The following is a 56,218-nucleotide window of genomic DNA, read 5'->3' as shown; positions in this document are numbered from 1 at the left end:
TCCCAGCCGGAGAAGGTGCCGTACTGCGCCTGGTGGCCGCGGGTCACCCGGTGCACCTTGTCGTCGCTGCCGCGGTATCTGCGGTCGGCGTCGCTGATGATGTTCGGGTGGAACATGGCGTGGTAGAGCGCGGTGTAGAAGGTGGTGCGCTCGGCGTCGGTGCCGCCGCCGACCCGGATGCCGTCCAGCCGGTCGCGCCAGGCGTCGTGGGCGGCCTTGGCCACGGAGTCGAAGGAGCGGTGCGCGGAGTTCTCGGCGCGGAGGTTGGCCTCGGCGCCCTTCTGGCTGACGTAGGAGATGCCGACCTTGACGTTCACCGGCTTGTCGCCCGCCGCGAACTGGACGTAGCCGCCGGCGCCCTTGCCGGCGACGGGGCGTCCGCCGCTCTCCTTGAAGTCGCCGGTGCCGCCGCTCGCGGTCGTCGAGCCGGGCTTGAGCTCGGCGTCCTGCCAGGTGCCGGTGGCGGAGAAGTCACGGTCGAAGTGGGCGGTGAAGTACAGGGTGTAGTAGGCGCGTTGGCCCTCGGGGTCGAGGTAGCCGCAGAAGTTGCCGGAGGTGACCGAACCGGAGACCGTACGGGTCTGCGGGTCGATCCGCACCGTGGAATCGGTGGAGCCCACCTCGGAGTTGGCGCTGCGGATCAGCAGCGAGGCCGGCTTGTCGGCCGGGTAGGTGAAGCGGGCCGAGCCGGTGCGCGCGGTGGCGGTCAGGTCGGCGGTGACGCCGGACTTGAGGCCGACCTTGTAGTGGCCGGGCTCGGCCGTCTCGTCGCCGTGGCTGAAGTCCGAGGCGTAGACCGCGTCCTTGGTGTCGCTCGCCGGGGAGGAGGTCACCTCGCCCGCGTACGGGAAGAACGGGATGTCCCCGCTGCCGCCGGCGCAGCCGGTGCCGGACATGTGCGTCAGGCTGAAGCCGCGGATGCGGGTGGCGTCGTACTGGTAGCCGCCGGGGGCTGTGGTGGCGGTGGCGTTTCCGCGGGTGGTCTCGGGGCTGAAGGAGAACATGCCGAAGGGCGTGACGGCACCGGGGTAGGTGTCGCCGCCGTTCTTGCTGCCGATCAGCGGGTCGACGTACGTGGTCGGGTCCCGGACCAGGTCCGGTGTCGGTGGTGCGGTGGCGCTCGCGGCGAGCGCCGGGGTGGCGCCGCCGGTCGCCAGGACGGCGGCCAGCAGCAGGGATGCCGGGCGGAAACGCATGACGCGGCCCCTCCTTCGTCGGACGGGTCGCGCACCACAGGTCGCACAAGCCGGGGGGACAGTAACCCGGTTGGGCGGGGGTGCGGAAGGGTGCGTGCGGGAGGTGGGGGCCTGGGCGGGGTCGGTGGAGTTGCTGTGGGCCGGCCGTGGCTCGATTCCGGGGGTGCAACTGGGTTGACATCGTTGTCTGTTCGGAGGGTAGAGTCGGTGGTGAAGTGTTAGACAACGTTGTCGCGTTGCCAGCGGTTCGTACCAAGCCACAGTTGTAGCCGTCGGGCGGCCCCCTCCCCCTTTGGGGCCGGCCGACGGACGGGTCCGGTGGGGTTTCCTCCCCACCGGACCCTGTTTGCGCCCTACGGGCGGGGCCCGACGAGCCGGGCCCATGAAAAGGGCTCGATGAGCCGGGGGCCTGTCGCGTCGGCGGGTGCGGGTCCGTTCCGGGTTGCTCGCGCCGTTCCCCGCGTCCCTTCGTGGCGCACGCCCTCCGTCAGCCGACCTGGCAGGGCAAGGCGGCTGTGCCGTCCCCGTCGGCGCCCGTGACGACGTAGCCGAACGTGGCGCTCTCGCCCGGATCCAGCGCGCCGTTCCAGTCCGCGTTGTGGACCATGACGTCCTGACCCGAGTACGTGGCGTTGCCGCTCCAGAGACTGTCGACCTTCTGCCCGTCCGGCAGGGTCCAGTCGACCATCCAGCCCAGCATCGGCACGTCACCGGAGTTGGTGACCGTCACCTGGGACTGGTAACCGCCGCTCCAACTGCCCGTGGTTTCGCGGGTGGCGGTGCAGGTGCCCGGCACCGGGTCGGTCGGGGTGTTCCCCGGGTCGTGGATGCCCGTCACCTCGCCGTTGCCGCCGTCGAAGACCACGTCGGAGCAGGAGTAGAAGGTCTCCGCACTGTCCGAGCGCTGCCAGACCATGTAGATGACGTGGCGCCCGGACTTGTTCTCGGGGAGCTTGCCGGTCCAGGAGTAGTTGGCCTCCACCGTGCCGGGGGTGCCGTGCAGCGGCGGGTGGTCGACCGAGAGGAACGGCTCGTCCTCCATGTCGTCCCAGGTGAGCGGCTGCGTCGGGTCGTAGCCGTCCTTGGTGACGTAGACGTAGAACCAACCCGGGTGCGCGGCCCAGGCGTTGTACGAGAAGTCGACGGTCGCACCGGAGGTGAGGTGGGTGACCGGCCAGTCGTCGCGGGCGGCATTGAAGCCGGTGAAGTTGGGGTTGCCGCCGCTGCACAGTTCGCCGTCGGGGACGAATCCTCGGGTGCGGCCGGCGCCGTCCGAGCGGAGCACGGAGAACCAGTTGTAGAACGGCGTGGTACCGCTGACCTGCTGGGCCGCCTTGCAGGCCGGGTTGACGGGCTTGATCTCACCGGTGTCGGTCAGCGCGTCCTGCCAGCACAGGAAGGTGCGGCTCGCGGGCTTCATGGGGGTGCCGTGCGCCTCGGCGGGACCGCCGGCCGTGACGACCAGGGCGAGCGCCGGGACGGTGACGAGGAGTGCGGCAAGGACGAGGAAGAGGGCGCGGGTGCGGGCGGAGAGGGGCGGGCGGCGCGGGGGGCGTAAGGGCGCTGCGGCTCCCGCTTCCGCTCTCGCCTTTGCTTCTCCTGCCGCTTTCAGCTTTGCCATGATCATGACAGTCAGGTCCATTCCTTCCGCTGCGTCGTACGGGGCGTACGACTGGGGGTGGCAAGGGCGGACGTGCACCTGGGGTGGGCGAGGCGGGAGCGGCCGGCGGTCGCGCGGGTTCCGGTCCGACGATCACATGGGAGCGCTCCCACCTCGCCTGTCGGGGACCGTAGCGCCGGATGTGGGCACTTGTAAAGGTGCCGCTTGCGCACAACTGCGTCCAGGAGCCCCGGACGGCCGAGAGGGCCGCGATCCCGTCGCCGGGGTCGCGGCCCTCTCGGCCGTGGTGTGAGCCCTTGCTCGCGCCTTACTTGCGGATCAGGCTGCGCAGCACGTACTGCAGGATGCCGCCGTTGCGGTAGTAGTCGGCCTCACCGGGGGTGTCGATGCGGACGACCGCGTCGAACTCGACACCGGTGTCGGTGGTGACCTTCACCGTGCGCGGGGTGGTGCCCTCGTTGAGCTCGGTGACGCCGGTGACGGAGAAGGTCTCCTCGCCGGTCAGGCCGAGGGAGAGCGCGGTCTGGCCCTCCGGGAACTGCAGCGGCAGCACGCCCATGCCGATGAGGTTCGAGCGGTGGATGCGCTCGTACGACTCGGCGACGACGGCCTTGACGCCGAGGAGCGCGGTGCCCTTGGCCGCCCAGTCGCGGGACGAACCGGAGCCGTACTCCTTGCCGGCCAGGACGACCAGCGGCACGCCCTGCTCGATGTAGTTGCGCGAGGCGTCGTAGATGAACGACACCGGACCGCCGTCCTGCGTGAAGTCGCGGGTGTAGCCGCCCTCGGTGCCCGGCGCGATCTGGTTGCGCAGGCGAATGTTGGCGAACGTGCCGCGGATCATGACCTCGTGGTTGCCGCGGCGCGAGCCGTAGCTGTTGAAGTCGCGGCGCTCGATGCCGTGCTCCGTGAGGTACTTGCCGGCCGGGGTGTCGGCCTTGATGGCACCGGCCGGGGAGATGTGGTCGGTGGTGACCGAGTCGCCCAGCTTGGCCAGCACGCGGGCGCCGGAGATGTCCTCGACCGGGGCGGGCTCCATGCCCATGCCCTCGAAGTACGGGGGCTTGCGGACGTAGGTGGACTCGGCGTCCCACTCGAAGGTGTCGCCGGTGGGGATCGGCAGCGCCTGCCACTGGGCGTCGCCGGCGAAGACGTCGGCGTAGGACTTGTTGAACATGTCCTCGCCGATGGCGTTCGCCACGACGTCGTTGACCTCGGCCTCGGAGGGCCAGATGTCCTTCAGGTAGACGGGGTTGCCGTCCTGGTCGGCGCCGAGGGCGTCCTTGGTGATGTCCACCTTCATCGAGCCGGCGATCGCGTAGGCGACGACCAGCGGCGGCGAGGCGAGGTAGTTCATCTTGACGTCGGGGTTGATGCGGCCCTCGAAGTTCCGGTTGCCGGAGAGGACCGAGGTCACCGCGAGGTCGTGGTCGTTGACCGCCTTGGAGACCTCCTCCGGCAGCGGGCCGGAGTTGCCGATGCAGGTGGTGCAGCCGTAACCGACCAGGTTGAAGCCGACCTTGTCGAGGTACGGGGTCAGGCCCGCCTTGTCGAAGTAGTCGGTGACGACCTTGGAGCCCGGGGCGAGCGTGGTCTTGACCCACGGCTTGCGGGTCAGGCCCTTCTCCACCGCCTTCTTGGCCACCAGCGCGGCGGCGACCATGACGTAGGGGTTGGAGGTGTTGGTGCAGGAGGTGATGGCCGCGACCGTCACCGCGCCGTGGTCCAGCTCGTAGACGGTGCCGTCGGGGGCGGTGACGGGGCACGGGTTGCTCGGCACGCCGTCGGTGGCGGCGGGGGCGTCGGAGGCCGGGAAGGACTCCTTGCCCGCCTCGTCCACGCTGTCCACGTAGTTGCGCACGTCCTGCTTGAACTGCTCGGCGGCGTTCGCCAGGACGATGCGGTCCTGCGGGCGCTTCGGGCCGGCGATGGACGGCACAACGGTGGACAGGTCCAGCTCGAGCTTCTCGGAGTAGTCCGGCTCGGCCTTCGGGTCCAGCCAGAGGCCCTGCTGCTTGGCGTAGGCCTCGACGAGCGCGAGCTGCTGCTCGCTGCGGCCGGTCAGCTTCAGGTACTTGAGGGTCTCGTCGTCGATCGGGAAGATCGCGGCGGTGGAGCCGAACTCCGGCGACATGTTGCCGATGGTGGCGCGGTTGGCCAGGGAGGTGGCGCCGACGCCCTCGCCGTAGAACTCGACGAACTTGCCGACCACGCCGTGCTTGCGGAGCATCTCGGTGATGGTCAGCACCAGGTCGGTGGCGGTGGTGCCGGTGGGCAGCTCGCCGGTCAGCTTGAAGCCGACGACGCGCGGGATCAGCATGGAGACCGGCTGGCCGAGCATCGCGGCCTCGGCCTCGATGCCGCCGACGCCCCAGCCGAGGACGCCGAGGCCGTTGACCATGGTGGTGTGCGAGTCGGTGCCGACCAGGGTGTCGGGGTAGGCCTGGCCGTTGCGGACCATGACGGTGCGGGCCAGGTGCTCGATGTTCACCTGGTGGACGATGCCGGTGCCCGGCGGGACGACCTTGAACTCGTCGAACGCGGTCTGGCCCCAGCGCAGGAACTGGTAGCGCTCGCGGTTGCGGCCGTACTCCAGCTCGACGTTCTGGGCGAAGGCGTCGTTGGTGCCGAACTTGTCGGCGATGACGGAGTGGTCGATGACCAGCTCGGCCGGGGCCAGCGGGTTGATCTTCGCCGCGTCGCCGCCGAGCTCCTTGACGGCCTCGCGCATGGTGGCGAGGTCGACGACGCAGGGCACGCCGGTGAAGTCCTGCATGATCACGCGGGCCGGCGTGAACTGGATCTCCTGCGAGGGCTGTGCCTGCGAGTCCCAGCCGCCGAGGGCACGGATGTGGTCGGCGGTGATGTTCGCGCCGTCCTCGGTGCGAAGCAGGTTCTCCAGCAGGACCTTGAGGCTGTAGGGGAGTCGGGCCGAGCCCTCCACCTTGTCCAGGCGGAAGATCTCGTACGACTCGTCGCCCACCTGCAGCGTGCTGCGGGCGTCGAAGCTGTTCGCCGACACGACGGTCTCCTTCATTTCTGTGCGCGTTCCACCGCATCCTGCCGCCACGCGTCTCCAACGATCCGCTAAGGTAAGGCTTAGTTAGGTAACCCTTACCGTCAGACCGGCGGCGGTGTGCGGCCGCGGTGCGCCTCGGCAGATATCTCGATGTCGAGATAACTCTAGTACATGAGGCCCGCCGGGTCATGTGCGGGCGGCCCTGACCGATCTCATCCAATCGAGTCGTCCACTCAGCGAACCCAGTCGTTTCGCGTTCCGTCTCAGCGAACCCAGTCGTTCGGGTGATCACATTGGGGGTACTGGGTGGCTGTACCGGTTGGGGTGAATCTTGCGGAGACGTACGTTGAGCTGTCGTACGTGGACGCTGTGCGCAAACGGCTGCGGCGCCCGCTGCTGGACTGTGTGACGGCCCGGTTCGAGGAGGCGGCTCCGGTGCGGCCGTTTCGCTGGTCGCGGGGTGAGCGTCCCTTCTCGGGTTGGTACTGGGCGGCGACGACCAGGCAGCACATCGGTTTCGAGTCCTGGCTGGAGCGGGACAGGCTTGTGCTCATGGATGCAGATCCCGGGGTGGTGGGGATCGCCTCGCAGCCGTTCCGGCTGCACTGGCACGACGGCAAAAGGGAGCGTCGGCACTCCCAGGACTACTTCGTACGCCGCTCGGACGGCTCGGCGGTGGTCATCGAAGTCCGCCCGGACGACCGGATCGAGCCGAAGGACGCTGAGACGTTCGAGGTGACGCGGATCGAGAACACACCGGGTTCGGTGGCCACCCTCTTCGCGCAGTTCGTCGCGGGTTACACCCGGCTCGCCCCCGGACCGTCGGGGACGGAGCCTGGAGGACGGTCCGTTGTGGTCGCTGCCCGAGGTGGTCGCTGCCCGAGCTCCGGAACCTTCTCGACGAATGGGTCATCGCTGTCTGGCAGACCAGACCGCATGACGGGTTGCGCGACCCGGATGCTCCCAAGCGGTCGTTCGCGCCGAACGAAAAGTACGCGATGTTGCTGCAGTCTTGCGGTTACGTCCCCGTCCCCGCTGAATGGCGATGACTACATCGAGCTGTTGCCCGAGCGCCGGCAGGCGATCGACAGCTACGGCATCCGGATCAAGTACCGCACCTATGACGACGGTGAGTCGGGTCCTTTGCGCCGCCGGCACTCGGGGGTGGTGGAGAAGAAGGGGCTGTGGGAGATCCACCACGATCCCTACGACGTGTCCCGGATCCGGGTACGCGATCGCCGAGCCGAAACAGACCGGTGGATCACCGTGACCATCGCGACCGGCGGAGAAACACGGCGCTGGTGGTCAGCGAGCTGCCGGCAGAAGGCCTTCCGTCAACGTCAGCGCGAGGAAGCCGCGGCTCCCGCGGCTCCCGCGGCTCCCGCGGCTCCCGCGGCTCCCGCGGCTCCCGCGGCTCCCGACCCGAGCGCACGCTCCACCCACCGAGAAATGAAGAGGAACCCGAATCGGCAAACAGCGACAATGGCACCGTGCTGATCATGGATGCCATCGTCGAAACCTACGATGCCGCGGACTTCACTCTGTGGCCTGTCGCTGCCCCGAACTCCGACCGGCATCTGGCCCTCTCCGACCAGATGTCACAGCCGGAGGTCGGAACAGCGATGGCGGTCCTGACCTGCTACAACCACGACGACTCCGACGGGCACTCCCCGGACACCGATGCGGGCATCCGGCGCATCCAGAACCTGCTGAACGTCGATCTCGTCATCGCTCCGGGCGGCATCCTCCTGCAAGACACCGCGACCGGAGTCATGATCGCTCCGGGGTGCTGCTTCGGCCTGGAAAGCTGGCGCGACTGGCTCGGCCTCATGCACGGCGAAGAGGTCTGGCTCGGTCACGGCACCACCGCGCACGTCGAACGCCACCGAATACTCGTCAAGGCGTGGCCTGATACGGACCCACCAGCAAGAACCCCCATCGAGCTTCCCTTGGCCGAACTGCCGGACCTTCTGCAAACCGTGCACGACAAGCTCAACGGTTTCCTCGCCCTCGCCGAACAATGGGCTTCCCGCTACGCGCCGGCGCTGGCCCCCGCTCTGATCGCCAAGCTCAACGAAGACCTGAACATCGAAACCCCGCTGGGGAACTCCCAGATCAGAAACCCTGCGTAAGCAGCGGGCCCGTCGCGTGGCGACTGCTGACCAGAGACCGGTGGATCCTGAGCACAGACATAGAGTGAGTTGCTCGACGAGTCGGCGGGGGCAGGTCATGGAGATCACCGTCCAGTGGATACGGACGTCCTGGACAAAGCAATGACAAAGCAATCTCGGGGAGGGCAGGCTGCCTCGCGCAGGAACGCGGCCCCGATCGGCTTCGCGTTTCCGGATGCCACGGCCGCTTACGCACACGTCATTCGCATGCACGAGCGAGATGACTTCGAGCCCTACGACACCCAGGAAGATCCCGGAAAAGTCGACGTCCAGCTCCGTGAAGCCGACGGACGGCTGCGTGTCTTCCCCCGAGTGGATCCCTTGTTCGGCCTGCCGCCCCGGCCGCGACGGCCTCCGGCAGTGCGACTCGCCCCCGGCCAGTGGGTGCGCTGGCAGCTCAACTACCGCTTCAGCAGTGCGGCAGGGATACGGGACTGGTCGTACTGGCTGGACACGTTCAACATCGCCTACGGCCCGAGGAACGCCGATGTCTTCCTCTCCACACCCACCGTGTTCGTCGACGAGCAAGGGCCACTGCGATAGCCCATCTCGAAGGTCAATCGCACTCCCATGTGTCCCGCTGGTTCCGCGCCGCCGATTCAGGTGGTGGTCGGCGGCCGCAACAGGCCTACTGCCCTCAGCCGGTATGGCAAGCACTCCCCCCGCGTCGAAGTCGCGCTTTCTCGTCCTGCACGACTACGGCATGGGCGGTGCGTGGTGGTGGGTCCACGCGCGATCGCCCCGAGAGATCCTTGAGACCTTCGCGGAAGTCGAGGTGGTCGACAGTACAGAGGCCGTCGAGCGAGCCGACCGGGACCTGGACGAAGTCGACATCGACATCGACGAGCCGACCATGCCTCCAGGCCTGGACGGGCTGAGGGCCAAGCGCGACGCCCAGCGCGGCCGCCCCGGTTCTGGCACGCTCGCGGACCGGAGCATCGTGCACCTCCGGCGCCGATGCGGCGGGTGACCGGCTTGAGACGCTCCCCGCGTTGTTCCCTCTCCTCCGGCTCCAGGAGATGGCCGTCGACGGACTGGCGATCGAGTTGAGGGGGCCGTCCACCCTCGTGCGCCTGGCAGACGGAGATAGCCGGTGACAGGGGTGGGGAAAGGCCGGCGGGTGCCTGCGACGGCCAGGCTCTCGGAGTTCCCGAAGACCGCTGCCGATCAGGCCCGCTGGTGGGAGAAGCACATTCTGGAGGTTCCGGACGGCCTGCCGCCGGATGCTCCCGCGGGGACGGTGCCACGGCCGGAGTTCGCCCCGGAACGGAACTCGCCGGCTCAGCGGGAGCGGGCCAAGGCTGCCGAGCCGACGGCGACCGGGCATGCGATGACGGCCGGCGGGATCAAGCAGCGGCGCCGGCGCTACCAGCGGACAGTCCGTCTCGCGCTGGACACCTCACGCCCAGCCAAGAGGGATGTCACCCGGGGAAAGGACCCGCTCAGAAGCAGACTCATCGGTCTGATCGACAGCATGAGTACCGACAACCTCAACGTCAGGGGCATCTGGACCAAGCTCCTGGACGATCACGACCACTCGGTCTCCTACGCATCCGTCCGCTACCACCTCAAGCACCGACAGGACCGGGAAGCCCGCCCTGAAGACGAAGCCGCCCAGCCCGACCTCAGCCGGACACCATGACCGGGGACCATACGCCGAACCACTGCTCGGCGCCCCACTCCTCGAACCGTTCCACCTCGGTGAACCCCAGCTTCGCCGCGAGGCGCATCGAGCGGTCGTTGGCGGTCTGGGTGCAGAGCACCACCGGCTCGCCGGGAAGCGCGTCAGCGAACCAACCGAGCGCCGCCGCGCACGCCTCGACGGCATACCCACATCCCCACGCCTCCGGCAGGAACATATAGCCGAGCTCGGCCTCCCCGGCATCCGGGCGGACATGCCCCGGACGCTCCGCGTCGCGCCGATCGAGCGTGATCGTCCCGATCATCGCCCCGTCGAGATCGATCACGAAAAGACCAGGGCGCCGCCCGGGCAGTGCAGGCACCTCGCGTTCGAGCTCGTCGCGCGGGCGAGGGCCACCGAGGTAGGTGCGCACCTCCGGCGAGGCGAACAACTCGATGAACGCCGCACGGTCCCGGGACTCGGACTCTCGGAGCACGAGCCGCTCGGTCCTTATCGGGGCAGGCGGCCAGGCAACGGGTCCTAACTCAGTCATGGCGGGCAACCTATCGCACGCCCATGAGCGTGATCCGAAACAGAAGGCTCAGGCCCGAGGTCTGCCCCAGGCCCTGTCATTCAACATAGTCGCCGCAGATCAGCACTCACCCACCGACCAACTGCATTGTCCAAGGACAGGCCCGTCCGCCCACGCGTTCGTCCGCGCGGCCCGTCCGCCCGCACGGCCTGCCCGTCCACCGTCCGCGAGGCGACGGCCTGCCCGTCCACCCGGGCCGCTCACCCACACGACCCGTATGCCCGCACAGCTCGTCCGTCCGAGCGGCAGACTGGTCCCGACCGCCCGCGACGGGGCGTGCGCACCAGTCCGGGCCGGAGGAGAGCAGCTCATGAGGATCCGCCTGACCAGCGTCTACGTGGACGACCAGGCCGTTGCCGAGCGCTTCTACACGGAGCTCCTCGGCTTCGTGAAGAAGCACGACGTCCCCGTGGGGGAGACGGACCGGTGGCTGACCGTCGTCTCCCCCGACGACCCCGACGGCACCGAACTTCTCCTGGAGCCCGCCCGCCACCCGGCCGCCCTGGCCTACCGCGAGGCGCTCGTGCGGGACGGGATCCCGCTCGCCCAGTTCGCCGTCGCCGACGTGCGGGCGGAGTACACGCGCCTGAGCGGCCTCGGCGTCCGCTTCACCCAGGAGCCCGTGGACGCGGGCCCTGTGACCGTGGCGGTCCTCGACGACACGTGCGGCAACCTGATCCAGCTCGCGACGGAGCCGGGGTAGCCCGGCGGGCCGGTCGGCCCATCTCTCGCGCGCGCCAAGCACGTTGGGCGCGGTACCGGCGTGCGCGGCCGGATGAGGGGCACCCGAAGAGGACCGGAAGGGGCGACGCCGACCCGAGGAGGCCTCCTATGCCACTCACGTTCCGCAAGAGTTTCCGGATCCTGCCGGGGGTCCGTCTCAACATCAACAAGCGGTCCTGGTCGATCACGACCGGTGGCAGGAACGGGCCGCGCCACACACACAGCAGCACCGGCCGTCGTACGACGTCCATGGATCTGCCGGGCCCGTTCGGCTGGCGGCGCACGCACACCGCGCGCGGCCGGCGCGACTGAGGGGCGCGAGAGGGAGCAGGCGCCGTTCGGGCGGGAAGGCGCCGTTCGGGCGAGGCGCCGGGCACACCGTTAGGCGGGGTGGGCCGGGTGGCATCGATGCCCTGGTACGCCGTCCGCGGAGGGCGTACCGGGGGCGTCGGGCGCACGTCACCCGTTCCGCCCACCCCCGCGCGCCTCGCATCTCATATCTGAGATAGTCTCACCTCATGTCAGACGACTACCTCGTACGCATCGGCAAGCTCATCCGTGACGCACGACAGCACCGTGGCTGGACGCAGTCACAGCTGGCCGAGGCGCTCGGTACCAGTCAGAGTGCCGTGAACCGCATCGAACGCGGCAACCAGAACATCAGCCTTGAGATGATCGCGCGCATCGGCGAGGCCCTGGACAGCGAGATCGTGTCCCTGGGCTACGCGGGTCCGATGCATCTGCGGGTGGTCGGCGGACGCCGGCTGTCCGGCTCCATCGACGTCAAGACGAGCAAGAACGCGTGTGTCGCGCTGCTGTGCGCCTCCCTGCTCAACAAGGGGCGCACGGTGCTGCGTCGGGTCGCCCGCATCGAGGAGGTCTACCGCCTCCTGGAGGTGCTGAACTCCATCGGCGTCCGCACCCGCTGGATCAACGACGGCGTGGACCTGGAGATCGTGCCCCCGGCCGTGCTGGAGATGGCCGCCATCGACGCGGACGCGGCCCGCCGGACCCGGTCCATCATCATGTTCCTGGGCCCGCTGCTGCACCGTATGGACCATTTCAAGCTCCCGTACGCCGGCGGCTGCGACCTCGGCACCCGCACCGTCGAACCGCACATGATCGCGCTGCGCCGGTTCGGCCTGGACATCACCGCGACCGAGGGGCTCTACCACGCCCAGGTGGACCGCTCGGTGACGCCCGGCCGGCCGATCGTGCTGACCGAGCGCGGCGACACCGTCACCGAGAACGCGCTGCTGGCGGCCGCCCGCCACGAGGGCGTCACTGTCATCCGCAACGCCTCCTCCAACTACATGGTCCAGGACCTGTGCTTCTTCCTGGAGGCGCTGGGCGTGCAGGTGGAAGGCATCGGCACGACCACGCTCACCGTGCACGGCGTGCCGACCATCGACGTCGACGTCGACTACTCCCCCTCCGAGGACCCGGTGGAGGCGATGAGCCTGCTCGCCGCGGCCGTGGTGACGGAGTCGGAGCTGACGGTGCGGCGGGTGCCGATCGAGTTCCTGGAGATCGAGCTCGCGGTCCTCGAGGAGATGGGCCTGGACCACGACCGCTCGGCGGAGTACGTCGCCGACAACGGCCGTACGCGGCTGGTCGACCTGACCGTGCGCCCCTCCAAGCTGGAGGCGCCGATCGACAAGATCCACCCGATGCCGTTCCCCGGCCTGAACATCGACAACGTGCCGTTCTTCGCGGCCATCGCGGCCACCGCGCAGGGCAAGACCCTGATCCACGACTGGGTCTACGACAACCGCGCCATCTACCTGGCCGACCTCAACCGCCTCGGCGGGCGCCTCCAACTCCTCGACCCGCACCGGGTCCTGGTGGAGGGCCCCACCCGCTGGCGCGCCGCCGAGATGATGTGCCCGCCGGCCCTGCGCCCGGCGGTCGTCGTCCTGCTGGCGATGATGGCGGCCGAGGGCACGTCGGTCCTGCGCAACGTGTACGTCATCAACCGCGGTTACGAGGAACTGGCCGAGCGCCTCAACTCGGTGGGCGCGCAGATCGAGACGTTCCGGGACATCTGAGACGACGATGCCGCCGCACCCCGCCCGACCCGCTGTTCAGTCGACCTGGAGGGGGGCGGCGGCTTCTCTGGGACGTCTCTGGGGCTTTGGGCCGTCGGCTTCTCTGGGACGTCTCTGGGGCTTTGGGCCGTCGGCGGGCTACGGCCCACGCTCCACGGGCCCGAATTCGTGCGTTGAGACCTCGGACGTGATGCGGACGTGATGCGGGCGTGATGCGGGCGTGCGCGCCAGGCGTCGCGGGCCCGCGAAGGTCCGCCGGACAGGCCCCAGGTGCTTCCCGCAGTCGTGACACGTGGGGTTCACAGCAGGCCCGCCCGCAGCCGGGACAGCGGCAGGTCCACGGTGGTGGCTCCGTAAGGATCTTGACGCTGTCGGGCCGGAACGGGGCGGAGACGCCGTCCGGGCCACTGCAGGCCTCGTCCTCCTCGTCGGAGGGGAGCTCCAGCGCGACGCCGTTCGGCCGACCGTCCGACCCGATCTCCAGGGGCGGCCTCAGCGGTGGAAAGAGCGCGCTCGACCCGCCGTCGACGTCCTCCGGCACGGCGTCCCCCCGGGTCTCGCCGCCCGGCCTCGTCCGGTCCCCGGACCGCCGACGCTGCCCTCCGCCGCCCTTTCCTACGCCCGCTGCCGTGTCAGGGCCGGCTCATGGACGGCATGATGGCCTGTCAGCGCGCCCGCCCGAATCGTCGGCGCGGCGGCGTGCCGTCAGCGCCGCAGGTTCAGTTCGGCGACGACCGTCTTGCCGACGGGGACGCGGTCGAGGACCTCCCACCGGTCGGCGAGAGTCTCCACCAGGAGCAACCCCCGGCCGGTCTCCGCGAGCGGCCCGAGCGCGGGTCGGGGCGCTCCGGGGGCCGGGGGCCGCAGCTCGCCCCGGGTGTCGGAGACCTCGATGCGCAGGGTCCGGCCGAGCAGCCTGGCGGTGACCTCGAAGTCCCGGCCGGGGACGCGGCCGTGCGTGACGGCGTTGGCGGCAAGCTCGGCGACGAGCAGGGCGGCGGTGTCGGACGTCTCGCTGCCGTACGGCACGCCCCAGGTGTCGAGTAGGTGCAGTGCGAGCCGGCGGGCGAGGCGGGCACCGCGCGGGGTGGAGCTGAACCGCTGAGTGAACACACGTACGGTGACGAGGTTCTGGCGGCTCGTAGAGATGGACGGTGGTGTCATATGCCCACTCTGGTGCCAGAACGGACGGGTTGACCAGCGTGGGCATGCGTACGCTGCGTCAGCGTACGCGCACTTTCAGTGGACAGTACATATCACCGTGCGTGACGATGTTCGCCGTCGGAAGCGGTACGGCGGCGGGTGGCACGGGAGGTGGCCGGTGGCCTACGAGAACACGGACAACGGGACGGGGGCCGGGGGCGCGGAACCCGGGGTGTCGGACAGTCTGCGGACCTTCGGCGCGGTCGTCCAGGCCCTGCGGGAGCACGCGGGCCTGAGCCGTGAGGAGTTCGCGGACCTGGTCGGCTTCTCCAAGCACACGGTCGCCTCGGTCGAACAGGGCCGCCGGATGCCGGACCGCGACTTCGTGGAGCGCGGGGAGACGGCACTGGGCGAGACGGGGGCGCTGCGGAGGGCCGCTCCGCACCTGTCGCGGCAGGCGGGGTTGGCCAGTTGGTTCCGGCAGTGGGCACGGCTGGAGGCGCAGGCGGTGACCCTGTGGACCTACGAGTGCCGGGTGGTTCCCGGCCTGCTCCAGACCGAACGATACGCGCGAGCCGTCACCGAGAGCGTGCCGCCCGTGAAGGACGAGGAGCAGGTCGCCAAGCAGGTCGCGGCTCGGCTGGAGCGCCAGCAACTGTTCGCGCGCAGGCCCCCCATCGCGTTCAGCTTCATCGTCGAGCAGGCCCTTGTCGAACGCGGTACGGGCGGCCCCGACGTGATGCGGGAGTTGCTCGACCATCTGCTGGGGCTGTCGTTGCAGTTCAACGTCGAGCTGCAGATCATGCCGCGATACCAACCGGATCACGCGGGTTTCGACGGGCCGTTGATGCTCCTGGAGTCTCCGGACAACAAGTGGTTCAGCTACGCGGAGGGACAGCGTGGCGGCATGCTGATCACGGATCCGAAGGAGGTCAGCATCATGCTCCAGCGGTATGCGAGACTGCGTTCACAGGCTCTCACCTCCGAAGACTCCAGGAGCCTGTTGAAGCAACTTCGAGGAGCGCTATGAGCAGCATCGACGAACGGGCCTGGTTCAAGAGCAGCTACAGCGGTTCCGACGGTGACGCCTGCGTCGAGGTGGCGAAGGGCACGCAGGCGATCCACGTCCGGGACTCCAAGGACCGGCGGAGCCCGGAGCTCGCCCTCTCCCCCACCGCCTGGAGCGACTTCATCACCTACGCCGCGCACGGCTGACCCTCACGGCCGACGCCCCGCGCCGGGACTCCGGTGCGGGGCGTTCGCCGTTCGGCGAGATGCTCGGACCGGCCGCGGGCGGATGACTTCGGTGCCGAGGAGCGTCCGAAGTGGGCCGCCGGGAGCTACGCACAGGACGGCCCCGCGGGTCCGCTCCAACGAAGTGAATCGGTGGGGTGGTGCGGAAGCATCTGCCACGATCATCGGATGGGTGCATCGGATGCAGTGGCAGGCAGGGTTGCTGGCGGGGCCACCGTGACGTTCCGGCCCAGCGGCTCCTCGATGGTCCCGCTGATACGCAGTCGGCAGCAGGTGGTCGTTGCTCCGGTCGACCCGTCGAAGTTGGAGGTCGGGGACTTTGTCCTCGCCCGTGTCGCCGGGACGGTCTACTTGCACCTGGTGTCGTCTGTGGACCCTGCCAGGAAGCGGGTGCAGATCAGCGACAACCGTGGCCGCGTCAACGGATGGACCAGCCACGATCGTGTTTTCGGTATCTGTGTGGCAGTCGACGGTGCCACCCGGTCAGGAGCTGTGGACAAGACGCTCACGGCCGCCTCCGAGGACTCCTCCTGAAGCTGTGACGCTCCAGCGGCATCGGGCCGCCAGGCTATGCGGGTGGCAGAACGAGTGCGCGTCCGCGAGATCAATGACGACGAGGGCCGGCGGCCTTCTGCTCCGCGAGGAGGGCGTCTCCTTTCAACGCCTGAAGACCTGGAAGACCTCCCGCGATCCGGACTACGGAACGTGGAGATCGCCTGCACACCGACCAACTCCTCCTGGCTGAACCGGATCGAGGCCCGGTTCGCGGCCCTGCGCTACTTCACCCTCGACGGCACCGACCACGCCGCCCACAAAGGACAGGGCAGCATGATCCGCCGCTACGTCGTCTGGCGAAACCGCCATGCCGACGACCGGCGACTGCGAGCATGGGCGAGGGTGCCTCTCACCCCGCGTGTCTCCCCGCTCTACCCGCCGTGGCCCGTCGCCTTGCCCGCCACGGCGGCGGCCGCGCGGACGAAGGCGGCCAGGGCCGGGGAGGTGGCGTGCTCGGGCCAGGCGAGGACGAGCGTGGTGGGCTCGGCATCATCGACTGGGACAGCGACCAGGTCGTCGCGGAGCTGGCCGCGGATGGAGGAGGGGAGGACGGCGACCATGCGGCCCAAGGCGATGAGGTGGAGAAGCTGCGCAAGGTCGTGGACCTCGGGCCCGTGTGAGCCGCCCTCGGATGCCCCGGGCCAGCGCGGCAGGGGCTCCCCGGCGAGGTCGTTCAGGCAGACCCGGGTACGGCCCGCGAGGCGATGCGAACTCGGCACCACGAGAAGTTGAGTCTCGGTCAGGAGGTCCTGGGTGTCCAGGCCGGTGAGGTCGGGGTGGGGGCGGTGAAGCAGGGCGGCGTCGGCACGGCCCTCCCGCAGGAGGATCTCACGCTCGCCGAAGCTGCACACCAGCTCGACCGGCAGCGCACCCGGCTCAGCCTGGTAGGCGTCGAGGATCGCGGGCAGCAGGCCACCGTCGCCGCCCGGCTTGATGACCAGGACCAGACGCGGGTCGGCGCGGCCGGCCCGCACGGTGCGGCGCGCCGCGGCCGACGCGGCGTCGAGCACCGTACGGCTCTCGCGGAGCAGGACGGCCCCCGCCTCGGTCAGTGCGATCCGGCGACCGCCACGTTCCAACAGGGCTACGCCCAGCCGTCGTTCGAGCTGCTGAATGGCGCGGGAGAGCGGCGGTTGGGCCATCCCCAGCCGGGCGGCCGCCCGACCGAAGTGCAGTTCCTCGGCGACAGCGGTGAAGTAGACGAGCTCGCGGACCTCCAGTCTTTCCATACCCGCACGGTATCGCCGCGTACCTGATCGGTGTTGGAACTCCCGGCCGCCCCCGTGGTGGGCTGAACGCATGACAGAATCCACGATCGCCCTGGTCACCGGTGCCAACAAGGGCATCGGGCGCGAGGTCGCAGCCCGGCTCGCCTCGCTCGGCACGCACGTCCTGCTGGCCTCGCGCGACCCGCACCGCGGTGCGGCAGCCGCAGCCGACCTGGGCCCGCGGGTGTATCCGGTCACCCTGGACGTCACCGACCACGCCGGCGTCCTGTCCGCCGCCCGCTGGATCGAGGAACGCTTCGGCCGGCTGGACATCCTGGTCAACAACGCCGGCATCTCCGGCGACCTCGCCGCCCAGAGCCCTGGCAGTGTCGAACTGCCCGCGGTACGCGAGGTGTTCGAGACCAACGTGTTCGGCGTGATCAGCGTGACCACCACGATGCTGCCGCTGCTCGCCCGCTCCTCCGCAGCCCGGATCGTCAATGTCAGCAGTGGACTGGGCTCCATCGCCCGGATGACCGATCCCGAGGACTACTTCACGACCCGGCCCCCGATGGCCGCGTACGTCCCGTCCAAGACCGCACTCAACTCGCTGACCGTGCAGTACGCCAAGGAACTGCGCAGCCGCGACATCCTGGTCAACGCCGCCGACCCGGGGCCGTGTGTGACCGACTTCACCACCGCGTTCCCCGGCCTCACCCGCACCGCGGCCGACGGCGCGGCCGTGGTCGTCCGGCTCGCCACGCTGCCCGATGACGGACCGACCGGCGGCTTCTTCGACGAGCACGGCCCGGTTCCCTGGTGAGCAGCCTGTCAGGGAACCGGGGGACGGGGTGGTGGGGGTCAGCCCGGACGGGATGGGCGAGCCGGAGACCGCGCCGGCGCTCGACGGGCCGCAGCGCCCGGGTTACCCGCCGGACCGCCCCGGCAACAGCCGACGGAAGGGTGGCGGACCGCCAGGCAGCCTTGGCCGGGTACTCGGCTGGCAGCCTGCCGCGCAACGAACGGAAGATCGATCGCCCGACCAAGGATCCGAGCCGAGCCAGTGGAAGTTGCCGGTGGAGATGATGCTCGCCTGAGCGTACGGCCGGGGGCGGGGCGCACGGTCCGTCCTTCCCCCGGCCGCCGGTCCGTCACTCCCCCACGTCGACCAGGACCTTGCCCACCGCGCCGTCCGCCACCGCGCGGTGGGCGTCGTCGGTGCGGGCGAGGGGGAAGCGGTGCAGGGGCAGGCCGTGTTCCTCGCCGACCGGGAGGGCGCCGTCCCGGAGTGCGGCCACGACGTCCTCGGCGCCCGCGGTGAGCGCCGCCGGGCCGACCGTGTAGAGGACCAGGAACTGGAACCTCGTGTTGAGAGTCATGTTCTGGCGTACGTCGAGTGCGACCGGCTTGCTGCCGTCGTTGGCGTACGTGGCGATCGTGCCGCGGTTCGCCAGCACGGCCAGGTCCAGGTCCAGGTTGGCACCCAGCGCGACCTCGACGACGATGTCGACGCCGTCCGGGGCGAGCGCGCGGATGGCGGCGGCCGGGTCGCCCTCGCGGTAGTTGACGACGTGGTGGGCGCCGGCGGCGGTGGCCAGCCGGGCCTTCTCCGGGCCGCTGACCGTGCTGATCACCGTGGCCCCGGCCCACCGGGCGAGCTGGATCACCGCGTGCCCGACCGCGCCGGCGCCGCCCGCGGCGAGCACCACCTTGCCCTCCAGCGCGCCGGGCGCCAGCCGGTTCGGCGCGTCCTCGGCGACGGTGAGCGCGCGGTGCGCGGTCAGCGCGGGCACGCCCAGCGAGGCGGCGACGTCGAAGTCGACCCCGTCCGGCAGCGGGACGGTCCGTTCGGCGGGTACGACGGTGTACTCGGCGGCGGTACCGGTGGGCCGCCCGGCGGCGGCCAGGTAGAGCCAGACCCGCTCCCCCACGCGGCCGGCGTCCACTCCCTCGCCCACGGCGTCGATCGTGCCGCCGCCGTCCAGGTTGGGGGTGACTTCGGGGAACGCCTTGGGGCCGTTGGCGCCCTCGCGGCTCTTCCAGTCGGTCGGGTTGACCCCGGAGACGGCGACGCGCACGCGCACCTCGCCGGGGCCGGGCGCGGGCAGGTCGCGCTCGACGAGTTCCAGCACCTCGGGACCACCGTTGGCGCGGTAGATGATGGCCTTCATGTTCCGTCCTTGTCCTTGTCCGTGTGCGGGCCCGTGTCCGGGTCCACGTTCAAGTTCGTGCTCGGGTTCGTGATCTCGTCCGTCACCACGCGGTCCACCGGGCGGGGCGCGACGGGGCGTTGGGGTCGGTTGCGGCTTCGGTCGCAGCTTGCGCGGAGGACAACACGCGCGGGCCGCTGATCATTTCCGTGCGTCGGGGGCAACGGGGCCGAGTGCACGTCGGGCGCGTGGGGCGCTGGTGGCGCAGCAGCCATGCAGGACCGCTCTGACCGGGACGTCGTCCTCGGGGCGCGGTGCTTCGCGCATCACGGCGTCGGCGGAGCGGCGCGACGACCCCGTCGCGGCGGGGTGCGGGCGGTCGAGCTGGACAGAGGACAGGATTGTCGGGCTAGTCCCTCACTTCTCCTCACCTCCCTCCACTTCCTCCCGCTCGTCCTCGTCCGGCGGCTCTCACGGTGCGGTTGTCAGGGTGACCGTGCGCTCGGCGATGCGGTGGACGTGGGGCAGGGGAAGGCCCGTGGCGCTCAGTTCGACCAGGCCCACCTGGACGTGGGCCGCACCGGCCGCGTAGGTGCGCGTGCCGGTGTCGGTGCGGGTCCAGCGGTGGGTCGCGCCGTCGCAGAGGGCGGAGGTGCTGCCGATGCCGTAATGGACGCGCGCGTCGGACGGGGAGAGGGAGGCGGAGACGAAGACGGGGCCGGCGGTGGGGGTGCAGCGGTAGCTGCCGGTGAGGGTGGGGTGCCCGGCGGAGGTGAGCAGGGCGGTGGAGTCGACGGCGATCTCGTAGGCGGAGGAGTCCACGGTACGGGCGACGGTCGCGGTACGGGCGGGGGCTGCGGGGGACGCGGTGGCCGCGGGCGCTGCGACGAGGAGCAGGGCGGTGGTGAGGGCCGCGGGGAGGAGGGGCCGGCGCATGGGGCTCCTTGAGCGAGAGCGAGGCGGACGGGGGTCGCCGGTTACCTTCCACCGCCCTGGAAGGGGTCACGCGGAAGACGGCACCGTCACTCCCCCGGGTCACTCTTCCGGGTCACGCCCACGGAGCACGAACGGGCACATCGAGCGTGCACGCGTTGACAATTTAACGTCGTTAAAGGCATACTCGAAATCGCCCGCACTTAACGTCGTTAAGGCGGGTGAGCGGCATGAAATCCGGCGCCGTGACAAGAGATGTCCGCCCCACTGAGTCCGCCCCACTGATTGCGACAACGGGGCCACGGCTGCCTGTTTCCGACGCCCGCGCACTCGTAGAAAGGATCGCACGTGAAGATAAACCCGAACACCGGCCACCTGATGGGGGCCACCGTCACCGGTTTCGACCTGAGCGGCACCACCGACGCCGAGATCGAGGAACTCAAGGGCGCGATGTACCGACACCGCCTCCTGCTGCTCAAGGAGCAGAGCCTGGAGCCGAAGGAGTTGGTCGCGCTGGGTCGGGCGCTCGGCACCATCGAGGTGTACTACGAGCCGATGTACCACCACCCGGAGCACCCGGAGATCTTCGTCTCCGGGACGAAGCCGGGCGACGGGGTCAAGGGCGTGCCGCAGACCGGCAAGTTCTGGCATGCCGACTACTCCTTCATGCCGGAACCGTTCGGCATCACGATGACGTACCCGCAGGTCGTGCCCAAGAAGAACCGCGGCACGTACTACATCGACATGGCGAAGGTCTTCGCCGAACTGCCCGACCGGCTGAAGGACCGACTGCGCGGCACCGTGGTCGAGCACAGCCCGCGTCGCTACGTCAAGATCCGGCCCACCGACGTGTACCGGCCCATCCACGAGGTCCAGGCCGACATCGAGCTGGCCACTCCGCCGGTCTTCCATCCGACCGTCTTCCCCCACCCGGTGACCGGCGAGGAGGTCCTCTACGTCAGCGAGGCCGGCGCGTTCGGCTTCATCGACCCCGACGGCAACCGGCTGCCGCCGGAGATCCTCCAGGAGGTACTCGAGCTCAGCGGCCAGCTCGACACCGGCTTCACCGATCCGCACATCCACCTGCAGACCTTCACCGAGGGCGATCTGCTGCTGTGGGACAACCGGACGCTCGTGCATCGCGCGCTGCACAATCCCAAGCCCGAGCCCGCCCAGTCGTACCGGGTCACCGTGCACGACGGCCTGCCGTTCTTCGGAACCGGAGCCACCCGATGAGGACACAGGAGGAGATCCGCGACCGGGAGCTGATCGGCCATGTGCTCCGGCCCTACCGGGACCACAGCCGGTACCTGCGGGACGCCGACGTGACCAGGCAGGGGGACGGGGTGAGCGCACGGGGCCGGTTCAGCATCGCGGAATCGTGCTACATCGACAACACCGGGCACTTCAACGCGGTCGAGTTCAACATCTGCTACAACCAGCTCGGCTATTACCTGCTCGCGAAATGCATCGAGGACGACCTTCTCGACGCCTTTTCCGCGTGGTCGATGGCGGACTTCTGGGAACGGCAATTGTCGGACGTACTGATCTACCGGCTCAGCAGTCGCTTCCGCCGGATGATCAATCCTCGTTCGTTCGAGGGCGAGATCGTGTTCCAGAAGCCCCGGGTGTCCGCGCGACCGAACAATTCGTCCATCATGTCGATGGAAACCACGTGTTCGTTCTGGGACGGTGACAACGGGGCCGCCGACGGCACCGGGAAAATCGTCTTCACCAGGTTGCCCCAGCCCACCGCCTGAGGACGACGGGGCCGCGGCACATGTGCCCGCCGGGGCACACGGCCGTGCCCCGGCGTCCCTCTTCCCCGCCCTGGCGTCTCCCGCGCGTCGCCGCGGTCGGGCGGCAGGGCGGGCTCGCGTCGGGCCGTCGGGCCACCGTCCGGTCGTCGCCGGGCCCCGGGCTAATGATCATGAGGCGGTGCGGACGATCTAAAATGATCATCGTGCACGAACAGCCCGCCCCCTCTCCCCCTCCCTCCCCGCACACCCCGCGCTCCCTCATCGTCGCCTTCTACGACGCGTACGGGCGGCATGTCCCCGGACCGGTGCCCGTGGCCGGACTGATCCGGCTGCTCGCGGCGGTCGGCGTCGACGCCCCGTCCGTGCGGTCGTCGGTCTCGCGGCTGAAACGGCGCGGGCTGCTGCTTCCGGCGCGCACCGTGACCGGCGCGGCGGGCTACGGGCTCTCCCCGGAGGCCCGCCGGTCGCTCCAGGACGCCGACCGGCGCGTCTACGCGACGGCCGTCCCGGACGACGAGGGCTGGGTGCTCGCGGTGTTCTCGGTGCCGGAGTCCGAACGCCAGAAGCGGCACGTGCTGCGCTCCCGGCTGGCCGGGCTCGGCTTCGGCACGGCCGCGCCCGGCGTGTGGATCGCCCCGGCCCGGCTGCACGAGGAGGCCCGGCACACGCTGCGGCGGCTGGGGCTGGAGGGATATGTGGACCTGTTCCGCGGCGAGCACCTGGGATTCGCGCCGACCGCCGGCGCGGTGACCCGCTGGTGGGACCTGCCCGCGATAGCCCGGGAGCACGAGGCCTTCCTCACCCGCCACGCCCCCGTGCTGCGGGCCTGGCAGGCACGCGCGGACACCCCTCCGGAAGAGGCGTACCGCGACTATCTGCGCGCCCTGGATTCCTGGCGCCGTCTGCCGTACGCCGACCCGGGACTGCCGGCCGCCCTCCTGCCGGCCGACTGGCCGGGCGGCCGCTCGGCGGCGGTCTTCCACGCCCTGCGCACCCGGCTGCACGACGCGGGCGCCGAATTCGCGGGCGTCACCCCGGACGGCCGGGACCCCACGACACCGGACGGCCGGGACGGAAAGGAACCGGACGGCCGGGACGGAGACGAACCGGACAGCCGGGACGAAGAGGAACCGGGCGGCGACAGTGCGTGACAGCCGGGGGTGCGTGGCCCGTCGCGCCCCGTGATGCCGCGCGTCCTCCCGCACCGGCCCGGGATACAACCCGCGTGAACCGGTCAGGATGGAGGCATGGGATTCCATGTCGACTCCGAGACCGGCCGGCTTCGCCGGGTCATCCTGCACCGGCCGGACCTCGAGCTGAAAAGGCTCACGCCCAGTAACAAGGACGCCCTCCTGTTCGACGACGTCCTCTGGGTCCGCCGCGCCCGCGCGGAGCACGACGGGTTCGCCGACGTGCTCCGTGACCGCGGTGTCGCCGTCCACCTCTTCGGCGACCTCCTCGTCGACGTCCTGCGCGTCCCCGCCGCCCGGACCCTCGTCCTGGACCGCGTCTTCGACGAGAAGGAGTACGGGCCCCTCGCCACCGACCACCTCAGGGATGCCTTCGCCGGCATGGCCTCCCCCGCCCTCGCCGAGGCCCTCGTCGGCGGCATGACCAAGCGCGAGTTCCTGGACGGCCACCCGGAGCCCACCTCCGTCCGCTTCCACGTCATGGAGTTGGACGACTTCCTGCTCCGCCCGCTGCCCAACCACCTCTTCACCCGGGACACCTCCGCCTGGATCTACGACGGGGTCTCGATCAACGCCATGCGCAGGCCCGCCCGCCGCCGCGAGACCGTGCACTTCGAGGCGATCTACCGGCACCACCCGCTCTTCCGGGACGCCGACTTCCATGTCTGGTCCGAGGGCCAGGCGGACTATCCGTCGACCATCGAGGGCGGCGACGTCCTCGTCCTCGGCAACGGCGCCGTCCTGATCGGCATGAGCGAGCGCACCACCCCGCAGGCCGTCGAGATGCTCGCGCACAAGCTGTTCGCCGCGGGCTCCGCGCGCAGCATCGTGGCGCTGGACATGCCCAAGCGCCGCGCCTTCATGCATCTGGACACCGTGATGACGATGGTCGACGGCGACACGTTCACCCAGTACGCGGGGCTCGGCATGCTCCGCTCGTACACCATCGAACCCGGCGTCGACGACAAGGAGTTGAAGGTCACCGACCATCCGCCGGAGCACATGCACCGCGCGATCGCCGCGGCGCTGGGGCTGAGCGAGATCCGCGTGCTGACCGCCACGCAGGACGTGCACGCCGCCGAGCGCGAGCAGTGGGACGACGGCTGCAACGTGCTCGCCGTCGAGCCGGGCGTCGTCGTCGCCTACGAGCGCAACGCCACCACCAACACGCATCTGCGCAAGCAGGGCATCGAGGTGATCGAGATCCCGGGCAGCGAACTGGGCCGGGGCCGGGGCGGGCCGCGCTGCATGAGCTGCCCGGTGGAGCGGGATCCGGTGCGGCAGTGAAGGGGAAGCCCCCCGGCGGCGAGCCACCGGCCGCCTGCGGGGAGAGGCGCCGACCCACTGTATAGAAATGTGGACCGTCGTATAGACTTCCATTCGCCCTGTCGACCGGTCCCTCCGGCCGCCGCCCCGCCCTCGTACCCCTGGAGCACCCCATGGCGACTGTCCCGACCGCCCTCGCCGGCCGCCACTTCCTCAAGGAGGCGGACCTCACCGCCGACGAGTTCCGCGGGCTTCTCGCGCTCGCCGCCGAGCTGAAGGCCGCGAAGAAGGCCGGGACCGAGACGCCGTACCTGCGCGGGAAGAACGTCGCGCTGGTCTTCGAGAAGACCTCCACCCGCACCCGCTGCGCCTTCGAGGTCGCCGCCGCCGACCAGGGCGCCGCCACGACCTACCTCGACCCGGTCGGCTCTCAGATCGGGCACAAGGAGTCCGTGAAGGACACCGCGCGGGTGCTCGGCCGGATGTTCGACGCGATCCAGTACCGGGGGCACGCCCAGGCCGTCGTGGAGGAACTGGCCGCGTTCGCCGGGGTGCCCGTCTACAACGGGCTCACCGACGAGTGGCACCCCACCCAGATGCTCGCCGACGTGCTCACCATGACCGAGCACTGCGACAAGCCGCTCACCGGGATCGCGTACGCCTACCTCGGCGACGCCCGCAACAACATGGGCAACTCCTATCTCGTCACCGGCGCGCTGCTCGGCATGGACGTACGGATCGTGGCGCCGAAGTCGCTGTGGCCGGAGGAGCCGGTCGTCACGGCCGCGCGGGAGCTCGCCGAGGCGTCCGGGGCGCGGATCACGCTCACCGAGGACGTGCGGGAGGGCGTGCGGGGGGCCGACTTCGTCACCACCGACGTGTGGGTGTCGATGGGCGAGCCGAAGGAGACCTGGGACGAGCGGATCGCGCTGCTCGGCCCGTACGCGGTGACCATGGACGTGCTGCGGGCGACGGGGAACCCGGACGTCAGGTTCCTGCACTGCCTGCCCGCCTTCCACGACCTCGGCACGGTCGTCGGCCGCGAGATCCACGAGCGGCACGGGCTGAGCGAGCTGGAGGTCACCGACGAGGTGTTCGAGTCGGCGCACTCGGTCGTCTTCGACGAGGCGGAGAACCGGATGCACACCATCAAGGCGGTCCTGGTCGCCACGCTCGCCTGAGCGCACGGGCCGGCCCGAGTCCTCGGCGCACGGGCCGGCCCGAGTCCCCTACGCTTTGTCCCGCAGCATTTCGCCCCACCCGCACCACCCGCACCACCCGCACCACCCCGCGGACCCCCGAACCACCCCTTCCGGGGTCCGCCATCGCGCGGCCCAACCCCGCCGTGCCCGTACCAGCACAGAGAGCACCACCCCATGCACAACTCGGCGCCCCCCGCCAGCCCGCTCCGCGAACCGCTCCACAACCCGCTCCGGTTCAAGTCCCCCGCCCTGCTGGTCGCCGAGGCCGGTCGCGACCCGGACGGGCACGGCCTCAAGCGGACCATGGGCCTCTTCCAGCTCATCTGCTTCGGTGTGGGGGCCATCGTCGGCACCGGCATCTTCGTGGGGCTCTCCGACTCCGTCGCCCAGGCCGGACCCGGGGTCGTCGTCTCGTTCATACTGGCCGCCCTGACCTGCGTGCTCACCGCGTTCTCCTTCGCCGAGCTGGGCGGCGCGATCCCGGTCGCCGGTTCCTCGTACTCCTTCGCCTACGCCGGACTCGGCGAGTACGCGGCCTTCCTCGTCGGCTGGTGTCTGCTGCTGGAGTACGGCGTCTCCGTCTCCGCGGTCGCGGTCGGCTGGAGCCAGTACGTCAACGAGCTGCTGCACAGCCTCACCGGTCACCAGCTCCCGCACATGCTGTCCGCCGGGCCCGGCGACGGCGGGGCGGTCAACCTGCCCGCCGTCGTCGTCATCGCCCTGGCCTGTCTGCTCCTGGTGCGCGGGGTGCGGGAGAGCGCGCGGGCGACGGCCGCCATGGCGGTGCTCAAGCTGGTCGTCCTGCTGCTGTTCTGCGCCATCGGGTTCAGCGCCTTCCGGGACGGCAACCTCCTCCCCTTCGCCCCGGACGGGCTCGGCGGCATCGGCGCGGGCACCACCGCCGCGTTCTTCTCCTACATCGGCTTCGACGCGATCACCACGGCCGGCGAGGAGGCCCGCGATCCGCGCCGCAGCATCCCGATCGCGATCCTGGTCTGCCTCGGCCTGGTCACCGTGCTGTACTGCGCGGTCGCGATCGCGGCGATCGGGGCGGTCGGCGGCGACCGGGTCGGCGGACGGCCCGCCGCGCTGTCGTACGTCGTGAACGAGGTGACCGGTTCCGCCGTCGGCGGCGGGGTCATCGCCTTCGGGGCGGTCGTGGCGATCGCCTCGGTGGTGCTGGCGGTGCTGTACGGGCAGAGCCGCATCCTGATGTCCATGTCCCGGGACGGCCTGGTGCCGAAGATCTTCGCCCGGGTCTCCCCGCGAACCTCCACCCCGGTGGCGGGCACGCTGATCGTCGGCATCGTCTTCGCGGTGCCGGCGGCGTTCTGCTCGCTGGACGCGGTCGTGGGCCTGTGCACGATCGGGACACTGGCGACGATGGCGGCGGTGAACGCGGCGCTGATGGTGCTGCGGCGGCGCGAGCCGGACCTGACCCGCACGTTCCGGGTGCCGCTGTACCCCGTGGTACCGCTGCTCGGCATCGGCTGCTGCCTCTACCTGATGTACGAGACCGGCTGGGCGGCGTGGTGGCAGTTCGCGGCGTTCCTGGCGGCCGGGTGCGCGGTGTACGCGGCGTACGGCCGCCGCCGCTCCCGCCTGTCCTGAGCGGGCGGGCCGCTCGCCTCCGCGCACGGGGCGGCCCGCCCGGGCACGCGGAGCCGCCCTCTCTCGCGTGCGGAGCCGTCCCTTTGCGCGCCGGGCCGACCCGCCTCTCATCTTCTTGCGGGATGAGCAACGTCGTATGCCCGTGCCGCAACGCGCCCCTAGCGTCGGACCATGAGTACCGAGCAGCCTTTCCACCCGACGGCCGCACCGACGGGCGCCGAGCACGTCCCGGACGCACGTCACCTGCGCACCATCCTGGTCGCCGTGTCCCTCGCCCTGATGGCCGTCATCGCGTCGGTGTCCGGGCTGAACGTCGCCCAGACCCACATGGCCGTGGAGTTCGACGCCTCGGCGACCACCGTCCTGTGGATCATCAATGTCTACACCCTGATCCTGGCCGCGCTGCTGCTGCCGCTCGGCGCCATCGGCGACCGGCTCGGCCGCAAGCCCGTACTGATCACCGGACTGCTCCTCTTCGCCGCCGCCGCCGTCGTCGCGGCACTCGCCCCCTCGGCGGAAGTGATGATCGCCGCGCGGGTGGTCGCCGGCCTGAGCGCCGCGATGATCATGCCGATCACGCTCGCGGTCATCACCTCCACGTTCCCCGAGGAGCAGCGGGGCAGGGCGATCGGTGTGTGGACCGGTGTGGCCGGGGGTGGCGGCATCCTGGGCATGTTCCTGTCCGCGCTCCTGGTCGACGTCGCCGACTGGCGGTGGCTCTTCGCCCTGCCCGTGGTCCTTGCCGCCGTGGCGTTGACGATGACGTGGCGTTCGGTGCCCGACTCCCGCGCTCGCTCACCCCATTCCTTCGACACCGTCGGCGCCGTGGTGTCCGGCGTCGCCGTGACCGGTCTGATCTTCGTCCTGCAGGAGGGCCCCGAGCCCGGCTGGACCGCCCCGGTGACCCTGGCGGGCCTCGGCACCGGGCTCCTGGCGGCCGTCGGTTTCGTCGCCTGGGAGCTGCACCGCCGGGACGCGTCGCTGCTGGACGTCCGGCTGTTCCGCCACCGCGGAATGGCCGGCGGCTCACTCACCCTGGTGGTCGTCTTCGGCGTCCAGGCGGGTGTCGCCGTGGTCCTCTTCCCGTATCTCCAGGCCGTGCTCGGCTGGTCGGGCCTGCTCTCCACCGTGGCGATGATGCCCATGGCGGTCGTGATGATGGCCGCGTCCGGGCTGGCCCCCCGGCTGGCCGCACGGGTCGGCGCCCGTTCCACCATGGCCGCGGGCGTGGCACTGGCCGCCGCGGGCCTCGCCTCGATGGGCCTGTTCGTCTCGGTCGAGGGGGGTTACCCGTCCGTGCTGGGCGGTCTGGTCGCCATGGGAGCCGGCATGGGCCTGTCGATGACACCCTCCACCGAGGCCATCACCGGCGCCCTGCCCGGCGAGCAGCAGGGCGTGGCCTCCGCCCTCAACGACGTCACCCGCGAGTTCGGCACCGCGCTGGGTGTGGCGGTGCTCGGCGCGCTGGTGGCCACCGGCTACCGGCGCGCCCTCGACGACAGGCTGGGCGGTGTCGACGGTGTCCCCCGGGGCACCGCCGACACCGCCCGGGAGGGCATCGCCAACGCCGTGGAAGTGGCGCCCGGCGCCGGCCCGCACGCCCAGGCCCTGCTCCGCGCCGCGCGGCAGTCCTTCGTGGACGGATGGCAGGAGGCCATGTGGGTGGGCGCCGCCGTCATGGTCGCGCTGTTCGTCCTCGTCGTCGTGCGCGGCCCGGAGAACGGCCCCCGCCCCGGGGACGACGAGGCCGCGATCCCCGGGGCCGGGGCCGGGGCCGCCGAAGAGGTCCCGGCCCACTGACCGCGTGCGGGCCGAGGTGCCTCAGGGCGCCCCGGCCCCCGTGCCCTACAGGCGCGGGTCCACCGGTTCCGACTCCAGTGCCAGGATGCCGAACACCGCCTCGTGGACCCGCCAGAGCGGTTCGCCCTCCGCGAGCCGGTCCAGGGCCTCCAGGCCCAGGGCGTACTCGCGCAGCGCCAGGGAGCGCTTGTGGTTGAGGAAGCGGTTGCGCAGGCGGGCGAGGTTGTCGGGGCGGGTGTACTCGGGACCATAGACGATCCGCAGGTACTCCCGGCCCCGGCACTTGATGCCGGGCTGCACCAGCCGTCCCTGTCCGTCGCGCACCACCGCGCCGACCGGCTTGACGACCATGCCCTCGCCGCCCCGCGCGGTCATCTCCAGCCACCAGTCGACCCCCGCGCGCACCGAGTTCTCGTCGCCGGTGTCCACGTACAGCCGGCGCGTGGTGGCGAGGAGTCCGCCCGTGTCGTGCTCGACCAGCCGGTCCAGCAGCGCGAGCTGCTCGTCGTGCGGGAGCGCTGCCAGGCTGCGGTCCCGCACGGCCAGTACCTGGAAGGGGGCCAGGCGGACCCCGTCGAGCCCCTCGGTCGGCCAGCAGTAGCGGCGGTAGGCCTCGGTGAACGCCTCCGCGTCCGCCGCCCGCGACCGCTGCCGCTCCAGGAGCCCGCCCACGTCGACACCCCGGCCCGCCGCACCCTCCAGCGCGGCCAGCGCGCCCGGGAACACGGCCCCGGCGGCGGCGCCGACCGCCGCGTACTGGCCGCGCAGCAGCCCGGACGCCTTCAGCGACCACGGCATCAGCTCGGCGTCCAGCAGCAGCCAGTCCGTGGACAGCTCCTCCCAGAGCCCGGCGGCGCCCACGGCCGCGCGCAGCCGGTCGAGGACCGACTCGGTGAGGGCCGCGTCGGAGAAGAACGGCCGCCCCGTCCGGGTGTACAGCGCGCCCGTCGGCCCGTCGGCGCCACCCGGGACGCCGGACCGGCCGCCCGGGACACCGAACCGCTCGGCGGCCGTCGCGGCGTCGCGGCAGACCAGGGCGACGGCGCGCGAGCCCATGTGCTTCTCCTCGCACACGACCCGCTCCACGCCGACCTCCCGGTACTGCGCGAACGCCTCCTCCGGGTGCTCCAGGTAGCCCTCCCGGTGCGAGGTGGCGGACGGCGCCATGGTCGGTGGCAGGTACGGCATCAGGCGCGGGTCGACGGCGAAGCGGCTCATGACCTCCAGCGCGGCCGCCGCGTTCTCCTCGCGCACCGCCACCCGGCCCGCGTGCCGGGTCTCGACGACCCGGCGGCCGTGCACGTCGGCCAGGTCCAAGGGCCGGCCCTCGTGCCCGCCGGGGGCCTCGGAGGCCAGCGGCTTCGCCGGCTCGTACCAGACGCGCTCGGCGGGCACGTCGACCAGCTCGCGCTCCGGCCAGCGCAGCGCGGTGAGTCGTCCGCCGAAGACGGCGCCGGTGTCCAGGCAGATCGTGTTGTTGAGCCAGGTGGCGCGGGGCACCGGGGTGTGGCCGTAGACGACGGCCGCGCGGCCCCGGTAGTCCTCGGCCCACGGGTAGCGCACGGGCAGGCCGAACTCGTCGGTCTCCCCGGTGGTGTCGCCGTACAGGGCGTGCGAGCGGACCCGGCCGGAGGTGCGGCCGTGGTACTTCTCGGGCAGCCCCGCGTGGCAGACGACGAGCCGGCCGCCGTCGAGGACGTAGTGGCTGACCAGTCCGTCGATGAACTCCCGCACCTCGCGGACGAACTCCTCGCTCTCGCCCTCCATCTGCGAGACCGTCTCGGCGAGTCCGTGGGTGTGCTGGACCTGGCGGCCGCGGAGGTGGCGGCCGAACTTGTTCTCGTGGTTGCCGGGCACGCACAGCGCGTTGCCCGACCGGACCATGGACATCACCCGGCGCAGCACGCCCGGCGAGTCGGGGCCGCGGTCGACGAGGTCGCCGACGAAGACGGCCGTACGGCCCTCCGGGTGCACACCATCCGCGTAGCCCAGCCTGCCGAGCAGCGACTCCAGTTCGGCGGAGCAGCCGTGGACGTCACCGATGATGTCGAAGGGGCCGGTGAGGTCGGTCAGGTCGTTGTACCGCTTCTCGGTGACGACGGTGGCGGTCTCGATCTCCTCCACGCCCCGCAGGACGTGCACCTTGCGGAAGCCCTCGCGCTCCAACTGCCTGAGCGAGCGCCTGAGTTCACGGATGTGCCGCTGGATGACACGGCGCGGCATGCCGGCGCGGTCGGCACGGGCCGCGTTGCGGGCGGCGCACACCTCCTCGGGCACGTCGAGGACGACGGCGATGGGCAGCACGTCGTGCGCCCGGGCCAGGTCGATCAGGGCCCGGCGGGCGTCCGGCTGCACGCTGGTGGCGTCGACGACGGTGCGACGGCCGGCGGCGAGCCGCTTGCCGGCGATGTAGTGCAGCACGTCGAAGGCGTCGCGAGTGGCGCTCTGGTCGTTCTCGTCGTCGGAGACCAGGCCGCGGCAGAAGTCCGAGGAGATCACCTCGGTGGGCCTGAAGTGCCGCCGGGCGAACGTGGACTTGCCGGAGCCGGAGGCACCGACGAGGACGACGAGGGAGAGGTCGGTGACGGGGAGGGCGCGGGCCCGTCGGTCGTGCGGGCGGTCGCCGTGCCGGTCGCCCCGCTGGTCGCCGTGCCGGTCGTTCTCGGTCATGCCGCCTTCTCCTCTCCCTTGTCGTTCCGCTCGTCCTGCCCGGTCCGTGCGCGCTGCTCGGTCCGTGCGCCCTGCTCGGTGCGGTCGGTCCGGTCGGTCTTCTCCGTGCTGGTGCGCTGTGTGAAGACGGCCATCTGGGTGGGCGGGCCGACCTCGTCGTCCTCCGGCCCCACCGCCTCGAACTCGACCGCGTAGCCGTGCCGTTCGGCGACCGCGGCGGCCCAGTCACGGAACTCCGCGCGGGTCCACTCGAAGCGGTGGTCGCCGTGGCGCACGTGCCCGGCCGGGAGGCTCTCCCAGCGGACGTTGTACTCGACGTTCGGCGTCGTCACCAGGACCGTGCGGGGGCGGGCGGCGCCGAACACCGCGTACTCCAGGGCGGGCAGCCGGGGCAGGTCCAGGTGCTCGATCACCTCGCTCAGCACGGCGGCGTCGTACCCCTTGAGCCGCTTGTCGGTGTACGTCAGCGAGCCCTGGAGCAGCCGGACGCGCGCGGCCTGCCGCTCCCCCATGCGCTTCAGGCCGAGCCGGCGGGAGGCGATGGTGAGCGCACGCACCGAGACGTCGACACCGACGACCTCGGTGAAGCCGGGGTCCCGCAGCAGCGTGCGCAGCAACTGGCCCTCTCCGCAGCCCAGGTCGAGGACGCGGGCGGCACCGTGCCGTCGGAGCGCGGCGACGATCGCGTCGCGGCGGCGCACGGCGAGCGGGGTGGGCCGCTCCTCCTCCTCGGTCTCGGCCGCGACCGCGTTGTCGATCTCCTCGACCTCGCTGTCGTCCGTCTCGGCGAGCCGCACCAGTTCCAGCCGCTCCATGGCCTGCCGGGCCAGCGACCAGCGCCGGGTGAGGTACCGGCCGACGATCAGCCGCTGCTCCGGGTGCGCGGGCAGCCAGCCCTCGCCGGCCCGCAGCAGCTTGTCGACCTCGTCGGACGACACCCAGTAGTGCTTGGCGTCGTCGAGGACGGGGAGCAGTACGTAGAGCTGGCGCAGCGCCTGGGCGAGGGTGAGCGTCTCGCCCTCCAGGACCAGGCGCACGTAGCGGGAGTCGCCCCACTCGGGGAACGTCGCGTCCAGTGCCACCGGGTCCGCGGTGACGGCCCAGCCGAGCGGCTCGAACAGCCGCCGGACCAGCGCGGCGCCCCCGCGGGCGGGCAGCGCGGGTATCTCGATGCGCAGCGGCAGCGGCTCGGCGGCGCGTTCGGGCCTGGCCCTGCACACACCGCGCAGGGCGCTGGAGAAGACGCTGCTCAGGGCGACGGCGAGGAGGGAGGAGGCGGCGTACGGGCGGTCGTTGACGTACTGGGCGAGCGCGGCGTCGGGTGCGCCGCCGCGGCCCTTGCCCTTGCCGCGCCGGACCAGCGCCACCGCGTCGACCTCCAGGAGCAGCGCCACCGTGCAGCGCCGATCGTCCGCCTCGGGGTAGAGCACGTGCGCGGTGCCGTAGGAGGTGGAGAACGTCTGCGCGGCGTCCGGGTGCTTGTGCAGCAGGTGGCCCAGATCGGTCGCGGGGCGCTCGGGCGTGCCGGTGGTGCTGATCGTCAGGAACACGGGGATCGACCTCGGGACGGGGCCCGGAGAACGGGGCCTCAGGTGGGTGTGCGGCGAGTGCGGCGCGGTGGTGGCGCGTCGCCGGAAGACGCCGGTCACGGACCCGTACGGGTGTTCCGGACCCGGCGTGCCACCCCAACCTACAGCGAGCGGCACGCCGGTCATCAGCTATTTTTCCGCCCCCCGTCCGAGTTCCGGGGAGTTCCGGTTTCAGAGCTGGGACTGGACCTGGGAGGAGATCAGTTCCAGGTGGTCCAGGTCGGAGAGGTCCAGGACCTGGAGGTAGAAACGGGTGGAGCCGATCTCCGCGAAGCGGCCGATCCTGTCGACCACCTCGGCCGGGGAGCCTGCCAGGCCGTTCTCCTTCAGCTCGTCGACCTCGCGGCCGATCGCGGCGGCGCGGCGGGCGACCTCGGCGTCGTCCTTGCCGACGCAGACGACCAGCGCGTTGGAGTACGTCAGCTCGTCGGCGTCGCGGCCGGCCGCCTTCGCGGCCTCCCGGACCCGGGCGAACTGGCGTTCGCTGTCGGCGAGGGAGGCGAAGGGGATGTTGAACTCGTCCGCGTACCGGGCCGCCAGACGCGGGGTCCGGGTGGCGCCCATGCCGCCGATGAGCACCGGGATCTTCGGCTGGGTGGGCTTGGGCAGCGCGGGCGAGTCGGTGAGGTCGTAGTACGTGCCGTGGTGGCTGAACGTCTCGCCGGGCTTCGTGGCCCACAGACCGGTGACGATCGCGAGCTGCTCCTCCAGACGGCCGAACTTCTCCTTCGGGAAGGGGATGCCGTACGCCTTGTGCTCGTCCTCGTACCAGCCCGCGCCGAGACCGAACTCGACGCGGCCGCCGGACATCTGGTCGACCTGGGCGACCTGGATGGCGAGGACGCCGGGCAGCCGGAAGGTGCCGGCGGTCATGAGGGTCCCGAGGCGGATGCGGCTGGTCTCGCGGGCGAGGCCGGCGAGGGTGATCCAGGCGTCGGTCGGGCCGGGGAGGCCGTCGGCGTCACCCATCGCGAGGTAGTGGTCGGAGCGGAAGAAGGCATCGAAGCCGAGGTCTTCCGTCGCCTTGGCGACGGAGAGGAGGGTGTCGTAGTCGGCGCCCTGCTGGGGTTCGGTGAAGATGCGGAGGTCCATGCCGTCCATCCTGCCCGGTGGTGAGGGCGGGGCGCGACGGGGGTGCGGAACGGCGGTGGTGGGGGATGCGGTCCGGGGGCGGCCCCGGGGCGGGGGTCCGGGGCCGCCCGCACCGCGCCGCTGGGCCGGGCCGGACCGGCAGGTTGTGCCGCCGGGTCGGGCCCCCCGGGCCACACCGCCGGGTCGGGCGGCCCGGCCAGGTCGCCGTTCCGCTCCGTCGGACGCGCGGGCGCGTCGTGGGCCGGGGTCAGCCCAGGGCCGCGTCCCAGGGGGTGGGTTTCTCCTCTTCGGTCAGGGCCAGGCGGCGGAGCATCTCCCGGACGCGGTCGCGGGACTCGTCCGCCGCGTCGATCGCCTCCATGCACTGCCAGTACGCCCCGTCCTCCCCCGCCGTGCTCGCGAGGGCGACCAGAGCCATGGCCACCTCCACGAGGAGCGAGCCCAGCTCCAGCAGGGCGGTGCGCGCGTCACCCAGTTCGGTGAGGTGCGCGGCACGCAGGTCGCTGACGAGTGGCGGCGGGGCGTCCAGGACCCCGCACCCCCTTCCCGCCAGTTCCGTCAGTCCCAGCGCCTCGCCCCGGAGCTGCGGCGGGCCGGACACCGCGAGGCGGCTGCCGATCGCCTGCGCCAGGGCGTAGGCCTGCCACGCCTCCGCCGTGATCCGTAACGCGTCCTCGCTCCCGGTCAGGGCACGCCTGCTCTGCATGATGAGCCGCACCGCGTCCATGCGCTGCCCCCGCTCCCTCCGGCGCACTCGTCGCACGCCCACCCGAACTCCCTTGTTCACTACCCAGAGTGAAGGTCATCCAGTCGAAAAGCCAGAGGTAGTCCGAAATCTGTGGACAGCAAGCCCCTCACGGACAACTTACTTGCTACGGAGAGTGATAACTGGAGGCGGGTCAGCCCTTCGGCGCGGGCTCCGGCGCGGGCGCCGGTTCGTGCGCGGGCGCGGGCAGCGGAAAGCGGCTTTCGTTGCGGTCGATCTTCTCGTCCAGCGCCGTGAGAAGGTCCACGTCCAGTCGCTCACACAGTTGCAGCAGGTACGCGAGCACGTCAGCGACCTCGTCCCGCACCCGGTGCGCCGACTCCGGGTCCGCCATCACCCGCTCCGACTGCTCCGGTGTCAGCCACTGGAAGATCTCCAGCAGCTCGGACGCCTCCACGCTCAGCGCGGCCGCCAGGTTCTTCGGGGTGTGGTGCGGCCACCAGCCGCGCGCCGCCGCGAAGTCCACGAGGCGCCGTTGCAAATGGGCCAGATTCAGCGGGTGTCGGTCGTGGGGTTGCGCGTCGTGGAGTTGCGCGTCACTCGTGCGCGCGTCATGTGTGGGTGCGTCATGTGTGGGTGCTTCCTGGGCGTGTTCGTTCACGCGCCCAGGTGTACCACCGTCACGCCCTCCGCCCCGGCCACACGGGAGGCGTCGGAGACCGCCCCGATCAGCCGGATGTGACCGCGCTCGCACATGCGCGCCGCCAGCCGTGCCAGTTCCCTCGTCTGGTGCGGGTCCAGGGAGCGGTCGAGATCGTCCGCCAGCACGGTGAGGCTCTGCAGCGCCGCCGGCACCTCCCCGACGGGGTCCACCTCCAGGACTCCGGGCCCGGTGAGCAGCACCAACGCCATGGCCAAGTAACGCAGTTCGCCGTCGCCGAGCAGTTCCAGCGGTGTGGCCGGGGAGCCGTCGCCGCGGTCCACGCGGGCCCGTAGCCGGCCGTCGTCGTCCCTCTCCGCCCGTAGGCCGGTCACCGTGCCCGCGATGCCGGCGCGGACGGCGGCGACCAGCAGCGCGTGCCGCTGCCCGCACTCCTCGCGGGTCCGGGACAGCACGTCGGCGAGGTTGTCGCAGCCGGGCAGCAGCCGGCCGGCACCGGGTTCCACCGGGCCGCGCATCCGCTCGGGGCGCGGATCGCAGGGGAACACCGAGCGCAGGGCGACCACCATCTGCTCGGCCGCCGCCAGTACCCTGCGCTGCCCGTCCGTGCCCCCGGCGACGCGCAAGGGGAGCAGAGCGGTGCCGAGCCGGTCGTCGGGCAGCGGGCCCCTGGTCACCGGGGCGGCGCCGGCGGTGTGCCAGGCGGCCTGCACCACGGGACGGCCGGGGTCGCGCAGCGCGGACTGCAGGAGCGGCACTCCACCGGCTGTCAACCGTTCGCCGACGAGGCGTAGTTCGGGTTCGACCTGGACGGCCACGTCGAGACGTACGGGGCCGACCGGGCCGTCGGCGGTGCAGCCGATGCGAAAGCCGCGGCGGCGCTGGGGGTCGGGGCGGGCGGAACGGGGCACGCACGTTCCCGGAGCCGGGAACGCCTCGGCGAGGTCGGCCCCGGCGGCGAGCCGGGCGAGCGCGGCGTAGGCCTCCAGGGCGCGGGACTTGCCACTGCCGCTGGGCCCGGCGAGGAGGGTGAAGCGGTGCAGGGGGAGGCTGACGCGGCGGTGCCCGGCGTAGGCGGAGAGGTTGAGTTCGGTGAGGTGGGGGCGGAGGGTGGCGGGGGTCCGCGCGGGGACGGGGTCGGCCCGGGTGCCTGCGGGCGGTGGGGGCGCGTGCATGCGGGGACCGTAGACGGCGGCGCGGCTGGCGAACCGTTCCGCTGCGAAGGGCTTCGCACGAACGGGGTACGGAACGGGATCGGTTGCCGGACTGCCGGACTGCCGTGCTGCCGTGCCGATGGGATGCCGGGGCGCGGAGGCGGGGACGGCCCCGCACGCTCAACTCGGCCGCGCGGCCCCCGTATGGGACGGAGTGACCTCCGTGTCGGGCGGGGTCAGCAGAAAGACGTTCTTGTCCACGCGGTGCATGCCGCTGGTCAGGCCGAAGACGACGCCCGTGCTGAAGTCGAGGACGCGCTTGGCGACCTCCGTCTCCGCGTTGGTGAGGTCGAGGAGGACCGGGACCCCGGCCATCAGTGTCTCGGCGACGTCGCGGGCGTCCGCGAACACGTTGACCCGTAGGACGACGAACCTGCGCCTGGCCTCCGTCTCGGCCTCGGCGTAGGCCCGGTGGTCGTAGGAGCGGTGGTCCACCGCCGACGGCCAGGAGTCCCGGCCACGCAGCGGCACGACCTGGGCGAGCCCCTCCCATTGTTCGTCGGTGACATCGTGGCTGTTCACCGGCCCTCCCCGTCGGCTCGCACTGGTCGTCTGCACGGGGCATATTCTTACGTATCGTCACCCGATCGGCCGAACGCGACACGGTCCGCGACGCCTCTGGTGCAGGCACCCGCCCGCCACGGCGGGGTATTTCAGGTGGTTCTGACCAGTTTCAACAGCTCCAGCATGACCGGGTCGATCACCCGGTAGCGCACGATCCGCCCCTGCCGCTCCCCCGCCACCACCTCCGCCGTCCGCAGCAGCCGCAGCGCCTGCGAGACCGCCGGGTCGTTCATGCCGGTGGCGATGGCGAGGTCGGAGACGGCGAGCGGGCCCGTCCGGTCCAGCGCCAGCAGGAGGGAGAGCCGACCGGGGTCGGCGAGCAGGGAGAAGCGGTCGGCCCAGGCGCGTACGGCCTCCGGCTCACCGATGGCGGCGATGGCGTCGCACACCCGGTGGCCGTCGATGGTGCGCCGGTCCGCACGGTCGGCGGGGACGAGATGCATGCGGGCATTGTTCCAGGCGGACGGCGGACCGCGGCCGGTTCCGCGCTTTCGGTCCGCCGGTTCCGCGCTTTCCGGCCGAGGAAGGCCGGGGACGGACCTGGCAGGTGATTCGCCGCACCCGCCACCGCACCCGCAACACCTGCGCAGATATGCAGTCTTGCAGGTGATGACGGACGGGCCCTATGGTGGCCGGGCCGTGGTGTTCGGGAAGACCGGTGCAGGCCCCCTCGGGGGTCGAGTCCGGAGCGGCCCTCGCCACTGTGATCGGGGAGTTCCCGTCCCTGCCGCCCCCGGGCGGCGCCACTGGCCGTGCGTACGCGTGGCTGGGAAGGTTGGGGCGGGCGCGTCGACCCGTCAGCCAGGAGACCGGCCACGGCATCTCACGAAGTGATCCACGAGGTGCTGGAGCGTGACCGAATGACCCTGCCCGCGCGCCCTTCCGCGCATTCCTCCACGACCCCCGCGACCCCCGGGGCCACCGCCGCCCCCACCGGTTCCTTCCGCTGGCGGCGCGAGGACACCGTCCGTACCGCCGGGCTGCTGGCGGTGATCCTGGCCCTGCACGTGGTGGCGTTCGGGGTGCTGTTCCTGCTGGTGGTGCCCGAGCACTACGAGGTCGGCTCCAAGGCCTTCGGCATCGGACTCGGCATCACCGCCTACACGCTGGGCATGCGGCACGCCTTCGACGCCGACCACATCGCGGCCATCGACAACACCACCCGCAAGCTCATGGCCGACGGCAAGCGCCCGGTGTCGGTCGGGTTCTGGTTCGCGCTGGGGCACTCCAGCGTGGTGGTGGTCATGGCCGCGCTGGTGGCCGGCGGCACGGCGCTCGCGGGCACGCTGCTCAACGAGGGCTCGCGCACGCACCAGACGCTCGGCGTCGTCGGCACCACCGTCTCGGGCGGCTTCCTGTATCTGATCGCCGCGCTGAACCTGGTCGCGCTGCTCGGCATCCTGCGGGTGTTCCGGGCGATGCGGGCGGGAACGTACGACGAGGCGGAGCTGGAGGCGCACCTGGACTCGCGCGGCTTCATGAACCGGATCCTGGGCCGCCTCACCCGCTCCGTCAGCCGCCCCGGGCAGATGTTCCCGCTCGGTTTCCTCTTCGGGCTCGGCTTCGACACCGCGACCGAGGTGACGCTGATGGTGATGGCGGGCAGCGGCGCGGCGGCCGGACTGCCCTGGTACGCGGTCCTGTGCCTGCCGCTGCTGTTCGCCGCCGGGATGAGCCTGTTCGACACGCTGGACGGCACGTTCATGAACTTCGCCTACCAGTGGGCGTTCGCCAACCCCGTGCGCAAGGTGTTCTACAACCTCACGATCACCGGGCTGTCGATCGCCGTCGCCTTCCTGATCGGCACGATCGAACTGGTCGGCGTCCTGCACGAGAAGCTCGACCTGACGGACTCCGTGACCGGCTGGATCGCCGGTCTGGACCTCGACAACGTCGGATACGTCATCGCCGGGCTGTTCGTGGTGGTGTGGGCACTGGCCCTCACCTACTGGCGCCTGGCCCGGGTCGAACAGCGCTGGTCACCGCGGACCGCCGACGGCAACTGAGGGCTCACCTCTCACCGGGGGGCACGGCCGGCCTGGCCGGGCGTGCGCCCCGGCGAGGAGTGCCGGCGCCGGGTTCGGGATCTTGTACGGACGTCGGGGGCGCGCTCGCTCGCGTCCACGCGGTGGAACCACGGCCCGGCGCTGATCCTCTGCTCCCACGCGGGCGCACATGCCACCTTGCTCCACTGACTGTGTTCGCTCCTGCTGGCTACATGGGGATTCATGGCTGGCAGGTGCGGCGTTATGATCAGAGTGGCCATGAGGTGTGACGCCCAGGCAATGGGAGACCTTCAGTGATGATCCGTACGTCCCGCCGTGCCCGTCGACGGATGCTCGCCGGGGTCGGTGTCGCCGCCGTGTTGGTGACGGCCGGCGCATGTTCGTCCGACTCCGGCGGCTCCGACGACGCGAGCGCCTCCGGCGGCGGCCCGGCGAAGCCCTCCGGGACCGTGACCGTGTTCGCGGCGGCCTCGCTGCAGGAGAGCTTCACCGCGCTGGGGAAGAAGTTCGAGAAGGAGTACCCGGGCACGAAGGTCACCTTCAACTTCGGCGGCAGCGACAGTCTCGCCGCCGGGATCACCGAGGGCGCCCCCGCCGACGTGTTCGCCTCGGCCAGCCCGAAGACGATGAAGACGGTGACGGACGCCGGGGACGCCGCCGGTACGCCGTCGACCTTCGTGCGGAACCGTCTGGAGATCGCCGCCCTGCCCGGCAACCCGGACAGGATCGCCTCCTTGAAGGACCTGACCAGGCCGGGGCTGAAGGTCGTGCTGTGCGCCAAGACCGTGCCGTGCGGTGCGGCCGCGCAGACCGCGCTGGAGGCGAGCGGCCTGAAACTCACCCCCGTCTCGTACGAGCAGGACGTCAAGAGCGCGCTGACCAAGGTGGAGCTGAAGGAGGCCGACGCGGCGATCGTCTACCGCACCGATGTGAAGGCGGCGGGTGACAAGGTGGAGGGCGTGGAGTTCCCCGAATCGGCCGAGGCCGTCAACGACTGTCCGATCGTCTCGTTGAAGCACGCCGGGAACACGGCCGGGGCGAAGGCGTTCATCGCCCTGGTGAAGTCGGCGGCGGGACAGAAAGTGATGACCACGTCCGGATTCCTCTCGCCGTGAGTCCGTCACCCGCGCCCGCCGAGGCGGACGGCGGACCGGCCCCCTCCGGACGGTTCCGGCGGGGGCGCCCGGCGCGTGGTGGCCGTCGCCGTCGGACCGGCGCGCCGTTGCCGTTGCTGCTGCCCGCCCTGGTGGGCGTCTGCTTCCTGCTGCTGCCGCTGCTCGCCCTGCTGATCCGGGCCCCCTGGCGCGACCTGCCGGACCAGCTCACCAGTGCGCAGGTGTGGCAGGCGCTGCGGCTCTCGCTGCTGAGCGCGACGGCCGCGACCGCCGTCAGCCTCGTCCTGGGCGTGCCGCTGGCCTGGCTGCTGGCCCGTACCGAGTTCCCCGGGCGCGGGCTGCTGCGGGCGCTGGTGACGCTGCCGCTGGTGCTGCCGCCGGTGGTGGGCGGTGTGGCGCTGCTGCTGGCGCTCGGCCGCAACGGCGTGGCCGGGCGGTGGCTGGACGAGTGGTTCGGGATCACGCTGCCGTTCACGACGACGGGCGTGGTGCTGGCGGAGGCGTTCGTGGCGATGCCGTTCCTGGTGATCAGCGTGGAGGGCACGTTGCGGGCGGCCGACCCGCGCTACGAGGAGGCGGCCGCCACCCTGGGGGCCTCCCGTTTCACCGCGTTCCGCCGGGTCACGCTGCCGCTGATCGCGCCCGGCGTGCTGGCGGGCGCGGTGCTGGCGTGGGCGCGGGCGCTGGGCGAGTTCGGGGCGACGATCACCTTCGCCGGCAACTTCCCCGGCCGTACGCAGACGATGCCGCTCGCGGTGTACCTGGCATTGCAGAACGACCCGGCGGCGGCGATCGCGCTGAGCCTTGTGCTGCTCGCGGTGTCGATCGCGGTGCTCGCGGGACTGCGCGACCGCTGGCTGACGGCCTCATGAGCACGGTGGACGAGCCCGTGCCGCCCGTGGCGACCGGCGCCCGCGAGGGCCTCGACGCGCACCTGGTCGTCGTGCGCGGCTCCTTCCGGCTCGACGTCACGCTGCGCGCCGCGCCCGGCGAAGTGGTCGCGCTGCTCGGCCCGAACGGCGCGGGCAAGACGACCGCGTTGCGGGCGCTGGCCGGCCTGGTCCCGCTGTCCGCCGACGGTGCCGGCGGCGGCAGCGGTGGCCGGCTGCGGCTGGACGGGGTGGCACTGGACCGTACGCCGCCCGACTCCCGCCCCGTCGGTGTCGTCTTCCAGGACTACCTCCTCTTCCCGCACCTGACCGCGCTCGACAACGTGGCGTTCGGGCCGCGCTGCCGGGGCGCCTCCAAGGCCGAGGCGCGGGCGCAGGCCGCCGAGTGGCTGGCTCGGCTGGGGCTGGCGGAGCACGCGGGCGCCAAGCCGCGCCGGCTCTCCGGCGGCCAGGCTCAGCGGGTCGCGCTCGCCCGGGCGCTGGCGACCCGGCCCCGGCTGCTCCTCCTCGACGAGCCGCTGGCCGCGCTCGACGCCCGCACCCGGCTGGAGGTGCGGGCCGAACTGCGGCGCCGGCTGGCCGAGTTCGAGGCGGTCGCGGTGCTCGTCACGCACGACCCGCTGGACGCGATGGTGCTCGCCGACCGCCTTGTGGTGGTGGAGGACGGCCACGTGGTGCAGGAGGGCCCGCCGACCGACGTCGCCCGGCATCCGCGTACGGACTACATCGCCCGGCTGGTCGGGCTGAACCTGTACCGGGGGGAGGCCGAGGGCCACACCGTACGGCTGCTCGACGGAGGCCCGTCGATCACGACGTCGGAGAAGCTGTCCGGCCCGGCGTTCGTGGCGTTCCCGCCCGGCGCGGTCACCCTGCACAGCGAGCGCCCGGTCGGCGCCAGCGCCCGCAACCTGTGGCGCTGCGAGGTGGCGGGCCTGGAGACCCACGCCGACCAGATCCGCGCCGACCTCACCGGCGACCTCCGTGTCCTGGCCGACCTGACGACGGTCTCCGCGGCCCAACTGGACCTGCGGCCCGGCGCGACGGTCTGGGCGACGGTGAAGGCGACGCAGACACACGCGTACCCGGCTTGAGGGGGCGCCCCGACGAGAGGCGTCCCGCCAGGGGCGCGTTCAGGGGCGCGGGGAACCGCGCGACAAGCCACGACGCGCCCACACCCACACACCCCCGTACCGATGCACCGCCCACCCCCGCGCGAACCCCGGCGGCTCACCGCCCGCCTCCCCGAGCACCGCCACCGGCCCCCGCGCGGCCGCCGCCACGATCTCCCCCACCGTGCTGTTCTCGTTGTGCCCGCTGACCTCCGCCGACGCGCACCCCGCGTAGTACGCGACGGGAATCGCCTCACGCCCCGTCACCACGCACGGCGGCCGCACCCCGAGCCCGTGCAGCGCAGCCGCCGTACGCGCCCACGCCCGCCGCCCCGCCGCCGACCGCTCCACCACCCCGTCGAGCACCGCGTACTGCGCCGCGAGGTGCCCGGCGAGCCCCGCCGCGACCAGTACCCGCGCGGCCGTACGCCACCGGCCGGACCCGGCGGTCACCAGCCGCAGCACCGCCACGGCGACCGGGAGCGAGAGCAGCGCGTAGGCCGGGAGGAGGAAGCGCGGGGCGGCGTAGCCGATGAGGAACAGGTAGGGGAGCGCGACGGTCGTGGCGCAGGCCGACGCGGTCAGGACGGCCGGTGCCGTACGCCGGGCGCGGACCGCGACGATCGCGCCCAGCGCGGCGAGCGGCGGCAGGGCGAACCACCACCACGTCTGGGCCGGCGACGGCAGCGGCCCGGTGCACGGCCGGCACAGGGCGCGTCCGGCGAGGCCGCGGAGCTGGTCGCCGAAGGCGAGGTTCCAGCCCAGGCCGCCCTGGATACGAGAGGCGTCGGCCAGGCGTCGGCCGAGTCCGCCGTAGGCGGTGTACGCCTCCACGATCCACTCGACGGCCCCGGCGGCCAGCCCACCGGCCGGCACGAGCACCAGCACCGTCCGCCGCTGGCGGCCCCAGGCAGTGAGCGCGAGGACGAACAGCGGCACCGTCGCCCACACCGCGTCCGTCGGCCGCATGAAGGCCATGAGGGCCGCGCTCGCGCCCAGTCCCCACAGGGCGGCGCGGTCGCGGCGGTCGGCGCGGGCGCGCAGGAAGCAGGCGGTCGCGGCGAGGGCGCCGTACGCGACCCACAGGTTGGGCATGGCCTGCGGACCGTAGAAGAGCGTGACCCACAGGGTGGCGAAGAGGGCGCCGGCGAGGGTGAGGACGCGGGCCGGGAGCAGTCCCCGCCAGGCGCGCAGCGCGAGATACAGCGCGAGCCCGGAGAGCGCGGCCAGGTGGACCCGCAGCAGGACGGTGGACGACGACCAGGAGGCGACCGGTGCGACCAGCAACGACACCCCACGGGCGCGCGGCGCGCTGAAGAAGGCGGCGGGCGCGTGGTCGGCGACCTGGCTGACGTACACCGTCTCGTCCCAGCCGAGCCCCAGGTCCGGGCGGACCAGGGCGAGTTGGGCGACGGTGAACAGAACGGCCACGACCGCGAGCGGTGCCCGGCCGTGCCGGTGCGACGGCCGGCGGTGGTCGGCCGGACGGGACACCGGCCGGCCGCCGGGGCGGCGGACGCCGACGAGTGTGCCGTACGCGTCCTGACGCACCGGAGCCTCCAAGGAGAGAACGAGGAGAGAAGAGAAGAGGTGAGGACAAGAAGAGACGACAGACCTGGACAAATTACCCCACGCCTCCCACGGGTGCAGCACGGCAGTGACGAAGTGGAGGGGCGGAGCGAAAGGGGCCGAACGGAGCGCGCGTCGCATGCGCACGGCGGCCGTCACTCGTACGAGGGCGTTCGGGAACTTCCCCGCCTGGCACAGCAGTTCTGCTCGTGACGATCTCGATGATCTTGATGGTCTCGGCATGAGTGAGAAGGAGCGGCACCGCATGGTGTTCAAACGGCTGCTCGGAGCGATGGGCGTGGGCGGCCCCTCCGTGGACACGGTCCTGGACGGCGGGCGCGGCGAGGACGGGGGCGGCGACGGAGCCGTGCGGCCCGGGGACGTGCTGTCCGGACAGGTCCGTCTGGAGGGCGGCGGCTCAGCCGTGGAGGTCGAGTACATCGCCCTGGAACTGATCGCGCGCGTGGAGACCGAACACGCCGACGAGGCGGGCGGCGAGAGCGGGCGCACGGTCACGTTCGAACGGTTCGTGGTCGGCGGGGGCTTCCGGCTCGGCGAGGGCGAGCGGCGCGCCGTGCCGTTCCGGCTGACGCTGCCGTGGGAGACACCGGCGACCGAGCTGCACGGGCAGCCGCTCGGCATCGTGCTGGGTGTGCGGACGGAGCTGGCGGTGGCCGGCGCGCGGGACAGGGGCGACCTGGATCCGCTCACCGTGGCACCGCTGCCGGTGCAGGAGGCGGTGCTGGAGGCGTTCGGGCAGCTCGGCTTCGGGTTCCGGTCGGCGGATCTGGAGTACGGCCACATCGGGGGTACGGGGCAGCGGTTGCCGTTCTACCAGGAGATCGAGCTGACCCCGCCCCCGGCGTACGCGCACGCGGTGAACGAGATCGAGCTGACGTTCCTGGCCTCCCCCGCCGGAGTGGAGGTGATCCTGGAGGCCGACAAGCGCGGCGGCCTCCTCTCCCCCGGCCACGACGCGCTGACCCGTTTCACGGTCACCCACCAGGACGTCGCCGTGCGCGACTGGAGCGCGGAGGTCGACGGCTGGGTCCGCCGGCTCGTCGAACACCGCGAGGCGTACGGGTCCCACGCGGCGTACGGACACGACGCCCCGTACGCCGACCCGTACGGCACGCACTACGCCCACACCCCCGGCGGGCACCACGACGGGCACCGCTCCGGTGCGGGCATCGGCACGGCGGTCGCCGCGGGCGCGGCGGGACTGGCTGCCGGTGTCGTCGGCAGCCTGGTCGCGGCCGAAGTCGTCGACGAGATCGGCGACTTCTTCGAGGGCGACGACGAGGGCGATGAGGACTGACCCGGGCCGCGGGCGACGGCCGCCGTGCACACCTGCTCGGTCCTGCCCACGACCGACTCCATGTTCGCCCGCCCGAGCAGCGGGGCGCCCCGCCGAGCAACCGGGCCATGGCCGTCCTCGCCGAAGCGCGGCGATTCGTCCAGCGCCTCGCGCCGGTCACCGAACGCCACCGGCCGCCGCAGCCCGCGGAACGACGCGTACGCGGCGCCCGCATCCGCGAGGTTTTGCTGCTCGGTCCGCTCTGCGGCGCCGAGAACAGGAAGCCGCCGGACTCCCGCGCCGGCAGTTGGAGCATCAGGGTCTTCCCCTGCCGCCGCCCGCTGTCATTCCCGCGCCCACCTGTAGACAGCCCTGACCGGCATCGGGGGTCCGCGCACTCCCCGGTGATCATCGGCGCGGGACGCGCGTAGGCGTACTCGCGGAGGTCGAGGTGCCCGATGGCCAGGTCGAGGACGCCGCCGGGCCGACCGGCTCACCCAGCCGCGTCGGCGACCACGCCGTGCGCGCGTTCCCGTGGCACGCCGGCCGCGATGAGCATGGCGACGGCCGTGCGTGTGCCGTCGTCGGCCAGGGCGCCGGTGTTGACCTGTTCCAGCAGGGCGACGGTCATCGCCTCCAGACCGGCGCTGAGCACGTCGGCCGGGAGGTGGGTGTGGAAGACGCCGTCGCGCTGCCCGCGCTCCAGGATGGCGGTGGCCTCGTGGCGGGCCGGGGCCAGGACCTCGGCGACGCGTTCGGTGCCGAGGTCGTGCCGGGCCAGGGAGAGCAGCAGCCGGTAGCGGTCGCCGACGGCCCACATCGAGAGGGTGAAGCGGGCCAGGGCCCGCTCGGCCGGTTCCTCGGACCGGTGGGCGCCGTCCTCCAACGTGGCCTTCAGCACCTCGGACGCCTCCTCGGCCAGGGCCTCCAGGAGCGCCGCGCGCCCGGGGAAATGTCCGAAGAGGGTGCGGCGTACGACGCCGGCGGCACGGGCCAGTTCCTCCAGCGTGACGTCCGGGTCGCGGCCCAGTTCCCGGCGGGCCGTGGCCAGGATGCGCGCCCGGTTGGACCGCGCGTTGCTCCGCAGCGGTTCGCGGGCGGCGGGCTTCGGCACGGCGGGACCTCGGGGCGGGGATCGGCGGCGGAGGGCGCCCTCATTCTGGCACGGGGCCCTCGGACGGGGACGGCACACAGGGTGGCCCCTGCCCCACCACCCGCACGCCTCGTACGGCCCGCGGTCAGCCGCCGTGCGTCAGGGCGGTGCGCGCGGCGGTCAGGAGGTCCTCGGAGAGCGGGTCGTCGCTGGTGGCGCGGGCCAGGACCAGGGCCCCGACCATCGTGCACATGCGGACGAGGCCGTCCTCCTCCCCCTCGGTGGCCAGCACGTCGGCGAAGCCGCGCACGCCGTCGGCGTAGACACGGTGGGCCGCGCGGCTGTCGTCGGTGCGGGCCATGTCCGTGGCGAGTCCGGCGACGGGGCAGCCGTCCGCCGGGTTGTCGCGGTGGCGCACGGAGAGGTAGGCGTCGATCAGCTCGCGTTGTGCGGCGGCGTCGCGCGAGCCGGCGGACCGCCCGGGCCTCCCTCCTGATCCCGCCCCGGCCTGTCCCGTCCCGGCCTCCCGTCCGGCGGCGGGCGCGTAGGTGCGGGCGAGCTCCTCGAAGGCGTGTGCGGTGGCCTCGTCGACGAGTGTCTCCTTCGAGGCGAACTGCTTGTAGAAGCCGCCGTGGGTGAGACCGGCGGCCTTCATCAGGTCGGCGACGCTGACGTGGACGCCCTGTTCGCGGAAGAGCCGGGAGGCGGTCTCCACCACCCGCTGCCGGTTCTCCCGCGCCTGCGCCTGTGATACGCGACCCATCGGCCACCTCCCATTTGGATGTCGGCTGCCATCTATCCTATGCTCTCTTTAGATGTCGTACGTAATCTAAATAAGCGGACGACCGATCGAAGCCCGGTCGAAGAACCGGACACGAAGAACCGGACACCTGGAGCGGACATGGAACTCACCAACGCGGTCGCCGTCGTCACCGGAGCCAACCGGGGGCTCGGCAGGCACCTGGCCACCCAGCTCGTGGCGCGCGGCGCCAAGGTCTACGCGGCGGCGCGGCGGCCCGAGAGCGTGGACGTGCCCGGGGCCGTGCCGCTGCGCCTGGACGTGACCGACGAGGAGTCGGTACGGGCGGCGGCACGCCTCGCCTCCGACGCGACGCTGCTGATCAACAACGCGGGGATCGCCACCGGCACGGCGCTGCTCGACGGCGACCTGGACACGGTGCACCTGGAGATGCGGACCAACTTCTTCGGTCCGCTCACCGTGACGCGGGCCTTCGCCCCGGTCATCGAGGGCAACGGCGGCGGTGCCGTCCTCAACGTCCTGTCGGTGCTGTCCTGGCTGCACCCCGCGCGGGCCGGGGCCTACTCGGCGGCCAAGGCCGCCGCGTGGGCGCTGACCGACGCCGTGCGCGAGGAGCTGGCGCCCCGCGGGATCGACGTCTCGGCGCTGCACGTCGGATACATGGACACCGACATGGCCGACTTCGTACCGGCCGACCAGAAGGTCGACCCCGCCGAGGTCGCCGCCCAGGCCCTGGACGGGATCGAGCGGGCCCTGCCCGAGATCCTCGCCGACGACGTCACCCGCCTCGTCAAGCAGGGCCTGTCGGCGGCACCGGCCGCGGCCTGAACACGTACGCCCCTGCCGGGGCCGGGCACCGTCACCGGCGGGCGGGGTCCAACAGGGGCACGAGGTCGTCGAGGCGGGCACGGGCCCAGTCGTACTCCTGGCTGTCGGCGTGGCCCCGGTACACCGTCTCGACCATCATGACCAGCAGCAGGTGCAGGCAGTACAGCCGGCGCCGCACCTGCTGGGTCGTGGTGAGCGCGGGGTGTCCGTAGCCGCGCAGGAAGGGCGTGGGGTCGCCGAAGGCGGGCAGCTGCGTGCCGGCGAAGCCGCCCTCGATCAGGGGGTCTCCGTAGAAGGCGCGCTCGTGGTCGATGACGGCGACGATCCGCCCGTCCCGCACCAGGACGTTGTTGGGCCACAGGTCCCACTCCACCAGGCGCGGTTCGGTGACCTCGTCCAGGCTGTCCGCGTGCGCGGCGAGGACCGCGCGGACGGCGTCGTAGTCCCGGCCGAGGTCCACCGCGCGGCGTTCGCCGTCGGCGAGGACGTCCTCGACCATCCCGGTGAAGACCCGGCGCCAGCTCGGATCACCGGGGCCGGTGAGCGGGCCGAAGCGGTCGCCGCGCACGGAGTTGAGCTCCCGGTTGAGCGCGCCGAGCTGCTCCATGTACGCGTCGAGCCCGGCGGCGGGCAGGGTGCCGGCGAGGAGGCCGAGGTTGTCGGCGTCGACGTACGGCATGAAGAAGTAGTCGGCGTCGCACAGTTCATGACTGGTGTCGGCGAAGTGGACGTCCGGGACGGGCACCGAGGTGTCCCGGCGCAGGAGCTCCAGCACGCGCAGCTCGGTCGCCATGGCGCCGCGTTCGTAGGTGAGCACCTCCACGTGCGGCGGCGGGGCGATCTTGAGCACCACCTCGGCGCCGTCACGCAGCCGGATGCGGTAGGCGACGTTGAACCAGCCGTGGCCCAGCTCGCTCGCCCAGCCCTCGCCGTGCGGGACGCGGCCGGGTCCGTAGGCGCGCTCGGCGAGGGCCCGCAGGGCGGCGGACGACTGTCTGTTTTTGGTGACGCTCTCCATGCGGGTCCTCCCGGCAGGGGCGGCTCGGAAGGGGCAGCATGCCGCACACCGTACGAACCCGTCACCCGCCCCTCCCGGGCAGAGCGCTTTTCAGGCCCCGAGCCCGATGCCGCCCCCGACGACGATGTTCTGCCCGGTGACATAACCGGCGGCGTCGGAGACGAGGAAGGCGACCACCTCGGCGACCTCGTCGGCGGTGCCGAACCGGCCGAACGGGACGCGGGCTGCGGTGGCCTCGGTGACCTGGGCGAGGAGCTCGGCCGGCATGCCGGACTTCGTCCAGATCGGGGTGTCGACGGCTCCCGGACTCACGGCGTTGACGCGGATCCGCCGGGGTGCCAGCTCGACGGCCAGGGAGGGCACCATCGCCAGCAGGGCGCCCCTGCTGCCCGCGGTGACGCTGCCTCCCGCGATGCCCCGGGTCGCGCCGATGCCCACGGTGAAGACGACCGACGCCCCGTCGGCGAGCAGCGGGCACGTCTTCTGGAGGGTGAAGAACTGGCCCTTCGCGTTGACCTGGAACACCTCGTCGAAGGTCGCCTCGTCGGCCTCGGCCAGGGGCGTCAGGCGGGTGACGCCGGCGTTGAGGAAGAGGGCGGTGAGCGCGCCGAAGCGGGTGCGGACCTCGTCGGCGACGCGGTCCGCGTCGGGCAGGGACCGCGCGTCGGCGCGGAGAACGACCACGTCCTCGGGGAGCTCCCGCCGGGCGGCGTCGAGCGTCTCGGGGTTCTGCCCCGTGACCATCACCCGGTAGCCGCGGGCGTGCAGCAGTTCGGCCGTCGCTCTGCCGATACCGCTGGTGCCACCGGTGATCAGGGCGGCGGGGGGTGTGGGAGCGGATGTGGACACAGGGGTACTCCTTCAAAAGGACGGCAGGTCGGGAGGCGGCACCGGAGACCGCCGGACCGCCGCCGTCCACCCTGCCCCCGGGGCTCGCCGCACGGCCAATAGATGTTCCGCATCGGCTGGTACGGGTGGCGCATCGACGCAGGTCAGCGCGGTGAGCCACCCGTCGTCCGCCGGGGAGCCGACGGGGCCGCCCCTTCCGACGCCACCGTCGCCTCGGTCGCGTCCGTCGCCGCGAGGGAGGCCGGCGGGCGCAGTCGCTCCTCGGAGGGGGAGCCGGGCTCGGCGGCGCAGGCGGTGAGGGTGGGACCGGGTTCGGCGGTCGGCCCCATGCCCCCGTGGGCGAGGATGAGGTCGCCGACGGCCCGGTGGTGGAAACCGGTCGGTGCCGCTGCCGTGCCGACGGACGTCGTGGGCACCCCAGCGGGTGCGGAACTCCTCGCTGCGGGTGGACAGTTCGCCGATGAGGTCGTGCAGGTCCCTGTCATGGCGGTCGCGCCCCGCCTCGGTGCGCAGCCTCGCCCGCGTCTCCGTCGGCACGGCCACCACGCTGACCCTGCTGGAACCGGCGGTCGCCGCGGTCCTGGCCGTCACCGTGGTCGGCGAACACCTGCCCACCACCGGCTGGACCGGCGTCGCCCTCGTGGTGGCCCGCCCGGCCGTCCTCACCATCCCGGGCCGAGGGGCGTCGTCCGGCCGCGAGGAGTCCGGCCGCGGGGCATCGTCCGGTCGCGTCGCATCGTCCGATCGCGGGCATCGTCCGGTCGCGCCGCGGCATCCTGTCTCAAAGCCGCACACGAATCGCACACATCCCCTCTACATACCGGCCCCGATGGTCTAGATTGACGGTGCTCCAGGCGTTCGGGCACGGCGAGCAGTAATGATCTTCGGGGGATGATCGATCAGTGAAGTTTCCCGCACTTCCCGCGCTTCCCGTGTTTCCCCGGCACATCGGGGTTTCCCTGGGTTTTCTGCGGTTTCATTGATGTTCGAATAGCTGTCGAACGGTCCGAGAAAGTCACTGGAAAAGCGAGTTCGCTGCCGCGAGGGTGGGTAGTCCAAAGCAGCGCCGAAACACCGGGGATGTCGTGCGCGGGAGGCGGGGGCCTTCCACGGCGAGGAACGGCGCGGGGCGGGGGGCGGTGCCCCCCGCGAAGGGGAGGGACTGCGAGGGGCGGGGGCCCCTGGCAGTGAGCACAGTGGTGGGCGCGTGCGCTCCACCACTGGTGACCTGGGGGGGTTTCTGTGCGACAGGGGGAATTGGTCAGCCCTTTTCCGTCGGCATCCGGGCATTTGACGGACGGGGCGGACGAGGCGATCAGACCGCGCGCGAGTGACTGGGAACAGCGCTACCGCCGTACGGTGATCATCACCGATACGGTGGTCACCGCCTTGGTCGCCTCGGTGATCGGGGAATTCTTCGGAGCCCGGGACGCGGCCAACTGGCACGAGAAGTGGGGGATTCTCGGCTTCGGTACCGAGTTACTTGTGTTGGGGGCTCTGGCGGTGAGCCGGGCGTGGGCGCCGGCCGTACTCGGTCAAGGGGCCGAGGAATTCCGCCGGCTCGGCCGCTCGCTGTTCATGGCGACGGTCGTTCTGGCGCTCGGCGGTATCGCGCTCACCTCACGCAACATCAAACTCTGGATATTCGTCGCGGTCCCCGCGATCGCCCTCGTCACCATGGTCGCCCGCTATCTGCTGCGCCTCTGGCTGCACAGGCAGCGCAAGGCGGGCCGGTGCCTGAGACCGGTGCTCGCCGCCGGGAATCCGGCCACCGTACGCGATCTGATCACCCGTACCCGCAAGTTCCCGCACCTCGGCTGGCGGGTGGACGCGGTGTGCACGCCGGGCGGTGCGGGACCCGACAGCGACTATGTGGACGGGGTGCCGGTCGTCGGACGGCTGGCGGAAGTAGCGGGCCACGTCCGCCGCGACGGCTACCGTGTCGTCGCCGTCACGCCCGACCCGCACTGGTCGCCGGACCGGCTGCAGCGGCTCGCCTGGAACCTGGAGGGCAGCGACGCCGAGATGGTCGTCGCCCCGGTACTGATGGAGGTGGCCGGCCCGCGGCTGCACGTCGACGCGGTGCTCGGCATCCCGCTGCTGCGGGTCAGCCTGCCGACCTTCACCGGGGGCCGCCGGGTGATCAAGGAGGTCGTGGACCGGCTGGGGGCGGCGCTCCTGCTGCTGCTGTGCGCACCGCTGATGGTGCTCGTCGCCCTGCTGGTGGTGGCGGACAGCCGGGGCGGGGCGTTCTATCGCCAGCGCCGGGTCGGCAAGGACGGCCGCGAGTTCACCATCCTCAAGTTCCGCACGATGGTGGTCGGTGCCCACCGGGCCCGCGCCGCGCTGGCGGACCGCGACGAGGGCGCCGGGCTGCTGTTCAAACTGCGCCGGGATCCGCGGGTGACCCGGGTGGGGACGGTGCTGCGCCGCTACTCGCTCGACGAGCTCCCGCAGTTGTTCAACGTGCTCACCGGGTCGATGTCGCTGGTGGGTCCGCGGCCCCCGCTGCCGGAGGAGTCCGCCGCGTACGGGCCGGACATCCGGCGGCGGTTGCTGGTCAAGCCCGGGCTCACCGGGCTGTGGCAGATCAGCGGGCGCAGCGACCTGCCGTGGGAGGAGGCGGTGCGCCTGGACCTGCGGTACGTCGAGGACTGGTCGCTCGCCCTGGACACGGTGATCTTGTGGAAGACGCTGCGCGCGGTGCTCTACGGGCAGGGCGCGTACTGAGACGCGGGGTCCCCTGCCGGTGCGCGGTCTCGTGCGCCGGTACGGGACCGGGGGGAGGAACGGTCATGGGAGCTGGGGGGAGGAACGGGTCATGAAGGTCAGCGTGTTCGGGCTCGGTTACGTGGGCTGTGTGTCGGCCGCGTGCCTGGCCGGCATGGGGCACGAGGTCATCGGGGTGGACGTCAACCGGGTCAAGGTCGACCTGGTCAACGACGGCAAGGCGCCGGTGGTCGAGGAGCGGATCGGCGAGCTGATCGCCGAGGTGGTGGCCGGGGGGACGTTACGCGCCACCACCGACGTCCGCGAGGCGATAGCGGGCAGCGAGGTGTCTCTGGTCTGCGTGGGCACGCCCTCGGAGCCCAACGGCAGCCTGTGCACGACGTACTTGGAGCGGGTCACCGAGGAGATCGGCGCCGCGCTGGCCGAGAAGCAGGCCGCGAGGCGGGCCGGGACACAGGACGGGGAGCGGGCCGGGACACAGGACGGGACACAGGACGGGGAGCGGGCCGGGACACAGGCCGGAGCACAGGCCGGGCAGTTCGGGCAGGGGGTCCGGCACACCGTCGTCTTCCGCAGCACCATGCTCCCGGGCACCTGCCTGAACCTGCTGGTGCCGCTGCTGGAGAAGCACGCCGACGGTCTCGCCGGGGTGGACGTCGGGGTCGCGGTCAACCCGGAGTTCCTGCGCGAGGGCACGAGCGTGCGGGACTTCTTCGACCCGCCCAAGACCGTCGTCGGCGAACTCGACCCGGCCAGCGGCGACACCGTGCTGGAGCTGTACGAAGGCCTGCCCGGCGAGGTGTTCCGGGTGCCGATCCCGACGGCCGAGGCGATCAAGTACGCGGACAACGCCTTCCACGGCCTCAAGATCGGCTTCGCCAACGAGCTGGGCGCGGTGTGCCAGGCGCTCGGCGTCGACTCGCACCAGGTGATGGACGTCTTCCTGGCCGACCGCAAGCTGAACATCAGCCCCGCCTATCTGCGTCCCGGGTTCGCCTTCGGCGGCTCCTGCCTGCCCAAGGACCTGCGCAGCCTGGTCCACGCGGCGCAGCGGGCCGACGTGTCGGTGCCGATCCTCGCCCATGTGCTGCCGTCCAACTCCGCGCACCTGGAGCGGGCGGTGGAGCTGGTGGAGCGCACGGGCAGACGCAGAGTGGGCCTGTTCGGGCTGTCCTTCAAGCCCGGCACCGACGACCTGCGCGAGAGCCCGCTCGTGGAGCTGGCGGAGCGGCTCTTCGGCAAGGGGTACGACCTGCGCATCCACGACGCCCACGTGAGCCTGTCCCGGCTTCTCGGCGCGAACCGCGAGTACGTCGAGACGCGGCTGCCGCATCTCGCGCAGCTCCTCGCGGACTCCGTCGAGGAGGTTCTCGACCACGCCGAGGTGTGCCTGGTCGGCACCAGGGATCCGGCCGTCCTCGCGGCGCTGCCGCACGGCGACGGCCCCGTGATCATCGATCTCGTCCGCCTCCCCGACGCCGAGACGCGCCGGGCCGAACCGGGGTACGTGGGCCTTGCCTGGTGACACATCGTTCGAGGACGAGAACGACAGAGCGGACAGCCGGGCGAACGGCTCCTCCTCGGCCGGGAGTTCCGGTGGCCGGGCTCGGCGCCGTCGTGCGCTGATCCTCGTCGAGAACCTCTCCGTGCCGTTCGACCGCCGGGTCTGGCAGGAGTGCACGACGCTGCGCGACGCCGGCTGGGAGGTGCACGTCATCTGCCCCCGGGGGACCAAGCGGGACACGGAGGCGGAGGCGGTGGTCGACGGGGTGCGGATCCACCGCTACCCGTTGCGCGCGGCCACCGGCGGTCCCGCCGGTTACCTGCGGGAGTACGGCTCGGCGCTGTGGCACACGGCCCGGCTGGCCCGCAGGGTCGGCCCGGTCCACGTGGTGCACGCCTGCAACCCGCCCGACCTGCTGTTCCTGCCGGCGCTGCGGATGAAGCGGCGCGGCGCGCGGTTCGTCTTCGACCAGCACGACCTGGTGCCCGAGCTGTACCTGTCCCGGTTCGGCCGCGGCAGGGACGTGCTGTACCGGGCGGTGTGCGCGCTGGAACGGCTGACCTACCGGGCCGCGGACGTCGTCCTCGCCACCAACGAGAGCTACAAGGAGGTCGCGGTCCGCCGCGGCGGCCGACGGCCCGAGGACGTGTTCGTGGTGCGCAGCGCCCCGCAGACGGACCGCTTCCGACCGGTGCCGCCGGAGCCGGAGTTGAAGCGGGGCAAGCCCCATCTGCTGTGCTACCTCGGCGTGATGGGCCCGCAGGACGGCGTCGACTATGCGCTGCGGGCGCTGGCGAAGCTGCGCGACGAGCAGGGGCGGACCGACTGGCACGCGGTGTTCGTCGGGTCCGGCGACGCCTTCGACGCGATGGTGGAGCTCTCCCGCGACCTCGGGCTCGAGGACCAGGTGGAGTTCACCGGGCGCGTCCCGGACGCCGACCTGGTGCGGCATCTGTCCACCGCGGACGTGTGCCTCTCCCCCGACCCGCGCAACCCGCTGAACGACGTGTCGACGATGAACAAGGTCCTGGAGTACATGGCGATGGGCCGGCCGATCGTGTCGTTCGACCTCAAGGAGGCGCGGGTCTCCGCCGGTGACGCCGCCCTCTACGCGCCGGCCAACGACGAGTCCGCGTTCGCCGGGCTCGTCGCGGTGCTGCTGGACGATCCGGAGCGGCGGGCCCGGATGGGCGGCATCGGCCGGGAGCGGATCGAAGGGCGGCTTGCCTGGCGGAACTCCCAGGCGGCGCTGCTCGCCGCCTACGCCGCCGCCTGCGAGAGCCGCACCCCACGCACGGGACGGGGGCGGCGGCGTTGAGCGAGGACCCGATCCGGCTGGTCACCCTCGGACACATACTGCGCCGGCGACGGCGGCTGCTCGCCCTCCTCGTCGTCCTCGGCGCACTCGCCGGCTACGGCACCTCGCTGCTGTTCCCGCCCCGCTACACGGCGTCCGCGTCGGTGCTGCTGCCGGGGCAGTGGGAGGAGCGCGAGCTGCTGACCCAGGCGGAGATCGCGAGCAGTTCGACCGTGATCGACCGCGCGGCCGCCTCGCTGCACCGGAGCGACGTCGACCGCGCCGAGCTGCGGGACGATGTGAAGGCCAAGGCCACCGACGGCAACATCATCAAGATCTCGGGCACGGCGGACACCCCGGGGCGCGCCCAGCGGCTCGCCGACCAGGTGGCGCAGCAGTTCGTCACGTTCGCCGGGCGGATCGCGGGCGACACCTCCGACACCGACGACACGACGGGGCCGCAGGCGCTGCGGCAGCAGGTGACGGAGACCGACCGGCGGATCAGCGATCTGGCCGAGGCCGCCGATCCCGGGCAGACCGTGGAGAGCGTGCAGGCCCGCACCGAGCTGGAGCAGTTGCGGACCGCGTTGCAGG

At 71.8% G+C, this 56,218-nt stretch carries 50 protein-coding genes, 3 pseudogenes and 1 riboswitch (2 of these 54 only partly in view); of the genes and pseudogenes, 31 read left to right on the top strand and 22 right to left on the bottom strand.

The genetic code is table 11. The features are described 5' to 3' along the window. The 3 genes from QFZ64_RS26745 to acnA all read right to left on the bottom strand — a co-directional run. Nucleotides 1-1,196, bottom strand: partial view of a GH92 family glycosyl hydrolase gene (locus tag QFZ64_RS26745; protein ID WP_307069944.1) — the 5' end (the start) only. Its footprint begins 2,089 nt before the window's first position; only the first 1,196 of its 3,285 coding nucleotides appear in the window; the start codon lies at nucleotides 1,194-1,196; its stop codon lies off the left edge, out of view. 487 nt (nucleotides 1,197-1,683) lie between these two features. Next, nucleotides 1,684-2,817: a lytic polysaccharide monooxygenase gene (locus QFZ64_RS26740; protein ID WP_307069942.1), complete on the bottom strand. Its 1,134-nt coding sequence runs from the start codon at nucleotides 2,815-2,817 to the stop codon at nucleotides 1,684-1,686. Between the two features lie 307 nt (nucleotides 2,818-3,124). After that, nucleotides 3,125-5,839, bottom strand: a complete 2,715-nt coding sequence (gene acnA / locus QFZ64_RS26735) for an aconitate hydratase AcnA (protein WP_307069939.1) — start codon at nucleotides 5,837-5,839, stop codon at nucleotides 3,125-3,127. Nucleotides 5,840-6,196: 357 nt separating this feature from the next. On the opposite strand from acnA, the gene QFZ64_RS35415 reads away from it, so the two are divergent. From QFZ64_RS35415 to QFZ64_RS26710, 5 genes and pseudogenes are all read left to right on the top strand, one after another. Then, nucleotides 6,197-7,333: a TnsA-like heteromeric transposase endonuclease subunit gene (locus QFZ64_RS35415; protein WP_373430672.1), complete on the top strand. Its 1,137-nt coding sequence runs from the start codon at nucleotides 6,197-6,199 to the stop codon at nucleotides 7,331-7,333. After that, entirely contained in the window at nucleotides 7,327-7,968 is a 642-nt protein-coding gene (locus tag QFZ64_RS26725) for a hypothetical protein (RefSeq protein ID WP_307069938.1), read from the top strand. Before QFZ64_RS35415 ends, QFZ64_RS26725 begins: the two co-directional genes overlap by 7 nt. A 97-nt stretch (nucleotides 7,969-8,065) precedes the next feature. Continuing rightward, a pseudogene (locus QFZ64_RS26720) lies at nucleotides 8,066-8,550 on the top strand (hypothetical protein). Nucleotides 8,551-8,653: 103 nt separating this feature from the next. Beyond that, nucleotides 8,654-8,977, top strand: coding sequence for a hypothetical protein (locus QFZ64_RS26715; protein WP_307069936.1), 324 nt, complete (start codon nucleotides 8,654-8,656; stop codon nucleotides 8,975-8,977). A gap of 150 nt (nucleotides 8,978-9,127) precedes the next feature. Then, nucleotides 9,128-9,649, top strand: coding sequence for a hypothetical protein (locus QFZ64_RS26710; protein ID WP_307069933.1), 522 nt, complete (start codon nucleotides 9,128-9,130; stop codon nucleotides 9,647-9,649). On the opposite strand, the gene QFZ64_RS26705 is transcribed toward QFZ64_RS26710, so the two are convergent. Further along, nucleotides 9,633-10,181 (bottom strand): GNAT family N-acetyltransferase, encoded by a 549-nt coding sequence (locus tag QFZ64_RS26705; RefSeq protein ID WP_307069931.1) that lies wholly within the window; start codon nucleotides 10,179-10,181, stop codon nucleotides 9,633-9,635. The genes QFZ64_RS26710 and QFZ64_RS26705 overlap by 17 nt on opposite strands. Before the next feature lie 349 nt (nucleotides 10,182-10,530). On the opposite strand from QFZ64_RS26705, the gene QFZ64_RS26700 reads away from it, so the two are divergent. The 3 genes from QFZ64_RS26700 to QFZ64_RS26690 all read left to right on the top strand — a co-directional run bounded on the left by QFZ64_RS26700 (nucleotide 10,531) and on the right by QFZ64_RS26690 (nucleotide 12,991). Beyond that, a complete protein-coding gene (locus tag QFZ64_RS26700) occupies nucleotides 10,531-10,923 on the top strand; it encodes a VOC family protein (RefSeq protein WP_307069929.1) in 393 nt (130 codons plus the stop codon). Between the two features lie 128 nt (nucleotides 10,924-11,051). Further along, a complete protein-coding gene (locus QFZ64_RS26695; protein WP_307069927.1) occupies nucleotides 11,052-11,255 on the top strand; it encodes a DUF4236 domain-containing protein in 204 nt (67 codons plus the stop codon). 206 nt (nucleotides 11,256-11,461) lie between these two features. Next, complete coding sequence (locus tag QFZ64_RS26690; protein ID WP_307069923.1) at nucleotides 11,462-12,991, top strand: UDP-N-acetylglucosamine 1-carboxyvinyltransferase; 1,530 nt, start codon at nucleotides 11,462-11,464, stop codon at nucleotides 12,989-12,991. A gap of 705 nt (nucleotides 12,992-13,696) precedes the next feature. Here the strand turns inward: QFZ64_RS26690 and QFZ64_RS26685 are convergent. Further along, the gene (locus tag QFZ64_RS26685) at nucleotides 13,697-14,155 is read right to left on the bottom strand and encodes an ATP-binding protein (protein ID WP_307069921.1); all 459 of its coding nucleotides are present in this window, start codon (nucleotides 14,153-14,155) and stop codon (nucleotides 13,697-13,699) included. A 157-nt stretch (nucleotides 14,156-14,312) separates the two neighbouring features. On the opposite strand from QFZ64_RS26685, the gene QFZ64_RS26680 reads away from it, so the two are divergent. The 4 genes and pseudogenes from QFZ64_RS26680 to QFZ64_RS26665 all read left to right on the top strand — a co-directional run. Next, nucleotides 14,313-15,164, top strand: coding sequence for a helix-turn-helix transcriptional regulator (locus QFZ64_RS26680; protein WP_307069919.1), 852 nt, complete (start codon nucleotides 14,313-14,315; stop codon nucleotides 15,162-15,164). Continuing rightward, the gene (locus QFZ64_RS26675) at nucleotides 15,161-15,349 is read left to right on the top strand and encodes a DUF397 domain-containing protein (protein ID WP_307069917.1); all 189 of its coding nucleotides are present in this window, start codon (nucleotides 15,161-15,163) and stop codon (nucleotides 15,347-15,349) included. The genes QFZ64_RS26680 and QFZ64_RS26675 overlap by 4 nt, the downstream gene beginning before the upstream one ends. A 207-nt stretch (nucleotides 15,350-15,556) precedes the next feature. Next, the gene (locus tag QFZ64_RS26670; RefSeq protein WP_307069916.1) at nucleotides 15,557-15,922 is read left to right on the top strand and encodes a S26 family signal peptidase; all 366 of its coding nucleotides are present in this window, start codon (nucleotides 15,557-15,559) and stop codon (nucleotides 15,920-15,922) included. 168 nt (nucleotides 15,923-16,090) lie between these two features. Continuing rightward, a pseudogene (locus QFZ64_RS26665) lies at nucleotides 16,091-16,276 on the top strand (hypothetical protein); the annotation flags it as partial. A 38-nt stretch (nucleotides 16,277-16,314) separates the two neighbouring features. Here QFZ64_RS26665 and QFZ64_RS26660 read toward each other — a convergent pair. Continuing rightward, a complete protein-coding gene (locus tag QFZ64_RS26660) occupies nucleotides 16,315-17,172 on the bottom strand; it encodes a LysR family transcriptional regulator (protein WP_307069914.1) in 858 nt (285 codons plus the stop codon). 70 nt (nucleotides 17,173-17,242) lie between these two features. On the opposite strand from QFZ64_RS26660, the gene QFZ64_RS26655 reads away from it, so the two are divergent. Then, complete coding sequence (locus QFZ64_RS26655; RefSeq protein ID WP_307069912.1) at nucleotides 17,243-17,974, top strand: SDR family oxidoreductase; 732 nt, start codon at nucleotides 17,243-17,245, stop codon at nucleotides 17,972-17,974. A gap of 328 nt (nucleotides 17,975-18,302) precedes the next feature. On the opposite strand, the gene QFZ64_RS26650 is transcribed toward QFZ64_RS26655, so the two are convergent. Then, entirely contained in the window at nucleotides 18,303-19,322 is a 1,020-nt protein-coding gene (locus QFZ64_RS26650) for an NADPH:quinone reductase (protein ID WP_307069910.1), read from the bottom strand. Between the two features lie 450 nt (nucleotides 19,323-19,772). Further along, nucleotides 19,773-20,237: a DUF6299 family protein gene (locus QFZ64_RS26645; RefSeq protein WP_307069908.1), complete on the bottom strand. Its 465-nt coding sequence runs from the start codon at nucleotides 20,235-20,237 to the stop codon at nucleotides 19,773-19,775. A 345-nt stretch (nucleotides 20,238-20,582) separates the two neighbouring features. Here QFZ64_RS26645 and QFZ64_RS26640 point away from each other — a divergent pair, with 345 nt between their 5' ends. The 7 genes from QFZ64_RS26640 (at nucleotide 20,583) to QFZ64_RS26610 (ending at nucleotide 29,063) form a co-directional block, all read left to right on the top strand. Beyond that, nucleotides 20,583-21,470 carry a TauD/TfdA family dioxygenase gene (locus QFZ64_RS26640; protein ID WP_307069906.1) on the top strand — a complete coding sequence of 296 codons (888 nt, stop codon included), beginning with the start codon at nucleotides 20,583-20,585 and terminating at the stop codon, nucleotides 21,468-21,470. Next, nucleotides 21,467-21,994: an FcoT family thioesterase gene (locus QFZ64_RS26635; RefSeq protein ID WP_307069904.1), complete on the top strand. Its 528-nt coding sequence runs from the start codon at nucleotides 21,467-21,469 to the stop codon at nucleotides 21,992-21,994. Before QFZ64_RS26640 ends, QFZ64_RS26635 begins: the two co-directional genes overlap by 4 nt. Before the next feature lie 194 nt (nucleotides 21,995-22,188). After that, nucleotides 22,189-23,145 carry a PaaX family transcriptional regulator C-terminal domain-containing protein gene (locus QFZ64_RS26630; RefSeq protein ID WP_307069903.1) on the top strand — a complete coding sequence of 319 codons (957 nt, stop codon included), beginning with the start codon at nucleotides 22,189-22,191 and terminating at the stop codon, nucleotides 23,143-23,145. A 96-nt stretch (nucleotides 23,146-23,241) separates the two neighbouring features. Beyond that, nucleotides 23,242-24,471, top strand: coding sequence for an arginine deiminase (locus QFZ64_RS26625; RefSeq protein WP_307069900.1), 1,230 nt, complete (start codon nucleotides 23,242-23,244; stop codon nucleotides 24,469-24,471). 152 nt (nucleotides 24,472-24,623) lie between these two features. Further along, entirely contained in the window at nucleotides 24,624-25,631 is a 1,008-nt protein-coding gene (gene argF, locus QFZ64_RS26620; RefSeq protein WP_307069899.1) for an ornithine carbamoyltransferase, read from the top strand. A 195-nt stretch (nucleotides 25,632-25,826) separates the two neighbouring features. Further along, the gene (locus QFZ64_RS26615) at nucleotides 25,827-27,263 is read left to right on the top strand and encodes an amino acid permease (protein WP_307069898.1); all 1,437 of its coding nucleotides are present in this window, start codon (nucleotides 25,827-25,829) and stop codon (nucleotides 27,261-27,263) included. A 171-nt stretch (nucleotides 27,264-27,434) separates the two neighbouring features. Then, nucleotides 27,435-29,063 (top strand): MFS transporter, encoded by a 1,629-nt coding sequence (locus QFZ64_RS26610; RefSeq protein WP_307069897.1) that lies wholly within the window; start codon nucleotides 27,435-27,437, stop codon nucleotides 29,061-29,063. 45 nt (nucleotides 29,064-29,108) lie between these two features. Here the strand turns inward: QFZ64_RS26610 and QFZ64_RS26605 are convergent, their stop codons facing one another. The 8 genes from QFZ64_RS26605 to QFZ64_RS26570 form a co-directional block, all read right to left on the bottom strand. Then, nucleotides 29,109-31,733 carry a polynucleotide kinase-phosphatase gene (locus QFZ64_RS26605; RefSeq protein WP_307069895.1) on the bottom strand — a complete coding sequence of 875 codons (2,625 nt, stop codon included), beginning with the start codon at nucleotides 31,731-31,733 and terminating at the stop codon, nucleotides 29,109-29,111. Next, entirely contained in the window at nucleotides 31,730-33,283 is a 1,554-nt protein-coding gene (locus QFZ64_RS26600; protein ID WP_307069893.1) for a 3' terminal RNA ribose 2'-O-methyltransferase Hen1, read from the bottom strand. Before QFZ64_RS26600 ends, QFZ64_RS26605 begins: the two co-directional genes overlap by 4 nt. Before the next feature lie 210 nt (nucleotides 33,284-33,493). Beyond that, nucleotides 33,494-34,414: an LLM class F420-dependent oxidoreductase gene (locus tag QFZ64_RS26595; protein WP_307069891.1), complete on the bottom strand. Its 921-nt coding sequence runs from the start codon at nucleotides 34,412-34,414 to the stop codon at nucleotides 33,494-33,496. A gap of 247 nt (nucleotides 34,415-34,661) precedes the next feature. After that, complete coding sequence (locus tag QFZ64_RS26590) at nucleotides 34,662-35,141, bottom strand: DUF6099 family protein (RefSeq protein WP_307071880.1); 480 nt, start codon at nucleotides 35,139-35,141, stop codon at nucleotides 34,662-34,664. A gap of 172 nt (nucleotides 35,142-35,313) precedes the next feature. Then, nucleotides 35,314-35,676: a nucleotide pyrophosphohydrolase gene (locus QFZ64_RS26585; protein WP_307071878.1), complete on the bottom strand. Its 363-nt coding sequence runs from the start codon at nucleotides 35,674-35,676 to the stop codon at nucleotides 35,314-35,316. A 101-nt stretch (nucleotides 35,677-35,777) separates the two neighbouring features. Continuing rightward, nucleotides 35,778-36,956, bottom strand: a complete 1,179-nt coding sequence (locus QFZ64_RS26580) for an ATP-binding protein (RefSeq protein WP_307069889.1) — start codon at nucleotides 36,954-36,956, stop codon at nucleotides 35,778-35,780. Between the two features lie 159 nt (nucleotides 36,957-37,115). Next, nucleotides 37,116-37,517, bottom strand: a complete 402-nt coding sequence (locus tag QFZ64_RS26575; RefSeq protein ID WP_307069887.1) for a cell division protein SepF — start codon at nucleotides 37,515-37,517, stop codon at nucleotides 37,116-37,118. Between the two features lie 131 nt (nucleotides 37,518-37,648). Continuing rightward, nucleotides 37,649-38,002, bottom strand: coding sequence for a metalloregulator ArsR/SmtB family transcription factor (locus QFZ64_RS26570; RefSeq protein ID WP_307069886.1), 354 nt, complete (start codon nucleotides 38,000-38,002; stop codon nucleotides 37,649-37,651). A 180-nt stretch (nucleotides 38,003-38,182) separates the two neighbouring features. Next, nucleotides 38,183-38,392: riboswitch (cobalamin riboswitch) on the top strand. 27 nt (nucleotides 38,393-38,419) lie between these two features. On the opposite strand from QFZ64_RS26570, the gene QFZ64_RS26565 reads away from it, so the two are divergent. From QFZ64_RS26565 to QFZ64_RS26550, 4 genes are all read left to right on the top strand, one after another. Continuing rightward, nucleotides 38,420-39,565: a HoxN/HupN/NixA family nickel/cobalt transporter gene (locus QFZ64_RS26565; protein ID WP_307069884.1), complete on the top strand. Its 1,146-nt coding sequence runs from the start codon at nucleotides 38,420-38,422 to the stop codon at nucleotides 39,563-39,565. A 296-nt stretch (nucleotides 39,566-39,861) separates the two neighbouring features. Beyond that, the gene (modA, locus tag QFZ64_RS26560; protein ID WP_307069882.1) at nucleotides 39,862-40,680 is read left to right on the top strand and encodes a molybdate ABC transporter substrate-binding protein; all 819 of its coding nucleotides are present in this window, start codon (nucleotides 39,862-39,864) and stop codon (nucleotides 40,678-40,680) included. Then, entirely contained in the window at nucleotides 40,677-41,552 is an 876-nt protein-coding gene (gene modB, locus QFZ64_RS26555; protein WP_373430671.1) for a molybdate ABC transporter permease subunit, read from the top strand. Before modA ends, modB begins: the two co-directional genes overlap by 4 nt. Further along, the gene (locus QFZ64_RS26550; RefSeq protein ID WP_307069880.1) at nucleotides 41,549-42,661 is read left to right on the top strand and encodes an ABC transporter ATP-binding protein; all 1,113 of its coding nucleotides are present in this window, start codon (nucleotides 41,549-41,551) and stop codon (nucleotides 42,659-42,661) included. Before modB ends, QFZ64_RS26550 begins: the two co-directional genes overlap by 4 nt. A 39-nt stretch (nucleotides 42,662-42,700) precedes the next feature. Here QFZ64_RS26550 and QFZ64_RS26545 read toward each other — a convergent pair whose 3' ends face one another. Further along, nucleotides 42,701-44,230 (bottom strand): hypothetical protein, encoded by a 1,530-nt coding sequence (locus tag QFZ64_RS26545; RefSeq protein WP_373430670.1) that lies wholly within the window; start codon nucleotides 44,228-44,230, stop codon nucleotides 42,701-42,703. A gap of 283 nt (nucleotides 44,231-44,513) precedes the next feature. Here QFZ64_RS26545 and QFZ64_RS26540 point away from each other — a divergent pair, with 283 nt between their 5' ends. Beyond that, nucleotides 44,514-45,566 (top strand): sporulation protein, encoded by a 1,053-nt coding sequence (locus tag QFZ64_RS26540; RefSeq protein WP_307071874.1) that lies wholly within the window; start codon nucleotides 44,514-44,516, stop codon nucleotides 45,564-45,566. Between the two features lie 472 nt (nucleotides 45,567-46,038). On the opposite strand, the gene QFZ64_RS26535 is transcribed toward QFZ64_RS26540, so the two are convergent. Together QFZ64_RS26535 and QFZ64_RS26530 are read right to left on the bottom strand one after the other, a co-directional pair. After that, nucleotides 46,039-46,659, bottom strand: coding sequence for a TetR/AcrR family transcriptional regulator (locus QFZ64_RS26535; protein WP_307069878.1), 621 nt, complete (start codon nucleotides 46,657-46,659; stop codon nucleotides 46,039-46,041). Nucleotides 46,660-46,783: 124 nt separating this feature from the next. After that, a complete protein-coding gene (locus tag QFZ64_RS26530; protein WP_307069876.1) occupies nucleotides 46,784-47,401 on the bottom strand; it encodes a TetR family transcriptional regulator in 618 nt (205 codons plus the stop codon). Nucleotides 47,402-47,539: 138 nt separating this feature from the next. Here QFZ64_RS26530 and QFZ64_RS26525 point away from each other — a divergent pair, with 138 nt between their 5' ends. Beyond that, the gene (locus tag QFZ64_RS26525) at nucleotides 47,540-48,226 is read left to right on the top strand and encodes an SDR family oxidoreductase (RefSeq protein WP_307069874.1); all 687 of its coding nucleotides are present in this window, start codon (nucleotides 47,540-47,542) and stop codon (nucleotides 48,224-48,226) included. Between the two features lie 31 nt (nucleotides 48,227-48,257). On the opposite strand, the gene QFZ64_RS26520 is transcribed toward QFZ64_RS26525, so the two are convergent. From QFZ64_RS26520 to QFZ64_RS26510, 3 genes and pseudogenes are all read right to left on the bottom strand, one after another. Next, nucleotides 48,258-49,244, bottom strand: a complete 987-nt coding sequence (locus QFZ64_RS26520) for a phosphotransferase family protein (RefSeq protein ID WP_307069872.1) — start codon at nucleotides 49,242-49,244, stop codon at nucleotides 48,258-48,260. A 90-nt stretch (nucleotides 49,245-49,334) separates the two neighbouring features. Beyond that, complete coding sequence (locus QFZ64_RS26515) at nucleotides 49,335-50,093, bottom strand: SDR family oxidoreductase (RefSeq protein WP_307069871.1); 759 nt, start codon at nucleotides 50,091-50,093, stop codon at nucleotides 49,335-49,337. A gap of 143 nt (nucleotides 50,094-50,236) precedes the next feature. Beyond that, nucleotides 50,237-50,612: pseudogene (locus QFZ64_RS26510) on the bottom strand (transcriptional regulator); the annotation flags it as partial. Between QFZ64_RS26510 and QFZ64_RS26505 the strand changes: the two are divergent. The 5 genes from QFZ64_RS26505 to QFZ64_RS26485 form a co-directional block, all read left to right on the top strand. Then, the gene (locus QFZ64_RS26505; protein ID WP_307071982.1) at nucleotides 50,554-50,931 is read left to right on the top strand and encodes a hypothetical protein; all 378 of its coding nucleotides are present in this window, start codon (nucleotides 50,554-50,556) and stop codon (nucleotides 50,929-50,931) included. The pseudogene QFZ64_RS26510 and the gene QFZ64_RS26505 sit on opposite strands and share 59 nt — an antisense overlap. A 404-nt stretch (nucleotides 50,932-51,335) precedes the next feature. After that, nucleotides 51,336-52,823, top strand: coding sequence for a sugar transferase (locus QFZ64_RS26500; protein ID WP_307069869.1), 1,488 nt, complete (start codon nucleotides 51,336-51,338; stop codon nucleotides 52,821-52,823). Nucleotides 52,824-52,914: 91 nt separating this feature from the next. Beyond that, nucleotides 52,915-54,348 carry a nucleotide sugar dehydrogenase gene (locus QFZ64_RS26495; RefSeq protein ID WP_307069866.1) on the top strand — a complete coding sequence of 478 codons (1,434 nt, stop codon included), beginning with the start codon at nucleotides 52,915-52,917 and terminating at the stop codon, nucleotides 54,346-54,348. After that, the gene (locus QFZ64_RS26490) at nucleotides 54,338-55,645 is read left to right on the top strand and encodes a glycosyltransferase family 4 protein (protein ID WP_373430669.1); all 1,308 of its coding nucleotides are present in this window, start codon (nucleotides 54,338-54,340) and stop codon (nucleotides 55,643-55,645) included. Before QFZ64_RS26495 ends, QFZ64_RS26490 begins: the two co-directional genes overlap by 11 nt. Then, a protein-coding gene (locus tag QFZ64_RS26485) for a Wzz/FepE/Etk N-terminal domain-containing protein (RefSeq protein ID WP_307069864.1) crosses the window boundary here: on the top strand, nucleotides 55,642-56,218 show its 5' end (the start). 848 nt of this gene lie beyond the right edge of the window; the window shows 577 of its 1,425 coding nt (coding positions 1-577); the start codon lies at nucleotides 55,642-55,644; its stop codon lies beyond the right edge, outside the window. The genes QFZ64_RS26490 and QFZ64_RS26485 overlap by 4 nt, the downstream gene beginning before the upstream one ends.

Origin of the sequence: Streptomyces sp. B3I8, assembly GCF_030816915.1 — a bacterium.
GTDB lineage: Bacteria > Actinomycetota > Actinomycetes > Streptomycetales > Streptomycetaceae > Streptomyces.
Note: the sequence above shows the minus strand (reverse complement) of the source record. Positions and strands in the feature narration are given on the sequence as shown.

Bases quoted from the DNA above. Each gene is read 5' to 3' on its own strand.
- QFZ64_RS26610 (WP_307069897.1), top strand. From the start codon at position 27,435: ATGAGTACCGAGCAGCCTTTCCACCCGACGGCCGCACCGACGGGCGCC.
- QFZ64_RS26525 (WP_307069874.1), top strand. From the start codon at position 47,540: ATGGAACTCACCAACGCGGTCGCCGTCGTCACCGGAGCCAACCGGGGG.
- QFZ64_RS26595 (WP_307069891.1), bottom strand. From the start codon at position 34,414: ATGGACCTCCGCATCTTCACCGAACCCCAGCAGGGCGCCGACTACGAC.
- QFZ64_RS26615 (WP_307069898.1), top strand. From the start codon at position 25,827: ATGCACAACTCGGCGCCCCCCGCCAGCCCGCTCCGCGAACCGCTCCAC.
- QFZ64_RS26700 (WP_307069929.1), top strand. From the start codon at position 10,531: ATGAGGATCCGCCTGACCAGCGTCTACGTGGACGACCAGGCCGTTGCC.
- QFZ64_RS26675 (WP_307069917.1), top strand. From the start codon at position 15,161: ATGAGCAGCATCGACGAACGGGCCTGGTTCAAGAGCAGCTACAGCGGT.
- QFZ64_RS26565 (WP_307069884.1), top strand. From the start codon at position 38,420: ATGACCCTGCCCGCGCGCCCTTCCGCGCATTCCTCCACGACCCCCGCG.
- QFZ64_RS26530 (WP_307069876.1), bottom strand. From the start codon at position 47,401: ATGGGTCGCGTATCACAGGCGCAGGCGCGGGAGAACCGGCAGCGGGTG.
- QFZ64_RS26540 (WP_307071874.1), top strand. From the start codon at position 44,514: ATGGTGTTCAAACGGCTGCTCGGAGCGATGGGCGTGGGCGGCCCCTCC.
- QFZ64_RS26690 (WP_307069923.1), top strand. From the start codon at position 11,462: ATGTCAGACGACTACCTCGTACGCATCGGCAAGCTCATCCGTGACGCA.
- QFZ64_RS26635 (WP_307069904.1), top strand. From the start codon at position 21,467: ATGAGGACACAGGAGGAGATCCGCGACCGGGAGCTGATCGGCCATGTG.
- QFZ64_RS26660 (WP_307069914.1), bottom strand. From the start codon at position 17,172: ATGGAAAGACTGGAGGTCCGCGAGCTCGTCTACTTCACCGCTGTCGCC.
- argF (WP_307069899.1), top strand. From the start codon at position 24,624: ATGGCGACTGTCCCGACCGCCCTCGCCGGCCGCCACTTCCTCAAGGAG.
- QFZ64_RS26520 (WP_307069872.1), bottom strand. From the start codon at position 49,244: ATGGAGAGCGTCACCAAAAACAGACAGTCGTCCGCCGCCCTGCGGGCC.
- QFZ64_RS26580 (WP_307069889.1), bottom strand. From the start codon at position 36,956: ATGCACGCGCCCCCACCGCCCGCAGGCACCCGGGCCGACCCCGTCCCC.
- QFZ64_RS26685 (WP_307069921.1), bottom strand. From the start codon at position 14,155: ATGACACCACCGTCCATCTCTACGAGCCGCCAGAACCTCGTCACCGTA.
- QFZ64_RS26650 (WP_307069910.1), bottom strand. From the start codon at position 19,322: ATGAAGGCCATCATCTACCGCGCCAACGGTGGTCCCGAGGTGCTGGAA.
- QFZ64_RS26645 (WP_307069908.1), bottom strand. From the start codon at position 20,237: ATGCGCCGGCCCCTCCTCCCCGCGGCCCTCACCACCGCCCTGCTCCTC.
- QFZ64_RS26605 (WP_307069895.1), bottom strand. From the start codon at position 31,733: ATGACCGAGAACGACCGGCACGGCGACCAGCGGGGCGACCGGCACGGC.
- QFZ64_RS26495 (WP_307069866.1), top strand. From the start codon at position 52,915: ATGAAGGTCAGCGTGTTCGGGCTCGGTTACGTGGGCTGTGTGTCGGCC.
- QFZ64_RS26625 (WP_307069900.1), top strand. From the start codon at position 23,242: ATGGGATTCCATGTCGACTCCGAGACCGGCCGGCTTCGCCGGGTCATC.
- QFZ64_RS26705 (WP_307069931.1), bottom strand. From the start codon at position 10,181: ATGACTGAGTTAGGACCCGTTGCCTGGCCGCCTGCCCCGATAAGGACC.
- QFZ64_RS26550 (WP_307069880.1), top strand. From the start codon at position 41,549: ATGAGCACGGTGGACGAGCCCGTGCCGCCCGTGGCGACCGGCGCCCGC.
- QFZ64_RS26570 (WP_307069886.1), bottom strand. From the start codon at position 38,002: ATGCATCTCGTCCCCGCCGACCGTGCGGACCGGCGCACCATCGACGGC.
- QFZ64_RS26590 (WP_307071880.1), bottom strand. From the start codon at position 35,141: ATGGACGCGGTGCGGCTCATCATGCAGAGCAGGCGTGCCCTGACCGGG.
- QFZ64_RS26715 (WP_307069936.1), top strand. From the start codon at position 8,654: ATGGCAAGCACTCCCCCCGCGTCGAAGTCGCGCTTTCTCGTCCTGCAC.
- QFZ64_RS26740 (WP_307069942.1), bottom strand. From the start codon at position 2,817: ATGGCAAAGCTGAAAGCGGCAGGAGAAGCAAAGGCGAGAGCGGAAGCG.
- QFZ64_RS26655 (WP_307069912.1), top strand. From the start codon at position 17,243: ATGACAGAATCCACGATCGCCCTGGTCACCGGTGCCAACAAGGGCATC.
- QFZ64_RS26630 (WP_307069903.1), top strand. From the start codon at position 22,189: ATGATCATCGTGCACGAACAGCCCGCCCCCTCTCCCCCTCCCTCCCCG.
- QFZ64_RS26505 (WP_307071982.1), top strand. From the start codon at position 50,554: ATGAGGTCGTGCAGGTCCCTGTCATGGCGGTCGCGCCCCGCCTCGGTG.
- QFZ64_RS26695 (WP_307069927.1), top strand. From the start codon at position 11,052: ATGCCACTCACGTTCCGCAAGAGTTTCCGGATCCTGCCGGGGGTCCGT.
- QFZ64_RS26670 (WP_307069916.1), top strand. From the start codon at position 15,557: ATGGGTGCATCGGATGCAGTGGCAGGCAGGGTTGCTGGCGGGGCCACC.
- modA (WP_307069882.1), top strand. From the start codon at position 39,862: ATGATCCGTACGTCCCGCCGTGCCCGTCGACGGATGCTCGCCGGGGTC.